Annotated in this window: 51 protein-coding genes and 1 pseudogene (1 of these 52 cut by a window edge); 39 read left to right on the top strand and 13 right to left on the bottom strand. The window is 42.1% G+C overall.

All coding sequences use genetic code 11. The features are described 5' to 3' along the window. Positions 1–141: 141 nt before the first annotated feature. Positions 142–600 carry a CBS domain-containing protein gene (locus OCV39_RS11650; RefSeq protein WP_017053750.1) on the bottom strand — a complete coding sequence of 153 codons (459 nt, stop codon included), beginning with the start codon at positions 598–600 and terminating at the stop codon, positions 142–144. A 249-nt stretch (positions 601–849) separates the two neighbouring features. Between OCV39_RS11650 and OCV39_RS11645 the strand changes: the two genes are divergently transcribed. The 6 genes from OCV39_RS11645 to secF all read left to right on the top strand — a co-directional run bounded on the left by OCV39_RS11645 (position 850) and on the right by secF (position 7,862). Continuing rightward, positions 850–2,037, top strand: coding sequence for a S1 family peptidase (locus OCV39_RS11645; protein WP_171756927.1), 1,188 nt, complete (start codon positions 850–852; stop codon positions 2,035–2,037). A 166-nt stretch (positions 2,038–2,203) separates the two neighbouring features. Next, entirely contained in the window at positions 2,204–3,256 is a 1,053-nt protein-coding gene (gene queA / locus OCV39_RS11640) for a tRNA preQ1(34) S-adenosylmethionine ribosyltransferase-isomerase QueA (protein ID WP_136995422.1), read from the top strand. 182 nt (positions 3,257–3,438) lie between these two features. Then, entirely contained in the window at positions 3,439–4,569 is a 1,131-nt protein-coding gene (gene tgt / locus OCV39_RS11635; RefSeq protein ID WP_113796585.1) for a tRNA guanosine(34) transglycosylase Tgt, read from the top strand. Between the two features lie 124 nt (positions 4,570–4,693). Next, positions 4,694–5,023: a preprotein translocase subunit YajC gene (gene yajC, locus OCV39_RS11630; protein WP_113796583.1), complete on the top strand. Its 330-nt coding sequence runs from the start codon at positions 4,694–4,696 to the stop codon at positions 5,021–5,023. Between the two features lie 19 nt (positions 5,024–5,042). Beyond that, entirely contained in the window at positions 5,043–6,899 is a 1,857-nt protein-coding gene (secD, locus tag OCV39_RS11625) for a protein translocase subunit SecD (RefSeq protein WP_261888510.1), read from the top strand. Positions 6,900–6,914: 15 nt separating this feature from the next. Continuing rightward, positions 6,915–7,862: a protein translocase subunit SecF gene (gene secF, locus OCV39_RS11620; protein WP_017053756.1), complete on the top strand. Its 948-nt coding sequence runs from the start codon at positions 6,915–6,917 to the stop codon at positions 7,860–7,862. 236 nt (positions 7,863–8,098) lie between these two features. On the opposite strand, the gene suhB is transcribed toward secF, so the two are convergent. Further along, positions 8,099–8,902, bottom strand: coding sequence for an inositol-1-monophosphatase (gene suhB / locus OCV39_RS11615; RefSeq protein WP_113796579.1), 804 nt, complete (start codon positions 8,900–8,902; stop codon positions 8,099–8,101). Between the two features lie 243 nt (positions 8,903–9,145). Between suhB and trmJ the strand changes: the two genes are divergently transcribed. From trmJ to OCV39_RS11510, 21 genes are all read left to right on the top strand, one after another. Then, positions 9,146–9,877: a tRNA (cytosine(32)/uridine(32)-2'-O)-methyltransferase TrmJ gene (gene trmJ, locus OCV39_RS11610; protein ID WP_113796577.1), complete on the top strand. Its 732-nt coding sequence runs from the start codon at positions 9,146–9,148 to the stop codon at positions 9,875–9,877. Between the two features lie 114 nt (positions 9,878–9,991). Continuing rightward, positions 9,992–10,498 carry a Fe-S cluster assembly transcriptional regulator IscR gene (gene iscR, locus OCV39_RS11605; RefSeq protein WP_017053759.1) on the top strand — a complete coding sequence of 169 codons (507 nt, stop codon included), beginning with the start codon at positions 9,992–9,994 and terminating at the stop codon, positions 10,496–10,498. 27 nt (positions 10,499–10,525) lie between these two features. Next, complete coding sequence (locus OCV39_RS11600) at positions 10,526–11,740, top strand: IscS subfamily cysteine desulfurase (RefSeq protein ID WP_017053760.1); 1,215 nt, start codon at positions 10,526–10,528, stop codon at positions 11,738–11,740. Positions 11,741–11,773: 33 nt separating this feature from the next. Then, complete coding sequence (gene iscU, locus OCV39_RS11595) at positions 11,774–12,154, top strand: Fe-S cluster assembly scaffold IscU (protein WP_017053761.1); 381 nt, start codon at positions 11,774–11,776, stop codon at positions 12,152–12,154. 74 nt (positions 12,155–12,228) lie between these two features. Further along, positions 12,229–12,552: an iron-sulfur cluster assembly protein IscA gene (iscA, locus tag OCV39_RS11590; protein ID WP_017053762.1), complete on the top strand. Its 324-nt coding sequence runs from the start codon at positions 12,229–12,231 to the stop codon at positions 12,550–12,552. A gap of 62 nt (positions 12,553–12,614) precedes the next feature. After that, a complete protein-coding gene (hscB, locus tag OCV39_RS11585) occupies positions 12,615–13,130 on the top strand; it encodes a co-chaperone HscB (protein WP_017053763.1) in 516 nt (171 codons plus the stop codon). A 22-nt stretch (positions 13,131–13,152) separates the two neighbouring features. Continuing rightward, positions 13,153–15,021 (top strand): Fe-S protein assembly chaperone HscA, encoded by a 1,869-nt coding sequence (gene hscA, locus OCV39_RS11580; RefSeq protein WP_261888509.1) that lies wholly within the window; start codon positions 13,153–13,155, stop codon positions 15,019–15,021. 49 nt (positions 15,022–15,070) lie between these two features. Further along, complete coding sequence (gene fdx, locus OCV39_RS11575; protein ID WP_017053765.1) at positions 15,071–15,409, top strand: ISC system 2Fe-2S type ferredoxin; 339 nt, start codon at positions 15,071–15,073, stop codon at positions 15,407–15,409. 39 nt (positions 15,410–15,448) lie between these two features. Continuing rightward, a complete protein-coding gene (gene iscX / locus OCV39_RS11570; protein ID WP_017053766.1) occupies positions 15,449–15,649 on the top strand; it encodes a Fe-S cluster assembly protein IscX in 201 nt (66 codons plus the stop codon). A 179-nt stretch (positions 15,650–15,828) separates the two neighbouring features. Continuing rightward, a complete protein-coding gene (gene pepB / locus OCV39_RS11565; RefSeq protein WP_261888508.1) occupies positions 15,829–17,124 on the top strand; it encodes an aminopeptidase PepB in 1,296 nt (431 codons plus the stop codon). Between the two features lie 60 nt (positions 17,125–17,184). Further along, positions 17,185–17,610 (top strand): nucleoside-diphosphate kinase, encoded by a 426-nt coding sequence (gene ndk, locus OCV39_RS11560; RefSeq protein WP_017053768.1) that lies wholly within the window; start codon positions 17,185–17,187, stop codon positions 17,608–17,610. A gap of 233 nt (positions 17,611–17,843) precedes the next feature. Beyond that, complete coding sequence (locus OCV39_RS11555) at positions 17,844–18,962, top strand: bifunctional tRNA (adenosine(37)-C2)-methyltransferase TrmG/ribosomal RNA large subunit methyltransferase RlmN (RefSeq protein ID WP_017053769.1); 1,119 nt, start codon at positions 17,844–17,846, stop codon at positions 18,960–18,962. A 474-nt stretch (positions 18,963–19,436) separates the two neighbouring features. Beyond that, positions 19,437–20,432 (top strand): cytoskeleton protein RodZ, encoded by a 996-nt coding sequence (gene rodZ, locus OCV39_RS11550; RefSeq protein ID WP_017053770.1) that lies wholly within the window; start codon positions 19,437–19,439, stop codon positions 20,430–20,432. Positions 20,433–20,440: 8 nt separating this feature from the next. Further along, positions 20,441–21,562 (top strand): flavodoxin-dependent (E)-4-hydroxy-3-methylbut-2-enyl-diphosphate synthase, encoded by a 1,122-nt coding sequence (ispG, locus tag OCV39_RS11545; RefSeq protein ID WP_261888507.1) that lies wholly within the window; start codon positions 20,441–20,443, stop codon positions 21,560–21,562. Between the two features lie 31 nt (positions 21,563–21,593). Beyond that, positions 21,594–22,862, top strand: a complete 1,269-nt coding sequence (gene hisS, locus OCV39_RS11540; protein ID WP_017053772.1) for a histidine--tRNA ligase — start codon at positions 21,594–21,596, stop codon at positions 22,860–22,862. Between the two features lie 107 nt (positions 22,863–22,969). Beyond that, positions 22,970–23,584: a YfgM family protein gene (locus tag OCV39_RS11535; RefSeq protein ID WP_171756925.1), complete on the top strand. Its 615-nt coding sequence runs from the start codon at positions 22,970–22,972 to the stop codon at positions 23,582–23,584. 12 nt (positions 23,585–23,596) lie between these two features. After that, a complete protein-coding gene (gene bamB, locus OCV39_RS11530) occupies positions 23,597–24,754 on the top strand; it encodes an outer membrane protein assembly factor BamB (RefSeq protein WP_171756924.1) in 1,158 nt (385 codons plus the stop codon). A gap of 175 nt (positions 24,755–24,929) precedes the next feature. Beyond that, the gene (der, locus tag OCV39_RS11525) at positions 24,930–26,414 is read left to right on the top strand and encodes a ribosome biogenesis GTPase Der (protein ID WP_017053775.1); all 1,485 of its coding nucleotides are present in this window, start codon (positions 24,930–24,932) and stop codon (positions 26,412–26,414) included. 126 nt (positions 26,415–26,540) lie between these two features. Further along, positions 26,541–27,416, top strand: coding sequence for an alanyl-tRNA editing protein (locus tag OCV39_RS11520; protein WP_261888506.1), 876 nt, complete (start codon positions 26,541–26,543; stop codon positions 27,414–27,416). Between the two features lie 284 nt (positions 27,417–27,700). Continuing rightward, entirely contained in the window at positions 27,701–28,708 is a 1,008-nt protein-coding gene (locus OCV39_RS11515) for a sensor domain-containing diguanylate cyclase (RefSeq protein WP_261888505.1), read from the top strand. 4 nt (positions 28,709–28,712) lie between these two features. Beyond that, positions 28,713–28,940: a zinc ribbon domain-containing protein gene (locus OCV39_RS11510; RefSeq protein WP_017053778.1), complete on the top strand. Its 228-nt coding sequence runs from the start codon at positions 28,713–28,715 to the stop codon at positions 28,938–28,940. 97 nt (positions 28,941–29,037) lie between these two features. On the opposite strand, the gene xseA is transcribed toward OCV39_RS11510, so the two are convergent. After that, positions 29,038–30,387 (bottom strand): exodeoxyribonuclease VII large subunit, encoded by a 1,350-nt coding sequence (gene xseA / locus OCV39_RS11505; protein WP_261889513.1) that lies wholly within the window; start codon positions 30,385–30,387, stop codon positions 29,038–29,040. 222 nt (positions 30,388–30,609) lie between these two features. Between xseA and guaB the strand changes: the two genes are divergently transcribed. The 4 genes from guaB (at position 30,610) to OCV39_RS11485 (ending at position 36,501) form a co-directional block, all read left to right on the top strand. After that, positions 30,610–32,073 (top strand): IMP dehydrogenase, encoded by a 1,464-nt coding sequence (gene guaB / locus OCV39_RS11500; RefSeq protein WP_017053780.1) that lies wholly within the window; start codon positions 30,610–30,612, stop codon positions 32,071–32,073. 83 nt (positions 32,074–32,156) lie between these two features. Continuing rightward, the gene (gene guaA, locus OCV39_RS11495) at positions 32,157–33,710 is read left to right on the top strand and encodes a glutamine-hydrolyzing GMP synthase (RefSeq protein ID WP_113796563.1); all 1,554 of its coding nucleotides are present in this window, start codon (positions 32,157–32,159) and stop codon (positions 33,708–33,710) included. Between the two features lie 228 nt (positions 33,711–33,938). Then, positions 33,939–35,669 carry a chitinase gene (locus OCV39_RS11490; RefSeq protein ID WP_261888504.1) on the top strand — a complete coding sequence of 577 codons (1,731 nt, stop codon included), beginning with the start codon at positions 33,939–33,941 and terminating at the stop codon, positions 35,667–35,669. 235 nt (positions 35,670–35,904) lie between these two features. Beyond that, positions 35,905–36,501 (top strand): acetate uptake transporter, encoded by a 597-nt coding sequence (locus OCV39_RS11485; RefSeq protein ID WP_261888503.1) that lies wholly within the window; start codon positions 35,905–35,907, stop codon positions 36,499–36,501. 139 nt (positions 36,502–36,640) lie between these two features. Here OCV39_RS11485 and OCV39_RS11480 read toward each other — a convergent pair whose 3' ends face one another. Together OCV39_RS11480 and OCV39_RS11475 are read right to left on the bottom strand one after the other, a co-directional pair. After that, the gene (locus OCV39_RS11480; protein WP_017053784.1) at positions 36,641–38,188 is read right to left on the bottom strand and encodes an alanine/glycine:cation symporter family protein; all 1,548 of its coding nucleotides are present in this window, start codon (positions 38,186–38,188) and stop codon (positions 36,641–36,643) included. A gap of 329 nt (positions 38,189–38,517) precedes the next feature. Continuing rightward, a complete protein-coding gene (locus OCV39_RS11475) occupies positions 38,518–39,774 on the bottom strand; it encodes a D-amino acid dehydrogenase (protein WP_261888502.1) in 1,257 nt (418 codons plus the stop codon). A gap of 170 nt (positions 39,775–39,944) precedes the next feature. Here OCV39_RS11475 and OCV39_RS11470 point away from each other — a divergent pair, with 170 nt between their 5' ends. Further along, positions 39,945–40,853: a LysR substrate-binding domain-containing protein gene (locus OCV39_RS11470; RefSeq protein WP_261889512.1), complete on the top strand. Its 909-nt coding sequence runs from the start codon at positions 39,945–39,947 to the stop codon at positions 40,851–40,853. 48 nt (positions 40,854–40,901) lie between these two features. Here OCV39_RS11470 and OCV39_RS11465 read toward each other — a convergent pair whose 3' ends face one another. Then, positions 40,902–42,410: a sensor domain-containing diguanylate cyclase gene (locus tag OCV39_RS11465; RefSeq protein WP_261888501.1), complete on the bottom strand. Its 1,509-nt coding sequence runs from the start codon at positions 42,408–42,410 to the stop codon at positions 40,902–40,904. 392 nt (positions 42,411–42,802) lie between these two features. On the opposite strand from OCV39_RS11465, the gene OCV39_RS11460 reads away from it, so the two are divergent. Next, a complete protein-coding gene (locus tag OCV39_RS11460; RefSeq protein WP_261888500.1) occupies positions 42,803–43,564 on the top strand; it encodes a substrate-binding periplasmic protein in 762 nt (253 codons plus the stop codon). Next, a complete protein-coding gene (locus OCV39_RS21185; RefSeq protein ID WP_390903221.1) occupies positions 43,561–45,726 on the top strand; it encodes an HD domain-containing phosphohydrolase in 2,166 nt (721 codons plus the stop codon). Before OCV39_RS11460 ends, OCV39_RS21185 begins: the two co-directional genes overlap by 4 nt. A gap of 154 nt (positions 45,727–45,880) precedes the next feature. Here the strand turns inward: OCV39_RS21185 and OCV39_RS11450 are convergent, their stop codons facing one another. The 3 genes from OCV39_RS11450 to OCV39_RS11440 form a co-directional block, all read right to left on the bottom strand. Next, positions 45,881–47,506, bottom strand: a complete 1,626-nt coding sequence (locus OCV39_RS11450; RefSeq protein ID WP_261888499.1) for an endonuclease — start codon at positions 47,504–47,506, stop codon at positions 45,881–45,883. A gap of 335 nt (positions 47,507–47,841) precedes the next feature. Further along, complete coding sequence (locus OCV39_RS11445; protein WP_390903219.1) at positions 47,842–49,863, bottom strand: alpha-amylase family glycosyl hydrolase; 2,022 nt, start codon at positions 49,861–49,863, stop codon at positions 47,842–47,844. A gap of 251 nt (positions 49,864–50,114) precedes the next feature. Continuing rightward, positions 50,115–50,546, bottom strand: coding sequence for a YccF domain-containing protein (locus tag OCV39_RS11440; RefSeq protein ID WP_113796548.1), 432 nt, complete (start codon positions 50,544–50,546; stop codon positions 50,115–50,117). Positions 50,547–50,842: 296 nt separating this feature from the next. On the opposite strand from OCV39_RS11440, the gene OCV39_RS11435 reads away from it, so the two are divergent. After that, on the top strand, positions 50,843–51,394 hold the full coding sequence (locus OCV39_RS11435; RefSeq protein WP_261888498.1) for a prepilin-type N-terminal cleavage/methylation domain-containing protein: 552 nt from the start codon (positions 50,843–50,845) through the stop codon (positions 51,392–51,394). Positions 51,395–51,595: 201 nt separating this feature from the next. On the opposite strand, the gene OCV39_RS11430 is transcribed toward OCV39_RS11435, so the two are convergent. Both OCV39_RS11430 and hipB read right to left on the bottom strand, forming a co-directional pair. Then, on the bottom strand, positions 51,596–52,912 hold the full coding sequence (locus OCV39_RS11430) for a type II toxin-antitoxin system HipA family toxin (protein ID WP_136996125.1): 1,317 nt from the start codon (positions 52,910–52,912) through the stop codon (positions 51,596–51,598). Next, positions 52,912–53,160: a type II toxin-antitoxin system antitoxin HipB gene (gene hipB / locus OCV39_RS11425; protein WP_261888497.1), complete on the bottom strand. Its 249-nt coding sequence runs from the start codon at positions 53,158–53,160 to the stop codon at positions 52,912–52,914. The genes OCV39_RS11430 and hipB overlap by 1 nt, the downstream gene beginning before the upstream one ends. A gap of 187 nt (positions 53,161–53,347) precedes the next feature. Between hipB and OCV39_RS11420 the strand changes: the two genes are divergently transcribed. Continuing rightward, positions 53,348–53,488, top strand: coding sequence for a hypothetical protein (locus OCV39_RS11420; protein WP_240697194.1), 141 nt, complete (start codon positions 53,348–53,350; stop codon positions 53,486–53,488). Positions 53,489–53,521: 33 nt separating this feature from the next. Beyond that, positions 53,522–53,979: pseudogene (locus OCV39_RS11415) on the top strand (transposase); the annotation flags it as partial. On the opposite strand, the gene OCV39_RS11410 reads toward OCV39_RS11415, so the two are convergent. Beyond that, positions 53,921–54,712 carry an integrase arm-type DNA-binding domain-containing protein gene (locus tag OCV39_RS11410; protein ID WP_315973048.1) on the bottom strand — a complete coding sequence of 264 codons (792 nt, stop codon included), beginning with the start codon at positions 54,710–54,712 and terminating at the stop codon, positions 53,921–53,923. The pseudogene OCV39_RS11415 and the gene OCV39_RS11410 sit on opposite strands and share 59 nt — an antisense overlap. Before the next feature lie 306 nt (positions 54,713–55,018). Beyond that, positions 55,019–55,687 carry a hypothetical protein gene (locus OCV39_RS11405; protein ID WP_261888496.1) on the bottom strand — a complete coding sequence of 223 codons (669 nt, stop codon included), beginning with the start codon at positions 55,685–55,687 and terminating at the stop codon, positions 55,019–55,021. A 774-nt stretch (positions 55,688–56,461) separates the two neighbouring features. On the opposite strand from OCV39_RS11405, the gene OCV39_RS11400 reads away from it, so the two are divergent. Together OCV39_RS11400 and OCV39_RS11395 are read left to right on the top strand one after the other, a co-directional pair. Then, on the top strand, positions 56,462–56,689 hold the full coding sequence (locus tag OCV39_RS11400; protein WP_261888495.1) for a hypothetical protein: 228 nt from the start codon (positions 56,462–56,464) through the stop codon (positions 56,687–56,689). 342 nt (positions 56,690–57,031) lie between these two features. Next, positions 57,032–57,671, top strand: the 5' portion of a protein-coding gene (locus OCV39_RS11395) for a peptidase M15 (protein WP_261888494.1). It continues 2 nt past the right edge of the window; only the first 640 of its 642 coding nucleotides appear in the window; its start codon is at positions 57,032–57,034; the stop codon is cut by the window's right edge — 1 of its three bases falls inside, at position 57,671.

Below are 57,671 nucleotides of genomic sequence, written 5' to 3'. Positions count from 1 at the left end.
GTCTTTAGAGGGGGCTTATGCAAGAATACTCCTTGGGTTGAAGCTATTCTATTATGCGAGTAAACCGAATTCATACATCATCATAGCCTTGTCTCTAAAGGTATTAAGGCTATGATGGATTAAGAATTGACCATTAAGGCCTTATTCTTCTATGACATCGACGTCGACTTCTTCTGGTTCGGCATCTTCTTGTAGCTCAAGCAAATTAATGGCAATGGTGACAAAGTCACTGTCAGTAATAATTCCGACTAGCTCTCCATCTTCCACCACAGGTAAGCAGCCAACTTTGTGCTTTTGCATGTAAGTGGCACTCTCTTTTAATCCTGCTCTTGGCTCTACAGTCATGATATTACGGTGCATTACCTCATTGAGAGGGGTCGCTAGAGTATAAGATTGTGTGCTTGGAATATTTTGCAGGCTAGACTCTTGAGCGGCAAGAATATCACGCTGAGTCACTACGCCGAGCAGTCTTCTTTCTGCATCCACAACAGGAATGTGGCGGATATCTAAGGCTTCCATTGTACTCTTAGCTTCGGCTAACGAATGTGATCGTAATAGAGTGTGAGGGTTACGAGTCATCATGTCTTCGACTTTGATCATCACGATCTCCTTTTATGGGTCGGTGTAGTTTAACTATAGGTTTTTATTGTCTTAATATCTGGGAGCTAACTCATTTTTATTGAGCTTTATGCAACGAATTAGATTGCGATCAAGTTTGAATACTGATGAGTGATATTGTTGCTCATGTCGGTTTTACAATGAAATGTATCGCAGACTTGGTAATGAGTAATGTTGATTGAATGGTAGGTCGTGGACTATTGGGTTTTTCTCGGTAGGAAGATCATCAAGATGTTTAGGAAAATAGGATTAGTGGCAACGCTATTGATTGTATCAAGTAGCGCTAGTGCAATTGTGTTGGGTAATGTAGAAAGCGAGCCTACCTATCAAGTGACACTACGGGCCAGTAATATGGCTGAGTTCCCAATATGCGGTGGTTCAGTCATTGCTGACCGATGGGTGTTAACTGCGGCTCACTGTGTTGTTATGGGGCAAGGAACCGATGACAGCACATATTATGTTACGTCTCCGGGGGACTTAGCGATCACCGCTAATACTCAACATTTACATAATGTCGATTTACACCATTTATATAACGTGACGCATGTTGTCGTTCACCCTAAATATGAACGTTTTAGCCGTTTTAAAGTATATGAGAATGGCGACGAAGAGCTAATCAATACGAGTTTAGAAAATGATATTGCACTATTAAGAGTTGATCGTGTATTTGACTTCCCTGCAAGAGTGAATCTAGCAAGCCCAACGGTAATGCAAACTATTGAACGTCGATTGATGGGCGATTGGATCGATAATGCTGATAGCAATGATCGCCAACCCAATCTACACGTTTCAGGGTGGGGGACGACAACGCCACTAGCTGAAGAGGCTTCACCACAATTACTCTCAACGCGCACTACTTTTTTGCCTATCGAAAATTGTTATGAACGTTTAGAAGGTGGCACTGAGCAGTTGCCAGGAATAATTGATTCCCCAGTTAACCTTACCAAGATCTGCTCCATGCCGAATCAAGTGGAAATTCTAGATCCAGACAGTAGTACTTATTATGGGAATAGTGCTTGTAAAGGCGATAGTGGCGGGGCATTGATGGCAAGTGAGGAATTAGATTTAGGTCAAGCGGTTCAAATTGGAATTGTAAGTGGTGGGCCGATGATCATGCCTGTTTGTGGCTCTGTGACCATCCCTAGTTTCTACACTAAAGTAAGCACTTATTATGATTGGATTCAAAGTTATATTAACCAATCAACGATTCCTGAAAATGCGATAGTAGAGCCCGAATTTATCGCTGATTATCAAGCACCAGGAACATTGCCTCCAGAAGAAACTTTACCGCCATCTGAAGAGTGTAATGATAGTATCTCAACAAGTAACTGTAATTTTGTTCAGCCAGATGGTGCGAATCTCTATTGGTTCTATTCGCTATTCCTTATTGGTGTTGGGTTCTTTCGATGTAAGAGCTAATGATTGATGATCCATTCAGGCTGTTAAACGAGCAGCCTGATTTTTACTACTATTTACACTTATCCCTTAGAACAATCCTTGCTATTGCGTTTTGTCTGCCTATACTACTCCACTGCGAAATTTTTACTCGCAACCCTTTATTTATCAACCAAACAAGATAAGTCGCATGCAAGTTTCTGATTTTCATTTTGAATTACCTGATGAGCTGATAGCTCGTTACCCTCAAGCGGAACGTACCGCGAGTCGCCTTCTACAATTAGATGGAAATACTGGAACCTTGAGTGATGGTTCATTTAAAGACGTATTAGATCTTGTTCAACCGGGTGATTTAGTTGTTTTTAATAATACACGAGTGATTCCAGCTCGGCTGTTTGGTCGTAAAGAGTCTGGCGGTAAGCTAGAAGTCTTAGTCGAACGTATGATTGATGAGAAAAGCATTCTTGCTCACGTACGTTGCTCTAAATCACCTAAGCCAGGTACTACTCTATTCCTTGGTGAACATGATGAGTACCAAGCTGAAATGGTCGCACGCCATGATGCTCTGTTTGAGATCCGCTTTACCTCTGATCAAAGTGTATTAGAGATTTTAAATGCGGTTGGTCATATGCCATTACCGCCTTATATTGATCGTCCTGATGAAGACGCAGATAAAGAGCGTTATCAGACGGTATATAACAAAAAGCCGGGTGCCGTTGCAGCACCAACAGCAGGTTTACACTTTGATGAGCAGCTACTAGAGCAGATCAAAGATAAAGGTGTCGAGTTTGCTTACGTTACTTTGCATGTTGGAGCGGGTACATTCCAACCAGTAAAAGTGGATAATATCCATGATCACCACATGCATGCAGAGTATGTAGAAGTGCCACAAGAGGTTGTGGATGCGATTGCTGCGACAAAAGCTCGTGGTGGACGTGTCATCGCGGTTGGGACGACATCTGTTCGTTCATTAGAAAGTGCCGCTCAAGATGCACTGAAAAAAGGTACTGAGCTCGTTCCATTTTTTGGCGACACAGAAATCTTTATTTTCCCAGGCTACGAGTATCAATTGGTTGATTGTTTGATCACCAACTTTCACTTGCCTGAGTCAACATTAATTATGCTTGTTAGCGCTTTTGCAGACTACGACAAAGTGATGGCCGCTTACGATCATGCCGTTAAAAATGAATACCGCTTCTTCAGTTATGGCGATGCGATGTTCATCAATAAGAAAACGAAATAATCATCACTCGTAAATTCCCGGATTTCGTGGCATTTTCGAGAAAAAAGTTTAATAGTCGAGTGCTAGCATTGAGCTAGGAAGGGAAGGTAACTTTACTTCTCGCAAGGATAAGCGACCGCTCTCGGTAGGGTGAATAACCCAGTAAAATCGTCAGATTGTTTCTCTGGCATATTGGAGGTCTCGTGAGATTAAAGTACGAACTTAAAAAAACAAATGGTAACGCACGTCGTGGTCAACTTCAGTTTGAACGCGGTACAGTAGAAACACCAGCATTCATGCCTGTAGGTACTTACGGTACTGTGAAAGGTATGACACCGGAAGAAGTGAAAGACACTGGTGCAGAAATTCTGCTTGGTAACACTTTCCACCTTTGGTTACGCCCTGGTCAAGAGATCATGAAATTACATGGTGATCTCCATGACTTCATGAACTGGAAAGGCCCAATCCTAACCGATTCAGGCGGTTTCCAAGTATTCAGCTTAGGTAAGACTCGTAAAATTACCGAAGAAGGTGTTCATTTCCGTAGCCCTGTGAACGGCGATAAGATCTTTATGGATGCTGAGAAATCAATGCAAATCCAATACGATCTTGGTTCTGATATCGTGATGATCTTCGACGAATGTACGCCATTCCCGGCAACCCACGATGAAGCTCGTATTTCAATGGAGCGTTCTATTCGTTGGGCGGACCGTAGCCGTAATGAATTTGATCGCCAAGACAACACCAATTCACTATTTGGTATTGTACAAGGTGGTGTTTACGAAGATCTACGTGATGTGTCTGTTGAAGCGCTAACTAAAATTGGCTTCGATGGTTACGCTGTCGGTGGTTTAGCGGTAGGCGAACCTAAAGAAGACATGCACCGTATTCTTGAGCATACTTGCCCACAACTACCTGAAGATAAGCCTCGTTACCTCATGGGCGTAGGCAAACCTGAAGATCTCGTTGAAGGCGTTCGTCGTGGTATCGATATGTTCGACTGCGTAATGCCGACTCGAAATGCTCGCAATGGACACCTATTTGTGACTGGCGGTGTGATCAAGATCCGTAATGCGAAACATAAAACGGATACAACACCACTAGATCCACAGTGTGACTGTTACACTTGCAGCAACTATTCAAAATCATATCTACACCACCTAGATCGTTGTAATGAGATCTTAGGTGCAAGACTGAATACTATTCATAACCTACGTTACTACCAACGTTTGATGCAAAGTATCCGTAACGCGATCGATGAAGACCGTTTTGATGCTTTTGTAGAAGAATTTTACGCTCGCCGTGATCGTGAAGTTCCACCAATGAATAAATAATTTGTCTCTATCGCCCTATTTTTGCGACCTCAATCTCTAAACTAGACTTTGAAGCCTTGAAAATAGGGCGATGCAGCCCAATTAGTTGGATTATCAATAAAAATTAAATAGAGGATGTTTTTAAATGTTTATTTCTCAAGCTCACGCAGCTGCTGAAGGCGCTGCACCAGGTGGCGGTTTCGAAATGCTAATCATGCTAGGCATGTTCGCAGTAATCTTCTACTTCATGATTTACCGTCCACAAGCGAAACGTGTAAAAGAGCACAAAAGCTTAATGAGCGCGATGGGTAAAGGCGACGAAGTACTGACTAGTGGCGGCCTTGTAGGCAAAATTACTAAAATCGCTGAAGACAATGACTATGTGTCAATTGCACTTAACGATAATAACGAAGTTGTAATCAAAAAAGATTTCGTTACTGCAGTGCTACCTAAAGGTACGCTTAAGTCTCTATAACAGCTAGAGGATCCTCGCTGTGCTAAACCGTTACCCGTTATGGAAGTATTTAATGGTGGTGTTTTCCATCGCCATTGCAGCGCTATACGCTCTTCCAAATATATACGGTGAAGATCCGGCGATTCAAGTCACAGGGGTGCGTGGCGCCTCTGTAGATATGTCGACGCTGGATGCTGTCACCGAAGCTCTTGATGAAAAGAGCTTATCTCATAAATCCGTTGCTCTAGAGAACGGTTCTATTCTTGTTCGTTTTACCGATACTGACACTCAAATCAGTGCTCGCGATATTGTTAGCGAAGCATTAGGCAAAGATGTCATTGTTGCTCTTAACTTAGCGGCTTCTACTCCTGATTGGCTTGAATCTATTGGTGCTGCACCAATGAAACTTGGCCTTGATTTACGTGGTGGTGTTCACTTCTTAATGGAAGTGGATATGGACGCTGCGATGGGTAAGCTTGTTGGACAGCAAGAAGAAGCCTTCAGAAGTGAACTGCGTGAAGAAAAAATTCGTTACCGCTCTATTCGCCCATCGGGTAAAGACGCGGTAGAAGTATTACTTCGCAATGAAGAGCAACTCTCCCAAGCTAAACAAAGCCTTACATCAAAGCACCAAGATATGACTTTTACTGAGTCTGCATCAAATGGTCGTTTTGCGCTGGTGGCTAAGTTTACGGAAGCTCGCCTTCAAGAGATTCGTAACTACGCAGTTGAGCAGAATATTACTATTTTGCGCAATCGTGTAAATGAACTTGGTGTTGCTGAACCTCTTGTTCAACGTCAAGGTGCAAGCCGAATCGTTGTGGAACTGCCAGGTGTTCAGGATACTGCTCGCGCTAAAGAAATTTTAGGTGCAACAGCGACACTTGAATTCCGAGAAGTGGATGATAAAGCTGACTTAGCAGCAGCGGCAAGTGGTCGAGCGCCTGCTGGCAGTGAAATCAAACAAGATCGTAATGGTCGCCCTGTCGTACTGAAGAAACGTGTCATTCTTGGTGGCTCAAGTATTACAGACGCAAGTTCAAGCGTTGATGAGTATGGTCGTCCACAAGTGAATATCTCACTTGATAGTGAAGGTGGCAGCAAAATGTCAGCGTTCTCACGTAAAAACATCGGTAAGCTTATGGCAACCGTATTTGCTGAGTACAAAGACAGTGGGCGTAAAAACCCAGAAGGCAGCGTAATCCTGACTAAGCATGAAGAAGTGATCAACCAAGCAACGATTCAATCAACGCTTGGCCGTAGTTTCCGAATTACAGGTATTGATTCAGCTTCAGAAGCTCATAACTTAGCTCTGCTACTTCGTGCTGGTGCTCTTATTGCTCCAATCTCAATCGTTGAAGAGCGCACAATTGGTCCATCTATGGGTCAACAGAACATCGATATGGGTGTGATGGCGTGTGTTTGGGGTATGGCGGCAGTTATGCTGTTTACTCTACTGTACTACCGTAAGTTTGGCTTAATTGCGAACATGGCACTAATGGCAAACCTAGTCTTGATTATCGGTGTCATGTCGATGATCCCTGGGGCAACCATGACGCTTCCTGGTATCGCTGGTATCGTTTTGACCGTTGGTATGGCGGTGGATGCGAACGTGCTGATATTTGAGCGTATTCGTGAAGAGCTACGTGATGGACGTAATCCACAACAAGCGATTCACCAAGGTTACGCCAATGCATTCAGTACTATTGCCGATGCGAACATTACGACCTTAATTACAGCAATTATTTTGTTTGCTGTAGGTACAGGTGCAATCAAAGGTTTCGCCGTGACTCTGTCTATCGGTATTCTGACTTCTATGTTTACCGCTATTGTTGGAACGCGTTGTGTCGTGAACCTGCTATATGGTGGCAAACGTATCGATAAACTGTCGATCTAAGCTAAGGGAAATGTGATGTTTCAGATTTTGAAAGCAGACAAAACGATCGACTTTATGCGTTGGTCTAAATTTGCCTTTGCTTTTTCTATAATCATGATTGGTGCTGCAATCTTTACTCTTTCAACAAAATGGTTGAATTGGGGTTTAGATTTTACGGGCGGTACTCTGATTGAAGTTGGTTTTGAGCAACCAGCAAACCTAGAAGATATTCGTGGTGCTTTACAGGCAAAAGGTTTTGGCGATGCAACGGTACAAAACTTTGGTTCTGCTCGTGAAGTAATGGTTCGCTTGCGTCCAAGAGATGACCTTCAAGGTGAAACTCTTGGTAACCAAATTCTATCAGCGATTGAAGATGGAACTGGCGAAAGCGTAGAGATGCGCCGTATCGAGTTTGTTGGTCCTAACGTTGGCGATGAACTAACTGAAGCGGGTGGTTTAGCCATTATCGTTTCATTAATCTGTATTTTGATATACGTATCAATGCGTTTTGAGTGGCGTCTGGCTGCTGGTGCGGTACTCGCATTAACGCACGATGTTATTATCACGCTGGGTGTATTCTCCATCATGCAGATTGAAGTGGACTTAACGATTGTGGCAGCACTATTGACGGTAGTGGGGTACTCCCTCAACGATACCATCGTAGTATTTGACCGTATCCGTGAAAACTTCCGCAAAATGCGTAAAGGTGAGTCTGCTGAAGTGATGAATAATTCAATCACACAAACATTAAGTCGTACTTTGATTACTTCCGGTACTACTTTGTTTGTTGTTATTGCATTGTTCGCACAAGGTGGGGCAATGATCCACGGCTTTGCAACAGCATTGCTGTTAGGTATCACTGTTGGTACTTACTCTTCTATCTATGTTGCATCTGCACTGGCTCTTAAACTAGGTATCACTCGTGAACACCTAATGCCACCACAGATTGACAAAGAAGGCGCTGAATTTGACGAGATGCCTTAACGAGAGTTAACTCATCTAGACAAGTTGTCACAAAAAGCCGCTGAGAAATCAGCGGCTTTTTATTTGCTTGTCACTTTTTGTTTGCTTGCCGCTATTTCATCAGAACCATGCATAAAAGATTCATTTCAAAGATGGCACTATAAGATTCAAGTTTAAATCAGAAAGGATTCAGTAATAGGCATAAAAAAACGCCCGCATATTGCTATGCGGGCGTTTACAATTTTGAGTAAGTTAAATTACTTACAGATAGCTTCGTTACCGTGTTCACGGATAGTCTTAAGCATACACTTAACACCACGTGCACTTGATGCAACGATATTGCCAGACTTCATGTACTCAGTACCGCCAGCAAAGTCAGTCAGGATAGCACCAGATTCACGAGCAATAAGCTCAGCAGCTGCAAGATCCCAAGGTTTCAAGCCAAGCTCAAAGTAACCATCAACACGGCCAGCTGCTAGGTAGCATAAGTCTAGCGCAACAGAACCTGTACGACGGAAATCAGAACAATCAGCAAATAGAGCTGAAAGTACTTTTAGGTAGCTTTCAGAGTGCTGCTTTTGATTGTAAGGGAAGCCTGTCGCTAAAACAGTACCTTGGAGGTCTTTAAGTTGAGATACACGTAGACGAGCATTGTTTAGTTGAGCGCCAGCACCACGTTGAGCTGTGAATAGCTCATTTAGCATTGGGTCATAAACACAAGCGACTTCAGTTTTACCGTTGATACGAACAGCGATAGATACTGAGAAGTGTGGGAAGCCTTTTACGAAGTTATTCGTGCCATCCAGTGGGTTGATAATCCATTGTACACTTGAATCAGAGCCTTCGATAAGGCCGCTTTCTTCCGCAATCGTGCTGTGATCTGGGTAAGAAGCTTTGATAGTTTCAAGAATAAGGTATTCAGCTTCTTCATTGATATTAGTAATAAATGAGTTATTACCTTTTTGAGTGATCTCAATTTTATCAACAGTTTCTAACGATTTAGCAATATGATTGCCTGCTTTACGCGCAGCGCGTATAGCAATATTTAGCATAGGATGCATAAGGATTTTCCCAACGGATGTTAAAGAACGATTTAAAGCGGCGGGGAGTATACCAAACTTTTATTAAAAGGGAAGTGGTTATTTAATGAGCTTTTGAATCGGATAACAGATGAAAACTGTGATCTAACGAGTTTAGTGTGTTTTTAAATGTCTTGAATGACAGGAGTATCGCGGTGGCTATATAAGCTTGTTTTGTTTTTTGTTATTATCTCGCGGTTTTAATTTTAGTGGTGTCGTCAAGTTATGTTAGACAATGTAAAAGTCGTTTTAGTAGGAACCTCTCATCCCGGTAACATTGGTTCAGCAGCTCGTGCAATGAAAGTTATGGGGCTTAACCAAATGGTATTGGTGGCTCCCCAGTGTGAAGTTGATTCACAAACGATGGCATTGGCTGCCGGGGCTGGGGATATTGCAATGAACGCTCAAATCGTTGAGACGTTAGATGAAGCAATCGCAGATTGTGGTTTAGTTGTAGGATCAAGTGCTCGTTCACGTACTTTAGAGTGGCCAATGCTAGAACCAAGAGAGTGCGGTGAAAAGTTTTCCGTAGAGGGTGAAAAGCACCCAGTGGCACTTATTTTTGGTCGTGAGCGTACAGGTCTTACTAATGAAGAGCTGCAAAAATGTCACTTCCACGTTTGTATACCTGCTAACCCAGAATACAGTTCATTGAATTTAGCAATGGCAGTACAAACCTTAAGCTATGAAATTAGGGTTGCACATCTTGAAAGAGAGAAAAGCCAATATGCACCTCAAGAACAAGAAGAGTACCCACGTCACAAAGAGCTAGAAATGTTCTATGAACACCTTGAAAAAGTGATGTTGGATACCCAATTCATCTCTAAGGAACAGCCTGGGCAAGTGATGAATAAATTACGTCGATTATTTAGCCGAGCTAGACCAGAGTTACAAGAGATCAATACCTTAAGAGGTGTTTTGACCTCTGTAGAAAGAAGCATAAATAGCTCAAAATAGCCGCTTTTATATTAGGGTTAAATACTTGACTAAAACAGTCAAATAAATACTTGACTAAAATAGTCGGGTATGGAAAAATCGTATCCACATAATCAATGTGGATACGGTGATGGTATGAAACTTACATCTAAAGGAAGATATGCGGTGACAGCCATGCTGGATGTTGCATTGCATTCGACAAATAACCCCGTGCCTCTGGCTGATATTTCAGAGCGACAAGGTATTTCACTCTCATATTTAGAGCAGTTATTTTCCAAGTTACGTAAAGCGGGTTTAGTGGCAAGTGTACGTGGCCCTGGTGGTGGATATCGTTTAGGCGCAGATGCCAATGATATCGCGATTGGAACCGTGATTGCCGCCGTCGATGAATCAGTAGATGCAACTAAGTGCCATGGGCGAGAGGGTTGCCAGGGTGGCACTCGCTGTCTTACTCATACACTTTGGCGCGATTTAAGTTCACGCATTAGCGACTTCTTAAATAACATCACTCTTGGAGAGTTGATGGAAGATAATGAAGTGTTAGAAATTTCAGGCCGACAAGACATTGATCTTGCGGTAAATCATGGGTTTGCACAAAAAAATACAAGCACCGCTCCCATCGGTGTCAATGTTCGCTCATAAGCGACCATGTTTACATTGGAGTAGAGAATGAAACTGCCTATTTATTTTGACTATTCAGCAACATGTCCAGTAGATCCTCGAGTGGCTGAAAAGATGGTTCAATGCATGACGATGGACGGAAACTTTGGTAATCCGGCATCTCGTTCGCATCGCTATGGCTGGCAGGCTGAAGAAGCAGTTGATAACGCTCGTGAGCAGATCGCAGGTTTATTGAATGCAGACCCACGTGAAATCGTATTTACATCTGGTGCAACAGAATCAGATAACCTTGCGATAAAAGGTGCCGCGCACTTTTATGGTAAGAAAGGTAAGCATGTCATTACCTGCAAAACAGAACACAAAGCCGTATTAGATCCATGTCGCCAACTTGAGCGTGAAGGTTATGAAGTTACTTACCTTGCACCAGAAGCGAATGGCATCATCGATCTGAATAAGCTTCAAGAAGCAATGCGTGAAGACACCGTTCTTGTCTCTATCATGCACGTGAATAACGAAATTGGTGTGATTCAAGATATCTCATCAATTGGTGAAATGTGTCGTGAACGCAAAATCATTTTCCACGTCGATGCCGCACAATCAGCGGGTAAAATTCCACTAGACGTACAAGAGATGAAAGTGGATCTGATTTCACTATCAGCTCATAAAGTGTATGGACCTAAAGGCATTGGTGCGCTTTATGTTAGCCGTAAACCACGTATTCGCCTAGAAGCGCAAATGCATGGTGGTGGTCATGAGCGTGGTTTCCGTTCAGGTACTTTAGCGACGCACCAAATTGTGGGCATGGGTGAGGCTTTTGCCATTGCTAAACAAGATATGCAGTTCGATTTTGATCATGCTAAAGCGTTACGTGAGCGTTTACTCAACGGCGTGAAAGATCTTGAAGCCGTAACCGTTAACGGTGATTTGGACCAACGTGTTCCGCACAACCTTAACGTTAGCTTTGCCTTCGTAGAAGGTGAGTCGCTGCTTATGTCTCTTAAAGATCTTGCAGTGTCTTCAGGTTCAGCTTGTACATCAGCAAGTTTGGAACCGTCATATGTTCTACGTGCACTTGGTCTAAATGATGAATTAGCACATAGCTCAGTAAGATTTTCATTCGGCCGTTTTACTACGGAAGAAGAAGTGGACTACGCAATTGAACAAATTCGTGTAGCCGTAAACAAATTACGCGACATGTCTCCTCTATGGGATATGTATAAAGAAGGGATTGATCTGGACACTGTTGAGTGGGCGCATCACTAATCCCTAGTCAGTAGAGGAAGAGAGGAAACTATCATGGCTTATAGCGAAAAAGTAATTGATCACTACGAAAATCCACGCAACGTTGGTGCTTTTGATAAAGAAGACCCAAGTGTAGGTAGCGGCATGGTCGGTGCTCCAGCATGTGGCGATGTAATGAAACTACAAATCAAGGTAACACCAGAAGGTATTATCGAAGATGCGAAGTTTAAAACGTACGGTTGCGGTTCTGCGATTGCTTCTAGCTCACTGGTTACTGAGTGGGTTAAAGGTAAAAGCATTGACGAAGCGGCAGCAATCAAAAATGCAGAAATTGCAGAAGAGCTAGAATTGCCTCCAGTGAAAGTACACTGTTCAATTCTTGCCGAAGATGCAATTAAAGCGGCTGTTGCTGATTACAAAAAGAAACACGATTAATAACCTCGATTAATAACAATGGGAGGTGAAAGCCTCCTAAATGAATTCCACAAAAAATAGAACAAGGTTGTAGTATGGCCATCACAATGACAGAAGCAGCAGCAAGCCGAGTTAGAGCATTTCTAGATAATCGAGGCAAAGGCATCGGTTTGAGACTAGGTGTAAAAACGACGGGCTGTTCCGGCATGGCTTATGTTTTAGAATTTGTGGATGACTTGAATGAAGAAGACAAAACGTTTGAACATTCAGGTGTCACCGTTATTATCGACCCGAAAAGCTTGGTTTACCTAGATGGCACTGAGCTTGATTATGTGAAAGAAGGGCTTAACGAAGGCTTTGAATTCAACAACCCGAACGCGAAAAGCGAGTGTGGTTGTGGTGAAAGCTTTAACGTATAAATAGCCATTCCATATTAGCTAGGCTCTTAGCTAGGGCCTAGAACTTAGGACCTGATTTTTACATGAATCATTTTGAATTATTTGGGCTACCAATTCAGTTTTCACTGGATGGTAGCCTTCTTTCTTCGCAGTTTAGAGAGCTGCAACGTCGTTTTCACCCAGATAACTTTGCAACGGCATCTGAGCGTGATCGCCTGCTTTCAGTTCAAAAAGCGGCGCAAATTAACGATGCATATCAAATATTAAAAAATCCCATTTCTCGTGCAGAGTACATGCTTTTATTGCAAAGTATTGATATTCGAGCAGAGCAGCAGACGATGCAAGATCCTGAGTTTCTAATGGAACAGATGGAACTACGTGAAGAGCTAGAAGATATCGCTGCAAGTGCTGATGTTGAAGATGCTGTTTATGACTTTGATAGCAAAGTAAGCAAAATGTATAAGCAGCATTTAAAAGCCATAGAAGAAGAATTAGATCAAAACCTATGGATTCAAGCTGCGGATAGAGTAAGAAAGCTAAAGTTTGTTGCGAAATTAAAGCATGAAATAGAACTCGTCGAAGATCGTTTACTCGGCTAGTTTAGATAATAAGGACCAACCCATGGCACTACTCCAAATTGCAGAACCCGGCCAAAGCTCTGCACCTCATGAACATAAACTTGCCGTCGGTATCGACCTCGGTACGACTAACTCATTAGTGGCAAGTGTTCGTAGTGGAAACGCGACGACCCTATTGGATGAGCAACAGCGCAGTATTTTGCCATCGGTTGTTCATTACCCGGCAGCACAAAGCGATGCCGTGACGCACTCAGTCGGTCATGACGCACGTGCATTGGCGCAGACAGATCCAAAAAATACGATCATTTCAGTAAAACGTCTGATTGGTCGTTCATTAGCCGATATTCAATCTCGCTATCCTTCACTGCCTTACCAATTTGTTGCAAGTGATAACGGACTTCCAGTTTTAGAAACCGCGCAAGGGGCTAAAAACCCGATTCAAGTATCGGCGGATATTTTAAAAGCACTAACTCATCGCGCAGAGCAAACGCTCGGTGGTGAACTGTCTGGTGTGGTTATTACTGTCCCTGCTTATTTTGATGATGCCCAACGTGCGGGAACAAAAGATGCGGCAAACCTTGCTGGCTTACATGTTCTACGCCTACTAAACGAACCAACAGCAGCAGCCATTGCATACGGTCTCGATTCAGGTCAAGAAGGCGTTATTGCTGTTTACGATCTCGGTGGTGGTACTTTTGATATCTCCATTCTTCGCCTGTCGAAAGGTATCTTTGAAGTGTTGGCAACAGGCGGTGACTCAGCACTAGGTGGAGATGATTTTGACCACTTGATCGCTGAACATTTCCAAAGCCAAATCAATCTTGATGCTCCAATCACTGCAGAGCAGCAACGCCAGTTATTGGATGCTGCGACGGACGCTAAAATTGCCCTTTCAGATAGTGATATTGCCCAAGTAAGTGTACTCGGCTGGAATGGCACATTAAGCCGTGACGAACTGAATGATATTTTACGACCACTTGTTAAAAAAACCTTATTGTCTTGCCGACGTGCGCTGAAAGATTCAGATGTAGATGCTGATGATGTACAGAACGTCGTGATGGTGGGCGGTTCAACAAGAACGCCACTAGTGCGTGACATGGTGGGTGACTTCTTTGGTAAAACACCTCTAACCAGCATTAACCCTGATGAAGTTGTCGCGATAGGCGCAGCGATTCAAGCGGATATTTTAGTAGGCAACAAACCTGATTCTGAAATGTTACTGCTAGACGTTATCCCACTGTCACTCGGTATTGAAACCATGGGTGGCTTGGTTGAAAAAATTATTCCACGTAATACCACTATCCCAGTCGCTAAAGCTCAAGAATTTACCACCTTTAAAGATGGGCAAACGGCAATGACCGTGCATACTGTCCAAGGTGAACGAGAAATGGTAGACGATTGTCGCTCACTGGCTCGTTTTGCGCTTAAAGGTATTCCACCAATGGCTGCAGGTGCAGCGCATATCCGCGTGACATATCAAGTAGACGCTGATGGCCTACTGTCTGTTACTGCTATGGAGAAAAGCACTGGCGTTCAAGCGGAGATACAAGTTAAGCCTTCCTATGGTTTAAGTGAGAATGAAGTCGCAAGCATGCTGAAAGATTCGATGACATACGCTCAAGAAGATATGGATGCACGTACTCTGGCAGAGCAAAAAGTGGAAGCGGATCGAGTCATAGAAGGCTTGATTGTTGCGATGAATGCGGATGGCGATGAACTGCTCTCAGAGACAGAAAAGCAAGCTTTGCTAGCCTCCATCGAATCATTGATTGAATTGCGAAATGGCCACAGTGCCGAAGCGATTGAATTAGGAATAAAAGAGACAGATAAAGCAAGCCAAGACTTTGCTTCTCGTCGTATGGACAAATCGATTCGAGCTGCTTTATCAGGGCAGTCAGTCAACGATATTTAATCGTTAATTTGACCAATATTAATTAGTTATATGAAGACCGAGATTAAGAATGCCTAAAATAATTGTTTTACCTCATGAAGATCTTTGCCCTGAAGGCGCAGTATTTGAAGCTCAAAAGGGCGAAACTGTTCTTGATGTAGCACTAAAAAATGGTATCGGAATTGAGCATGCATGTGAAAAATCATGCGCTTGTACCACTTGCCACGTGATCATCCGTGAAGGGTTTGACTCGCTAGAAGAGAGTGAAGAGCTGGAAGATGACATGCTAGATAAAGCATGGGGACTTGAGCCTGAATCTCGCTTAGGTTGCCAAGCCGTAGTAACCGATGAAGACCTTGTCGTTGAGATCCCTAAATACACATTGAACCACGCATCTGAAGATCATTAAGACGCGCTTCAACGTTAACGATAATTAAAGGAGTTGATTATGAGCTTAAGATGGACTGATTCGCGAGATATTGCGATTGAGCTTTGCGACTTATATCCAGACACCGATCCTAAAACCGTTCGCTTCACTGATTTACATCGATGGATCACGGAATTAGACGGATTTGAGGATGAACCCAATAACTCTAATGAGAAAATATTAGAAGCGGTAATTCTATGTTGGATGGATGAAGCGGATTAATTGAATGATTCGTGTTTTGAAAACGTAGCGCAGTTAACATTTCTTACTAAAAATAGCGGACCTTATGGTCCGTTTTTTTATCATAGCGACCTTTTATCTCTACAAAATGCTAACATCTAGCCAATATCACAAAGTAATCACACATGGCGTAGAAACGCTATCTCGGACAAGGAGAAACCATGTCTACACAGATGTCTGTATTTTTAAGTAAAGAAACTGCCCAGCCTCAGTGGGGAGAGAACGCAATTTTGTCATTTTCTGAAAATGGCGCAACGATTCACTTAAATGAGTCGCATGATTTTGGCGCCGTTCAACGCGCTGCACGTAAGTTAGACGGACAGGGCATTCAGTCTATTGCACTACAAGGCGAGGGCTGGAGCTTAGAAAGTGTCTGGGCCTTCCATCAAGGCTACCGTGGACCAAAGAAAAAAAACTATCTTGAGTGGGATTCACTTGCCGAGGGTGAACAAGCGGAGCTCGAAGCTCGAATCAAAGCGACCGATTGGACTCGTGATATCATCAATAAAAGCGCAGAAGAAGTGGCTCCCCGTCAACTTGCCACAATGGCCGCTGAGTTTATCAAGTCAGTCGCTCCAGAAGGCACAATTACCGCTAAAATCGTGAAAGACAAAGATCTTCTTACAGAAGGCTGGGAAGGCATTTATGCCGTTGGTCGCGGCTCTTCACGCACCTCAGCTATGCTGCAATTAGATTACAACCCAACAGGCGATGAAAATGCCCCTGTTTTCGCTTGTCTTGTGGGTAAAGGTATCACTTTTGATTCAGGCGGTTACAGCTTGAAACCATCTGGATTCATGACCGCAATGAAATCTGATATGGGCGGTGCTGGCACGATCACGGGTGGTTTTGCCCTTGCGATTAGCCGTGGCCTCAATAAGCGTGTGAAGCTTATCCTATGCTGCGCAGAGAATATGATTTCAGGCCGAGCATTGAAACTTGGTGATGTGATCACTTATAAAAATGGCAAAACCGTTGAAGTAATGAATACTGATGCGGAAGGTCGCTTAGTGCTAGCGGATGGTTTGTTGTACGCCAGTGCGCAAAACCCTGAGTTAATCATTGACTGCGCAACACTCACCGGTGCCGCGAAAAACGCGTTGGGTAATGACTACCATGCACTACTGAGCTTTGATGATGAACTATCACATCAAGCGCTAACCAGTGCAGCTCAAGAGAAAGAAGGGCTATGGCCTCTACCTCTTGCCGATTTTCACCGTAGCATGTTGCCATCCAACTTTGCTGATCTTTCCAATATCAGCAGTGGCGATTACAGCCCAGGAGCAAGTACAGCCGCAGCCTTCTTGTCTTACTTTGTGGATGATTACAAAAAAGGTTGGTTGCACTTTGATTGTGCTGGCACTTACCGTAAATCAGCGAATGATAAATGGGCGGCAGGCGCAACTGGTATGGGCGTTCGCACCTTAGCGAACATACTTATCGAACAAGCAAAATAATATTCAGGGACTCTCTGTTCGAGTCCCCATAACAACAAATGGAAGTAGAAGGGATACCTTATGGCTCTAGAAAAAACGTTTTCTATCGTTAAGCCCGATGCAGTAGAACGTAACTTAATTGGTGAAATTTATCACCGAATTGAAAAGTCAGGTCTAAGAATCATTGCCGCTAAAATGGTGCATTTGACAGAAGAGCAAGCGAGTGGCTTTTATGCTGAACATGAAGGCAAAGAGTTCTTCCCAGCATTAAAAGAGTTCATGACCTCTGGACCTATCATGGTTCAAGTACTTGAAGGTGAAAATGCGATTGCTCGTTACCGTGAGCTGATGGGTAAAACAAACCCCGAAGAAGCAGCGTGCGGAACGATTCGTGCCGATTACGCACTCAGCATGCGTTACAACTCAGTTCATGGTTCAGATAGCCCTGTATCGGCTGCTCGTGAAATCGAGTTCTTTTTCCCTGAATCTGAAATTTGCCCTCGCTAGAGTATTCAGTGGGTAATGAGTCATTAATATACCCAGTGACAGATTTATGACTAATAAAAAGGAAGCTCCGGTTTCCTTTTTTTGTCTCCGCTATTAAATATTGGGTGTGATTAAAAAATAACCAACATAAAATTAATGCCTTAACAAAGTCATGGATTTACAACTCTTGTTGTCCCCGAATAAAGGCTGTACAATTCGCGCCCTTAAATATCGTTCCATCATTGAGAGGCAACATGTCCACTGAAAAAGTAAATCTACTCGATTTTGATCGCAAAGGTCTGCGTAAATTTTTTGCTGAAGAGCTTGGCGAGAAAGCGTTCCGTGCCGATCAATTAATGAAGTGGATGTATCACTTTGGTGTCGATGATTTCGATGCAATGAACAATATTAATAAAAAGTTACGTGAAAAATTGAAGCATCGTACAGAAATCAAAGCACCTACTGTTGCAGATGCTCAATATTCTGAAGACGGCACCATCAAATGGGCAATGCGCGTTGGTGATCAAGATGTAGAAACGGTTTATATCCCAGACGGCGATCGAGCGACGTTATGTGTTTCTTCTCAAGTGGGTTGTGCACTTGAATGTAAATTCTGCTCAACCGGCCAGCAAGGTTTTAACCGTAACTTAAAAGTATCGGAAATTGTCGGTCAAATCTGGCGTGCCGCTCGTGAAATCGGTTTAGAAAAAGAGACAGGTCGTCGTCCAATTACCAATGTCGTTATGATGGGTATGGGTGAGCCTCTTCTTAACATGAAAAACCTGATTCCATCGTTAGAAATCATGCTCGACGATCTTGGTTTCGCGTTATCAAAGCGTCGTGTAACCGTATCAACTTCAGGTGTCGTTTCTGGTCTTGATCAAATGACTGATAACATCGATGTTGCTCTCGCTATTTCTTTGCATGCGCCAAACGATAAATTGCGTAGCGAAATCATGCCGATTAATGATCGTTGGGATATTGAAGCTTTCCTTGCGTCGGTACGCCGTTATATTGCCTCTTCAAATGCAAACCGCGGGCGTGTAACGGTTGAGTATGTACTGCTTGACCACGTCAACGACGACATGGATCACGCGCATGAATTGGCAGAACTATTGAAAGATACGCCTGCGAAAATCAACTTAATTCCGTTTAACCCTTACCCAGGCTCTCCATACAAGAAGCCAAGTAACTCTCGTATTGACCGTTTCATGAAAACATTGATGCAATATGACTATACCGTTACGGTAAGAAAAACACGTGGTGACGACATCGATGCTGCATGTGGTCAGCTAGTGGGTGATGTGATCGATAGAACTAAGCGCACAAAGCAGAGACAAGCGGGTGAAACGATTCCTGTGAAAGCTGTGTAGAGCAATAAGCCGCTACAATCTGAAAAGCCAAAAGATGCACTCTTTTGGCTTTTTTGTATTTTAGGTCGCGGTTTTGGGGGATCATCGAGCTTTTTGTTAATTAAACACGCTGTTTATTCGGACATTTCCGTTAATTTTTGGACAAAAGTTTGAGTTCGCTGTAAATTCTAATGCAGAGTTTTTACCTTGTTATGAGATTCGCTTATCATGACTTTTTTACTTGGAAGTAAAAAATAAGTTTGATAGGGATTATCGGCAGCATGTAGAGAGTTTTAGAATCGTTAGTTTTCCGCTTAATAGACCACTATTTATCGATTTCACTTACTAACAATAAAACTTTTTTCAGCTGTAATACACGAGATCATTCATTTACATATCGTGAGCGTCAATACGCATATACCAATAAATAGAATTAAAAAGGTAGGCGTAGTGTTTAGTTCAGCTGACGATATCAGATTAAGAAGTACATTACAGATGACGACGGAACAAGAAAGCTGTACAGATCAAGCACCAGTACAAATAGAAGCTGGAACGCTACTGAAACAAAAACGTGAGCTGCTTGGGTTAAGCCAAAAGCAGATAGCCGATCGTTTAAGATTACGTATTTCGACCATCCAAAAAATAGAAAATAATGAATTTGAATCCGTTCAAGTGGCGACGTTTACTCGTGGCTACCTAAGATCATACGCTAAAGCTGTTTCTCTTGATGAAAAAGAGGTACTTTCCGCTCTTGATCATACTGGCGATGCTCAACATAAAGAGCAAGAGATGCAAAGTTTCTCGCGCAAAACCAAAGTAGAGAAGCATAACAACAGAATTATGAAGCTGACTTGGGGCATTTTCGCCATTATTGCGGGTATTTCCTCGCTATGGTGGTGGCAAAACCAGCAACAAGATACGCTGACCATATCATTGAATGAAACGACTGAGGCCAAGGCTGAAGTTAAAGATTTAGCTGAACCAGCTGCCGTTGATACGATCAGCACTGAATCAGAAGAGTTAGTCGCGCCCGCTGTTGAGGATACGCTATCTCAAGATGCAAATGATTTGACGTCTGAAGTACCTGTGGCAAACAGTGTTGAAGTTGACTCAGGTTCAGCCGATTTATCTTCTAATATCGCCGCGTCTGAGCAGATTCAAGAACCGGTAGTTCAAGATAAGATGGTACAGCCAACTGCGACGGCTACGATCAGCACACCAACCACCGAATCGAACACTTCCGCTGACTCAAATGAGAAAGCGATCAGTATGACTTTTACATCGGACTGTTGGATCTTATTGAAAGATTCTAATGGAAAAACACTTTCTACGGGTGTTAAAAAAGCAGGGCAAACCATTCAATTGTCCGCGATTGGACCTGTAAAAGTGATTCTAGGCGCGCCAGAAGGCGTATCAATGACATTTGCGAGTGAACCTGTCGACCTTTCTGGGTATACTTCAGGGAAAGTAGCAAGATTCACCTTACCTTAGAAGCCAATATGCAATACGAATCCCCAATTATTCGCCGTCCATCATCACGTATTTACGTTGGTGATGTGCCGATCGGTGATGGTGCGCCAATTGCGGTGCAATCCATGACCAACACAAGAACAACTGATGTTGAAGCAACGGTTGCTCAGATTAAAGCACTGCAAAATGTTGGTGCCGATATTGTTCGGGTTTCTGTCCCAACAATGGATGCAGCAGAAGCATTTAAGTTAATCAAGAAACAAGTATCGATTCCTCTGGTTGCGGATATCCACTTTGATTACCGTATTGCCTTAAAAGTGGCGGAGTACGGTGTGGATTGTTTGCGCATCAACCCTGGTAATATTGGGAGCGAAGAGCGTATTCGTAGTGTTGTTGACTGCGCTCGTGATAAAAATATTCCGATTCGTATCGGGGTTAACGGTGGCTCACTAGAAAAAGAAATTCAAGTGAAATACGGGGAACCAACGCCAGCGGCTTTAGTCGAATCAGCTATGCGTCATGTTGATATCTTAGATCGTCTGAACTTCGATCAATTTAAGGTCAGTGTGAAAGCGTCAGATGTCTTTTTAGCGGTTGAGTCCTATCGCTTGCTAGCAAAAGAGATTATCCAACCGCTCCATCTTGGTATTACCGAAGCGGGTGGTGCTCGTGCTGGCGCGGTTAAATCTTCTGTTGGCCTTGGTATGCTGTTAGCTGAAGGGATTGGCGATACGCTACGTATCTCTTTAGCGGCGGATCCTGTCGAAGAGATTAAAGTAGGTTTTGATATATTAAAATCCCTACGAATTCGTTCTCGCGGTATTAATTTTATCGCTTGTCCTAGCTGTGCTCGTCAAGAGTTTGATGTGATCAACACAGTGAACGCATTAGAAGAGCGTTTAGAAGATATTATTACCCCTATGGATGTCTCTATCATTGGCTGCGTCGTCAATGGCCCAGGTGAAGCGGAAGTTTCTCACATGGGAATCGCTGGTGGTAATAAGAAGAGTGCGTTCTATGAAGATGGTCAACGCCAAAAAGTCCGTTTCGATAATGATGATCTTGTAAATCAGCTAGAAACCAGAATTCGTGCTAAAGCGTCAATGCTTGATGAAAATAATCGCATTGATGTGAAAAGCGTAGAAGAATAATTACTCTCAACGAGATATTACGGTAAGTATTGTGGCAAAAACTATTCAAGCAATTCGAGGCATGAACGATTGTCTCCCAACTCAGTCTCCACTTTGGCAAAAAGTTGAAGGCGCAGTTAAAAATGTTATCAGCGCATATGGATACAACGAAGTTCGTATGCCAATCGTTGAGATGACGCATCTATTTAGCCGTGCAATTGGTGAAGTCACCGATGTGGTTGAAAAAGAGATGTACACATTTGAAGACCGTAATGGCGATAGCTTAACTTTACGTCCAGAAGGTACTGCGGGCTGTGTTCGCTCTGGTATCGAAAATGGCCTGCTGTATAACCAAGAGCAACGCCTTTGGTATATGGGGCCAATGTTCCGTCATGAGCGTCCACAAAAAGGTCGCTACCGTCAGTTCCACCAGTGTGGTGTAGAAGTGTTTGGTCTAAACGGCCCTGATGTTGATGCTGAGCTTATCATGATGACGGCTCGCTTATGGCGCGAACTTGGTATCGAGAAACATGTACGTTTAGAGCTTAACTCGATTGGTTCACAAGAAGATCGCGCGAACTACCGTACTGCTTTGATTGCATTCTTAGAGCAGCATATGGATGTACTCGACGAAGATTGCAAACGTCGTATGCACACTAATCCATTGCGTGTTTTAGATACTAAAAACCCAGCTGTTCAAGCGATTTTAGGGGATGCTCCAAAACTAGCAGAATATTTAGGCGAAGAGTCAAAACAACATTTTGCAGGTTTGTGTGAACTTCTTGACGCTGCGGGTATCGAATACCAAGTTAATCAGCGTTTAGTTCGTGGTTTAGATTACTACAACCGCACGGTGTTTGAGTGGATCACTGAAAGCTTAGGTGCTCAAGGCACGGTTTGTGGTGGTGGACGTTATGATGGCCTAGTTGAACAGCTTGGTGGTAAAGCAACACCTGCAGTTGGTTTTGCTATGGGCTTAGAGCGTCTCGTTCTGATGATGGAAACCCTAGAGCTGACGGATGTTCGCCGTAGTGTCGATGCTTATATCGTGACGTCTGGTGAAGGCACCATGATGGCAGGAATGAAGCTCGCAGAGCAACTACGAGAATCCATACCAGGTGTTCGAGTAATGAATCACTTTGGCGGTGGCAACTTTAAGAAGCAGTTTAAACGTGCAGATAAAGTTGGTGCCGTTGTGGTTATGATGCTTGGTGAGAGTGAAGTCGCAGACAATACCGTCGTCGTTAAAGATTTGGTTCGTGGGGAACAAGAAATTGTTGCACAAACTGAAGCGGCAACGAAGCTAAGCAGCTTACTATAGAAAATATTTATTGAGGGGTGAGAATAAGCTCGTCCTTCAATGGTTAGAATTAGTCTGAAGTGATCAAATTGAATCCACTTTAGAAACAGAATAAAAGAGGACAGGAAGTGGAACTCTACGATAGCGAAGAACAACAAGTTGAAGCGATTAAAGATTGGTGGAAAGAGAACGGTAAAGCGGTAATTTTTGGTGCAGTTCTTGGCTTAGGCGGTCTTTTTGGCTGGCGCTACTACCAAGATGCAGCTCTTGAGGCTCGCGATCTTGCTTCTGAAAGCTACATCAAAACCATCACCACACTGACTGAGCAAGGTGCAGACGCGCAAGCTCAAGTGCAAGGTTTTATTGATGAAAACCAAGATATCGAATATTCGGTATTAGCGGCACTTCAACTCGCAAAAGTTCAAGTAGATGCAGGCGAGTATGACAACGCGCTTAAGCAACTAGAGTGGGCGAAAGCGTCAACCAAAGATGCCGCTTTAACACCACTAGTTAGCTACCGCGTTGCTCGTATTCAAGCTGAGCAAGGTAACCTAGATGCAGCGATGGCTGAACTCAATACTATCACTGATGATAGCTGGACAGGTCGTGTTGCGGAACTTCGTGGCGATCTAGCACTTCGTCAAGGTGATAAAGACGCAGCTTACCGTGCTTACTCTGAGGCTCAACAAGCCGCTGATGCAAGCCAAGGCCTCAAATTTAAGCTTGATGATCTTGCTAAATAAGGGCAATCATTGATGAAAAAGATGTTCAACAAAGCTCTCCTCTGCGCTGTCGTCATTGGTACAATGGCAGGTTGCGCAAGTGAAGAAGATACGGTCATCATGGCTCCTGTGCCAGTGGTATCGAGCGAGTTTACGCCTAGCATCGACTGGTCTGCATCGATTGGTGATGGTGTCGGGCACTATTTCTCGAAGTTAACGCCAGAATTAGCTTACAACAAAATCTTTGTCGCAAGTCGCGATGGTGTTGTCAAAGCATTAGATCCTGAAACAGGCAAAGCGATTTGGGAATCGGATCTTGAACAAGATGTGATTGCTCGTTTATCCGGTGGTTTAGTTGCCGCTTACGGTCAAGTTTACATCGGTAGTGAGAATGGTGAAGTCATTGCTTTGAACCAAGAAACGGGTGAAGAAGCGTGGCGTGCTGAAGTGAATGGGGAAGTATTAGCGGCACCTGTGGCCGAAAATAACTTAATCATTGTTCATACTAGTCGCGGAATGTTAATTGCGCTAGATAAAGAGAATGGTGAGCAGAAGTGGACGATCAGCACCGACGTTCCTAACTTAACATTGCGTGGTGATAGCTCTCCCGTTGCGGTTTCAGGCGGCGTGTTCTGGGGAACGGCAAACGGACGTTTAGCCGCAGCCATTGTTGAACGTGGTCAGTTAATTTGGCAACAACCCGTTGGAACACCAAAAGGCGCGACTGAAATTGATCGGTTGGTTGATGTCGATGCTTCTCCGATTGTGTTAGGTGGAAAGCTGTATACCGTTGGTATTAATGGTCAGTTAATGTCGATTGATCTTCGTTCTGGAAAGCCAGTTTGGAAGCGTAACTACTCTTCTGCTATCGATATGGGAAGTGACGGGCGAAGCTTGTTTGTTGTGACTGATAAAGATCATATCGCAGCGGTAGATGCTCGAAGTGGTACAGAGCTTTGGAGCAATGATCAGTTAGAAAACAGACTGCTAACGGCACCTAGCCTTATTAATGGCTATGTCGTTGTGGGTGACAGCGAAGGCTATCTACACTGGATCGATCGTAACTCTGGTGAGTTTGTCGCACAGCAATTTGTCGATAGCAGTGGTTTTGCCATTGGTCCTATAGAACTGGAAAATGGTTATTTAATCGTCACACGTGATGGTGATGTAAAGAAACTGCAGATCAAATAAGATAACGTGATATAATTCACATTCGGCTCCTAGTTGGTAACAGCTAGGAGCTGTTTTATTACTGAAATATGGATATCAGTAAAATAAAATATTGTGTGGTTATAGGTAAATACACCAAGAATGGTATTAGAATTTACCTATAACTACATCAGACTAGAAAATTTTAGAGGTTGTTATGGTTCCTGTTGTTGCTCTTGTTGGGCGTCCTAATGTAGGTAAATCTACGTTATTTAACCGTTTGACGCGTACTCGTGATGCGTTGGTTGCGGATTTCCCTGGTTTAACACGAGACCGTAAGTATGGCCATGCTCATTTGGGTGAACATGATTTCATCGTAATCGATACTGGCGGTATTGATGGAACGGAAGATGGTGTTGAAACTAAAATGGCTGAGCAGTCGCTAGCGGCGATTGATGAAGCTGATGTTGTGCTATTTATGGTAGATGGCCGTGCGGGTCTGACACCTTCTGATGAAGCCATTGCAACGCATTTACGTAAAATTGAAAAACCATTCATGCTTGTTGTGAATAAAGTGGATGGTATTGATGCGGATGCTGCTTGTGTTGAGTTCTGGAAACTTGGCGTATCAGATATGTATCAAATTGCCGCGGCTCATGGCCGTGGTGTGACGGCGATGATTGATCTTGCGCTGACACCATTTGCTGAAAAACTTCAGAATGAAAGTGGCGAAATTGTTGATCTTACAGATATTGAAGATGCTGAAGAAGAGCAACTTGAATACACTGAAGCTGAGGCTGAAGAAGAGTACAAACGTCTACAAGAGCAACCAATTAAACTCGCAATCATTGGTCGTCCAAACGTAGGTAAATCTACACTGACTAACCGTATTCTGGGTGAAGAACGCGTTGTGGTATACGATATGCCAGGTACGACTCGTGACTCTATCTATATCCCAATGCAACGTGATGAGCGTGAATACGTATTGATCGATACGGCGGGTGTTCGTCGTCGTAAGAATATCAATGAAACAGTAGAAAAATTCTCAGTAGTGAAAACACTGAAAGCCGTTGAAGATGCAAACGTTGTGTTGCTGATCATTGATGCTCGTGAAAATATTTCAGATCAAGATCTCAGCTTACTGGGCTTTGCTCTGAACTCTGGTCGTTCTATTGTTCTTGCCATTAATAAATGGGACGGTTTGGATACCGATACAAAAGAGAGCGTGAAGAAAGAGCTCGATCGCCGTTTAGGCTTTGTTGATTTTGCTCGTATTCACTTTATCTCAGCTCTACACGGTACAGGTGTTGGTCACTTGTTCGAATCTGTGCAAGAAGCTTACAAATCAGCGACGACACGTGTTGGTACTTCTGTTCTAACTCGTATCATGAAAATGGCAACGGATGATCACCAACCACCATTGGTTCGTGGACGTCGTGTCAAACTGAAATACGCGCATGCGGGTGGTTACAACCCTCCAATCGTTGTTGTTCACGGAAACCAAGTTAAGTCGCTTCCTGATTCGTACAAACGTTACTTAATGAACTACTACCGTCGTTCTTTGGAAATCATGGGTACACCAATTCGTATTCAGTTCCAAAACAGTGACAACCCGTTTGAAGGTAAAACAAATAAAATGACATTATCTCAAGAACGTCAACGTAAACGCGTGATGGGAATGATGAAAGGCCGTAAGAAGTAGTTACCGGTCAAATGTGAAATGAATAAAAAAAGCGCCTTCGTTATGTAGATAACGGGCGCTTTTTGTCTATCTGAAGGCGATAATTCTCCTCGGTAGCGACGAACACTAATTTAAGAAGGTTATGCCATGCAAATAAGACCAACAAAAACCATGTTTTGCCACGATATTTGGCAGCTAGAGTCTGAAATTCAACTAGTAAGCAGACAAGATGATCAGACTTACATTGTTGTAAGAGAGACGCCGTTTCACCCTGTCAGTCATATTTGGCCAGATCATCCGGCAGATAAAGGCACGATCAGTTTTGGCGAACATGAATATTGTGTGGCAGATTGTCAGGTTGGGGCGGTTGAACATGAAAGTGGGACATTGTATGTAGGGAAAGCGATCCCTGTAAAACGCGACACCGACGGTTGGAGCTTTGTTGTCGTTCACTGCTTGTCTGGCTCAGAAGCTGATTTAAATGTAGGAAATGTCGTTTGCCTTAATGTTGATAAAGAATACCAACAGAGCTTAAGCCGTGGGCATAGTGCAGGCCACATTGCTTTTTTAGCATTGAACAAGGTACTTGCGCAGAGCTACTGGCGAAAAGATGCAGATCGAAAAGATCCTTTAGGGAATTTTGACTTTAATAGCTACGCACAAGAAACCAGTTTTGTGACACCTGACCGATGCGATGATGTGTATCGACTTGGGAAAACATTAAAAAAGCGTGGGCTTAATACTGCAGAAGTTTTCACTGAATTGGCGGATATTGAAGTAAAAGTTAATCAACAAATTGGTGAATGGTTATCAACAGAGAGTATGGTCAGCATGAGACTAGAAGGTGAAAGCTTAACGGACTCTAGATATTGGCAATGGCAACTCCCAGGGCATGATTTAGCGGTTATACCTTGCGGTGGAAGTCATATTTCATCGACGTCCGAGTTGGGTTCAATCTGTGTTTCTCTTATCCAGAAAGATGCACAAAATATTGAAATGCACACCCATGTAAAAACGATATAAGCCATACTCCGACCTTTTTAATGTGCTGAAAAAACTTTAACTAACATTGTTATTTAGAGTTTTTGTCTGCTCAAAATTGAAATGCAGCATATGTAACTTATGCTTTCGGTGTGTGGTGATATAAATATTCTTTTAGGGGTAGATCGCTGATCAATCTAGATAAAGCAAAAGATCATATAACGATCTTTCACTCTGTATCGCTGTACGATACTTATGCTATCATCGCGTCGCAATAGATCATGATGAGTTCATCGAAATAATAAATAGTAGAAAGCAGTTTAAGTATGGAATACCTTTTTTTATTAGACGCGCACCGTTCGGTGAACGTATTACTGCATAAATTAGCCCTTGGTATGGAACGAACGGTACTGAATCGAGAAATCATACAGTTGACTGAACATCTGTTTGGAAAACGTAAAGCGTCGATATTAATGCTCAATTCAGAATCTGAAACCTTGCATCTTGAATACGCTCCCAATTTGCCTAGCTTTTATAGTCAAGCCATTGAAGGTGTCGCTATCGGTGAGAATGTTGGTTCGTGTGGTGCTGCTGCTTTCTTAAAAAAACCGATTATTGTCGATGATATTAATACACATCCCAACTGGTCCCCATTCACCGAGTTGACTCAACAGGCAAATCTGCATGCATGTTGGTCAGTTCCTATCATGACCTCTAAAGGCTCAGTATTAGGAACATTTGCTATTTATAGTGAGTATCCATCCATACCGAATGAATTTGAGTTAGAGATTTTAGATTTATTAGCCTCGTTGTACTCTGTTGCCTTAGAGAAGTATGAACTGGAAGTACAGCTAAAATTTCATGCAGACAGAGATTCGCTGACTCATTGTTATAATCGCCGAGCTTTATTGAAGAAAGCGTCACTGCTTCTTAAAGAGCGCTGCTTTGGTCAGAAGATAATGGCCTGTTTGTTCATTGATATAGATAAATTTAAGTATATTAATGACACTTTTGGTCACCAATTAGGCGATGAAATCTTAATAAAAGTGGCTGATACATTAACGGATTCAATGGTGCACTGTGCCAAAATTGGGCGCTATGGTGGTGATGAGTTTGTCGCATTTAGCTGTTTTACTTCGGAGCAAGAGGCTCAACAGTTTCTTCTTTATCTGAATGAACAGTTAGCAGCTGTATTAAACGTGAATAATCATCAATTTTCAGTGAGTGTTGGCATGGCATGTAGTAAGCAAAATGAAGAGGTTGATCTGCCTTTTCTCATTGCTCAAGCCGACAAAAATATGTACAAAATTAAACAGAATAAAGTGAAGTGGTGATCTTATGAGTGGAAATATTTGCCCGAAGTGCGAACAAGAATTAGATTGGGATGGCCGTTACGTATGTAAACCTTGCAATCAACACTGGACAAAATCTGCGTTTTGCCCTGAGTGTGATGCGGAGTTAGAAAAGCTTCAAGCTTGTGGTGCTGCAAGTTACTTCTGTAATGCAGCATGTAACGAATTAAAATCTAAATCACGCGTGAAGTTCGTATTTACAGCCGTTGAGTAGTGTAGTCTGCCACTGTATTGAGATAAAAGCCTAAATATCTTCTCTTGTTTTCAGAGATATTTAGGCTTTTTCATTTAAGTTGGAAATGATTCGCTTTCTAGCTTGAAGCCGGAGTGATGGAGACGACATTTGAGTGGATAATACCATCTTCTACTTGTGTGGTAAGTGCTTCTCCCACCGATACATCTTTCACCGATGCGATGACACGGTTCTCGTTATCTGTAGAGTGCGTAATTGAATACCCACGTTTGAGCGTCGCTAACGGACTTACGGTTTCAAGCTTCTCTGCTGCCATCGCAAGTTGGTGTCTTGTCGTCAATAGCTTTCGATCCATCGCGTCTAATAAGCTCTGCTCAGCCTTCTGCATTTTTAGTTTTTGCTCGGCCAATCGCCTAATTGGAGAGTTAAGCTGTAAACGATGCTGTTTTCGTTCAACACCTTGTTGATGCCCAGAAATAAATCTTTGAATAGAAAGGTTTAATCTGTTTTCCAGATCATCTAGTTGCTGGCTCTGACGTTCCAATTGATAGCTAGGGTGGTGTTTCTCTAGCGTATGCGATAAGTGCTGAATTTGATGGCGTTGATCTGATAAGTAGATCTGTATCGCGGAAGTAAGCTTTTGTCTTCTACTATCAATAGACTGAGTTTTGTTGCCTTGATCTCTACTGACTAATTCTGCAGCAGCGGAAGGAGTAGGAGCACGCATATCGGCAACAAAATCAGCAATAGTAACGTCGACTTCATGCCCTACGGCACTAATGATTGGGATTCTGCTCGCAGCAATTGTGCGGGCAACGATCTCGTTATTAAAGCACCATAGATCTTCTAGAGAGCCACCGCCACGACCAACGATCAATACATCACATTCATCACGTTCATTTGCTCGTCCAATCGCCTGGGCTATTTGAATGGAGGCACTATCGCCTTGCACCATGGTTGGGTAAACAATGACTGGCAAGCTAGGATCTCGTCGTTTGAGTACATCTAGGATGTCAAACAGAGCTGCCCCTGTTTTAGAGGTGATAACACCAACGCATTTAGGGTGATCTGGAAGAGGCTGTTTATTACTTTGAGCAAATAACCCTTCAGCCGCAAGGTTCATCTTTAGTTGTTCGAACTCTTGTTGTAACCGACCATCACCTTCTGGTTGCATACTTTCGATGATTAACTGGTAATCCCCCCTTGGTTCGTACAGGGATAAGCGAGCTTTAACCAGAACTTGATTGCCATTGGCTGGTTTGAAGGTGACACGGCGGTTATTGCCACGGAACATGGCGCATTTTACTTGAGCGCGAGAGTCTTTAAGAGTGAGGTACCAGTGGCCAGATACAGGCGCAGAAAAGTTGGAAATTTCGCCAACAAGCCAAACAATCCCCATCTCATTTTCGAGTAATAGGCGAACTTCTGCGTTGAGGCGTGAAACGGTAAAAATATTGTTATTGCTCAGGGAAGACACGGCTAATCTCAGGGGACGTAAATATGGAAATTAGCCGCAAGATAATACATAGCAAGGGGGGGAATGCAAATTTAAAATAAAAAAATGTGTGGTCAAGCGATTGCGCTGTGCGTATAATCCGTCTGCAATATCAAATCCAAATCACTTTATTATGCGAAACGATAGAGTGGGATTTACTCCCTTTAACATCAACTATGTTGTGAGATATTGCAAATGCTACGAATTGCCAAAGAAGCTTTAACGTTTGACGACGTTTTACTTGTCCCTGCACACTCCACTGTTCTTCCAAATACCGCTGATCTTCGCACTCAGCTAACGAAGAATATTTCACTAAATATTCCTATGATCTCAGCATCTATGGATACAGTGACAGAAGCGCGCCTTGCGATTGCACTCGCGCAAGAAGGTGGAATCGGTTTTATCCACAAAAACATGTCTATTGAACAGCAAGCTGAGCAAGTACGCTTGGTAAAAATCTTTGAAGCAGGTGTTGTCTCTGCTCCGGTTACTGTTCGTCCTGATGCGACTATCCTTGATGTAAAAGAGTTAACAGAAAAGCATGGATTCGCTGGTTTCCCTGTCGTTTCTGAAAATAACGAACTTGTTGGTATTATTACTGGCCGTGATGTTCGTTTTGTGACTGACCTTTCTAAGAAAGTTGACGTAGTAATGACGCCTAAAGCTCGCCTTGCTTCTGTTAAAGAAGGTGCAACTCGTGAAGAAGTTCAAGAGAAAATGCACGAAGCGCGCGTTGAAAAAGTTCTTGTTGTTAATGATGACTTCCAACTAACTGGAATGATCACTGCAAAAGATTTCCATAAAGCAGAACGTAAACCAAACGCTTGTAAAGATGAGCGCGGCAGCCTACGTGTAGGCGCAGCTGTTGGTGCTGGTGCGGGTAATGAAGAGCGTGTTGCTGCTCTTGTTGAAGCTGGCGTAGACGTTCTACTTATTGACTCTTCACATGGTCACTCTGAAGGTGTACTTAACCGTATCCGCGAAACTCGCGCCGCATACCCTGATCTACAAATCATCGGTGGTAACGTCGCAACTGGCGCTGGCGCTCGTGCTCTTATCGACGCAGGTGTAAGTGCAGTTAAAGTGGGTATCGGCCCTGGTTCAATCTGTACGACTCGTATCGTTACTGGTGTTGGTGTTCCTCAAGTAACAGCAATCGCAGACGCAGCTGAAGTGGCTAACGAATACGGTATTCCAGTCATCGCAGATGGCGGTATCCGCTTCTCTGGCGATATCTGTAAAGCTATCGTTGCTGGCGCATCTTGTGTGATGGTTGGTTCAATGTTCGCTGGTACTGAAGAAGCTCCGGGTGAAGTCATCCTTTATAACGGTCGTTCTTACAAGTCTTACCGTGGCATGGGGTCTCTTGGCGCTATGTCTCAAGGTTCTTCTGACCGTTACTTCCAATCTGATAACGCTGCAGACAAGCTTGTTCCAGAAGGTATTGAAGGTCGTATCGCATACAAAGGTCGTCTAAAAGAGATCGTTCACCAACAGATGGGCGGTCTACGCTCAAGCATGGGCCTAACCGGTTCTGCAACTGTTGAAGACATGCGTACTAAAGCTGAGTTTGTTCGTATCTCTGGTGCGGGCATGAAAGAGTCTCACGTACACGATGTTCAAATTACCAAGGAAGCGCCAAACTATCGTTTGGGTTAATAGCTAACCACATTATTTTGAAGCTTATGGGGATGATTAATCTTGTCCTCATCCAATAAATTAATTTTTGAGATTTCCCCCAAATGACAACTAACATCCATGATCAACGTATTCTTATTTTAGATTTCGGTTCTCAGTACACTCAACTTGTTGCTCGTCGCATCCGTGAAATTGGTGTTTACTGTGAGCTATGGAGCTGGGACGTAGAAGAAGCAGATATTCGCGAATTTAATCCAGATGGCATTATTCTTTCAGGCGGCCCTGAAAGTGTAACGGAAGAAAACTCGCCACGTGCTCCACAATATGTATTTGATTCAGGTGTTCCTGTCTTTGGCGTATGTTACGGCATGCAGACTATGGCTGAGCAACTTGGCGGTAAAGTATCAACGTCTACTGAGCGTGAGTTTGGTTACGCTGCAGTTCAAGTGACGGGTGAATCTGCGTTATTTAAAGATCTTGAAGCGACTCAAGATGTTTGGATGAGTCACGGTGATAAAGTGACAGAGATTCCTTCTGATTTCGTGAAAATTGCAGAAACAGAAACTTGTCCATACGCTGCAATGGCGAATGAAGAGAAAAAATACTACGGTGTTCAATTCCACCCAGAAGTAACGCACACCAAGAACGGCCTAAAAATGCTTGAGAACTTCGTTCTTAACGTTTGTGGTTGTGAAGGTCTGTGGACTTCAGCGTCAATCATTGAAGATGCCGTTGCACGTATTAAAGAGCAAGTCGGTGACGATGAAGTTATCCTTGGTCTTTCTGGTGGTGTTGACTCATCTGTTGTTGCAATGCTTGCCCACCGTGCTATCGGTGACAAACTAACATGTGTATTTGTAGATAACGGCCTTCTTCGTTTAAACGAAGGTGAGCAGGTTATGGAGATGTTTGGTGACCAATTCGGGCTAAATATCATCAAAGTGGATGCTGAAGACCGTTTCCTTGACGCTCTGGAAGGCGAAGCGGATCCTGAAGCTAAACGTAAGATCATCGGTCACGTATTCGTCGATATCTTCGATGAAGAGTCTAAGAAACTGAAGAATGCTAAATGGCTTGCTCAGGGTACCATCTACCCAGACGTAATCGAGTCTGCTGCATCTAAGACTGGCAAAGCACACGTAATCAAATCTCACCACAACGTTGGTGGCCTTCCTGATGATATGGAAATGGGCCTTGTTGAGCCTCTACGTGAGCTATTTAAAGATGAAGTACGTAAGATTGGTCTAGAGCTTGGTCTTCCATACAACATGCTTTACCGCCACCCATTCCCGGGTCCAGGTCTAGGTGTTCGTGTTCTTGGCGAAGTTAAGAAAGAGTACTGTGATTTACTGCGTCGTGCTGATGCTATCTTCATTGAAGAGCTTCACGCTGCTGACCTTTACCACAAAGTATCTCAAGCATTCACGGTATTCCTACCTGTACGCTCAGTTGGCGTAATGGGCGATGGCCGTAAGTACGATTGGGTTGTATCTCTACGTGCTGTAGAAACGATCGACTTCATGACTGCTCACTGGGCACACCTACCATACGACTTCCTAGGTAAGGTATCTAACCGTATTATCAACGAAGTTAACGGCATTTCCCGTGTTGTTTACGATATTTCTGGTAAGCCACCAGCAACAATTGAGTGGGAATAATCCTCAATTGTAAGCGATAAGATTCAATCATATTAACCAGCTTTCGGGCTGGTTTTTTTATACTTTTTTTTTGAACCTACCTATCAATCCAACCTGACTCAGATGTTAGGCTTACGTAATTAATACTAACCGACTCGCAGTTCCTTAATGACGGCTAAATCAGAGCTACAGGTATAAGCTATTTGCTGTTTAGCTTAGTGGGATTTTATTACCTTAAGGGATTGGTAAATGAACAAATTTAACTATCTTGCCGTCATGGTTGGGGTCGCGGTTAGCCAGCCTGCACTTGCTTCTATGAATATACAGCCAGATCCACAAAATCCAACGGGCTACGTTGTTTCACGTGCTGAGTTACAAGCCATAGAGCAGCAGAAAACAGCAGACCCAATGTATGCTATCTGGTCGAAAGCGTTACAAACTCGCACCAATACGGTGGTTGAAGCGATCGAGCCCGGTTTGAACTCAAATCCTGAAAACGTAAAGCGTGTTGAGCATGTTTTCCCTCAATCTGAATGGGATTTTCTCACCCAGATGGCGGCGCCAGAATACACATACCAACGCTTTTTACGCGCTATCGGTAAGTTTCCCGCATTTTGTGGTGAGTATACCGATGGGCGAGACTCTGACGCCATTTGTAAAAAATCGATAGTGACGGCTTTTGCACACTTTGCGCAGGAGACCGGAGGGCATATTGCTAAAGAGAACACTTGGGACAATCCGCAAGGTTTAGAAGAGTGGCAACAAGCATTAGTGCATGTTCGTGAAATGGGTTGGTCGGAAGGGCAAGCAGGGTATACCACGGGTTGTGGGCAGAACGATTGGCAAAATGCTCGTTGGCCTTGCGCGGCAGGTCAAGGGTATTTTGGTCGTGGTGCTAAGCAACTCTCTTATCATTTTAACTACGGTGCATTTTCTGAAGTGATGTTTGATGGCGATGCAACCGTGCTATTGAATAATCCCGGTCTCGTTGCGGATTCGTGGTTGAATCTTGCTTCTGCCATTTGGTTTTTTTTAACGCCACAAGCACCAAAACCCGCGATGTTACACGTTATCGATAGAACGTGGTCACCTTCAGTCCGAGAAACAGATGCGGGTATTGGTTACGGTTTTGGTACCACAATCAACGTGATCAATGGTGGTATTGAGTGTGGTGCTCAAAATCAAGATAAAGGGCAGCCTGTCAACCGCATTCGTTACTGGGAGGGCTTGTCGGATTATTATCAAATTCCAGTTGAAGCGGATGAAAAGAACACATGTTGGCAGCAAACCCCCTATGGAAGTTTGAACCTTGATGGTGCAAAAGATGTGCTTTATACCAACTGGGATGGTAACTGGAAGTATTATGTGGATCGCCCTGGAGGAGTCTCATTTGAATGTGAGTTAGTCGGCTTCCAAACGGCATATTCAGCATTAGTTGAAGGTGATTATGAAAAGTGTGTGGCTAATTTTTATGGCTCTCACGCGAATTGGCCTGAAATCCGAGTGGTGGATAAGCTTGACCCTGTAGAACCTACCGATCCAACGAACCCTGTTCCCGGAATTGATAGTTGGGATGCAAATAAAGTCTATACAGGTGGCGATCAGGTGAGCTACCAAGAGAGCGTCTATGAAGCGAAGTGGTGGTCACAAGGCAATGTTCCTGCGAAAGGTGATCCGTGGAAGTTAGTTTCGGGCTCCCCAATACCAACAGAACCTACACCGACAGAACCAACCCCGGTAGATCCTGAGCCGACAGACCCTAACCCTACAGAACCTCCCGTTATTGACCCACCGGTCGTTGAGCCCCCTGTAGCGCCAGTGCCGGATACTTATATCGAGTGGAAACCTGGCGTTTCTCAAGTCAGTAACGGTGAGAAAGTGACTTATCTCGGAAAATGTTTCATAGCAAGAAATGGCCCAGGAGTATGGGAGTCACCATCGAGGAGTAATTGGTTCTGGGATGAAATTGTGTGCCAGTAAAGGTAATGAAGTACTTTGATGTGAGCAAAAGGACTTAATCCTGATTATCCAGTAATTATAGTGGTATAAGCCAAAACAGCAGGCGTTATCTTTAGGTTAGCGCCTGTTTACTTTGTGAACAAGTTAGTGTGTTATTTTGCAATCTTAGTTTTCGTTATCGTCTTTTCCTTTTTCCTCTTAGCTCCATTAAACTCCGCGCGTAATTTTTACTAATATTTTTGAAAGGTACTCCTTCATGTCAACAAAATTAGCAAACCCGGCTCCACTTGGCCTTATGGGTTTTGGTATGACGACAATCCTGCTTAACATCCATAATGCAGGTTTTTTCCCAATTGATTCAATGATCCTAGCAATGGGTATTTTCTACGGTGGTTTGAGTCAAGTGCTAGTTGGCATGATGTGCTTTAAACGTGGTGATACATTTGGTACTACAGCATTTACCTCATATGGTCTATTCTGGCTAACACTTGTTGGACTTATTGTTATGCCACACATGGGTCTTCCTGCTAGCCCTGCTGGTTTCATGGGTTGGTACTTACTGCTTTGGGGCGTATTTACAGGCTTCATGTTCATCGGTTCACTATGCTACCCGAAAGCAAAACAAGTGGTATTTGCTTCACTAACCGTACTTTTCTTCCTATTAGCGGCTCGTGATTTTACGGGTAGTGAACTGATCGGCACTATTGCTGGCTTTGAAGGTATCTTCTGTGGCGCATCTGCAGTTTACTTTGCAATGGCACAAGTACTGAACAACGAATTTGGCCGTACTGTTTTGCCTGTTGGCGAACCGACAATCGGTCGTACTGTTGCTGCTCAAACTGCAACAGCATAAGTTATCGTCTAAATATCATTGTTAGAAGATAAAAGAAAAGGGTTAGCGATTAAGCTAACCCTTTTTCATATCCACTGCCTTTCTTAAATTTATCTAGCGCTATATTTTTTAGGTAACGTCTAGATTGTCATCTACCTTGTTAGGTCGATGGTTGTTCAACCGCTTGGGACTCTTTTTCTTTTGAGGTTGGAGCCTGACCAGTTTTACGTTTGTACTTCTCTTCCCAGTAAGTTGCCCCTTCAATACCAAGTTTAACAGGGTTAAATGTATATTCAGTGACACCTGCTCGCTGCTGCTCTTCATAATCATGCAGAGCTTTAACCGCAGGCTTAGACATGAAGAAGATAATGATAATACCGACGATGTTTAACCAAGCCATTAAGCCTACACCCACATCACCCATTGCCCATGCAAGGTTCGCTGTTTTTACTGTGCCATAGAAAACGGCTGTGATGAGAACCGCTTTTAGAACAAACATCATTCCAGGAATTTTGATGGTACGACGTAGGTAAGCGATGTTCGTCTCAGCAATGTAGTAGTAAGCAAGAATCGTAGTAAATGCGAAGAAGAATAGTGCAAATGCGATGAACGGTTTACCGATACCAGGCATTGTGCTTTCAATTGCCATTTGCGTAAATACAGGGCCATTAGCACCAATATTGGCAGCAAGGTTTTGTACTAAGAATACACCTTCTGCACCACCATGAACGTTATAAGCACCAGTGATGATGATCATAAATGCGGTCGCAGAACATACTAGAAGCGTATCAATGTAGATGGAGAATGCTTGAACGAGACCTTGTTGAGCTGGGTGATCAACACTTGCAGCCGCTGCTGCGTGAGGACCAGTACCTTGACCCGCTTCGTTTGAGTAAACACCACGTTTAACACCCCAACCAATTGCAGCACCAAAGCCAGCCATTGGTGTGAATGCATCACCAACAATCATTGCAAAAACAGCAGGTACTTGACCAATGTTTAGAAGAATAATGACGAAAGCGACAATGATGTAAGCCAATGCCATGAATGGCACTACGATTTGAGTGAAGTTTGCAATACGTTTAACACCACCGAAGATGATGAAAGCAAGAATGATTGCGATAACAGTACCAGTAAAAATTTTGGCAAAACTAAAGGTGCCGATAGCTGTTTCGATCATGTCGCCAGAACCGAACGCCGCTTCTACTGCGTTACCGATACTGTTCGATTGCACGCCTGGAAGTAAAATACCGCAAGCGAAAATAGTTGAAATAGCGAAGATCCAAGCGTACCACTTTTGACCCATCGCTTTTTCAATGTAGTAAGCAGGGCCGCCACGGAACTGACCTTCATCTTCTTCTTTATAGATTTGAGCCAGTGTTGATTCTGCGTATGCTGTTGCTGCACCGAAGAAGGCAACCACCCACATCCAGAATACCGCACCAGGGCCACCAAAACCGATAGCAGCAGCAACTCCAGCGATGTTACCAGTACCAACACGACCAGAAAGCGATACCGCAAGTGCTTGGAAAGATGAAATACCTTTGGTTGAACTTTTTCCTGATAGGAGTAAACGCCACATTTCAAAGAAGTGACGGACTTGTACAAAGCGGGTTAGAACCGAGTAGAACAATCCAGCACCTAAGCACAAATAAATCAGTACTGGGCTCCAGATTATTCCATTCAAAAAATCAACTATAGACTGCATGAGTATTTTCCCTGTTTAGTAATTGTATGGCTCTTGTGTTTCTTATGGTTGTTTTGTGTTCGATATATTAATCGACTTGTAACTCATTTGTTAACTGATTTATCTGTTTTAGTCTCGTAGCGTGACTACGGACACAAAATGCTAATAAAATGTTAAAACGCAGTTGTATCACTCCGTTAACGGTGGTGACGGTCATAGGTTTCGACAATGAATGACTATGCCTGTCGACGAATGTCTATTCACATTTTGATTTTCCCGCTAGCTTTTCATGCTAGATGAGGGGCGATTTTTGAATTTAATAACTGCTAATATTCATCTTGATGCATCTTTTAAGATTGATACCGAAACATATTGAGATCCGTGTCGTCGATCTCGCAAGGCGATCCAGAAACGATATCGGCAAGTAATTTTGCGGAGCCACAAGCCATTGTCCAACCTAAAGTTCCGTGTCCGGTATTGGTATAGAGGTTCAGGAAAGGGGTCTTTCCGATAATCGGTGTCCCGTCTGGCGTCATTGGGCGTAAACCTGTCCAAAATTCAGCATCATCAAATTCACCCGCTTGAGGAAAAAGATCACGTACGACCATTTCGATTGTGGCTTTGCGCTTTTCTGGTATTGAATAGTCATAGCCTGTTAGTTCAGCCGTACCTGCGACTCTAATTCGATCACTGAAACGTGTGATGGCGACTTTATAGGTTTCATCCATTACCGTTGATAACGGAGCTTGGTCCGGATCCTTGATTGGAGCGGTGAGTGAGTAACCTTTAACAGGGTAAATAGGAATGTTAATCCCTAACGGATGAAGCAGCTCAGTAGAGTAACTGCCCATAGCGACAACATATTGATCGGCGGTGAAAGTACCTTGATCGGTTTGGACACCAATGATGTGGTTATCTTCATATAATAGTTGTTCAATTTGGGTATTGAACTTAAAGGAGACCCCTGCTTTTTGGGCAAGCTCAGTCAACTGCTGGCAAAAGAGAAAGCAATCGCCGGTTTCATCCCCAGGAAGAAGTAAGCCTCCCACTAATTTTTCTTGTACAGCGGCTAACCCCGGTTCATGAGTAATGCAGCCTTCAATATCAAGCATTTGGTAATGGGTGCCACTCTCTTGTAAGAGTTTGAGGTCTTTTTGAATCGCTTGTAGTTGTTTCTGGTTTCGAAAAACTTGCAGTGTCCCTTTCTGTCTTCCTTGGTAATTAAGTTGATACGTTTCTCTTAAATCCGCTAAACATTGACGGCTATAGTTGGCAATGCTCAGCATGCGCTGTTTATTTTTGTTATATCGTGAGGCACTACAATTTATCAGCATTTGAGAGGCCCAGCTTGCGAGCTCGGGAGAAAGAGAGGGCTTTATCTTCAGTGGCGCATGCTCTTGGAATAGCCATTTTAACGCTTTTTGCGGGATCCCCGGAGCTGCCCAAGGGGAGGAGTAGCCATAGGATATTTGTCCTGCATTGGCAAAACTGGTCTCTTCAGCACTGCGGGGTTGACGATCAATGACCGTAACTTGATGGCCTTTGTTGGCAAGATACCAAGCAGACGTTACACCTACTACTCCTGAACCTAAAACGATGATTTCCATTATTATTCCTGCCCATTATGCATTGAATCGTCGACTGAAGGTGTCTAATTCTTAATCTTTGTTACTGGCGAAATAGTGAGTGCTTTACATTTTTATAACAATCGATATTATTTGAATCCTGTTTATAGAAATTCTAAAGGCTGGTGGTTGTGAAGCATGTAAAAAGTAGCATGGGAAGTGGGTTGATTACTTTTGTCGAAACTGCCAAACATCGTAGCTTAACCAGTGCCGCAAAAGCGTTATGTGTAACGACGGGTGCGGTAAGCCAGCAGTTGATTCAGCTTGAAAATCAATTAGGTTTCACTTTATTTCATCGGCACTCAAGAGGTATTCAATTGTCTGATGAGGGGAAAGAGTTACTTGATGTCGTTGAAAGCAGTTTAGAAGATATTGATAGCGTGATTGATAAGATATTGACGTCAGAAGTGGACAGTAATGAGATCCGTTTGAAGCTCACTCCATCTTTCGCTTTTAAATGGTTAGTGCCACGTTTAGAAAATTTTCATAAGCAATACCCAGATATTCAAATACAAATATTTGCGGAAGGAGCGTTGGTTGAAAGTGAGATAAAAGACTATGATCTTGCGATCGATTATGGCCCACTTACTCATAAACATGCTGACTCAATGTTATTGAAGCCTGAATTACTGATGAAAGAGAAGTTGCTGCCGGTCATGAGTCCATCATATTTAAAAGGACATCCACAGTTAGAATCGACGAGTTTACAGCATTCTGATTTCGACTCAGTTGTATTGCTACATGATGCGATGCCGTGGGACAACGCGAGCAGAGATCTAGAGTGGAAATCATGGGCTTCAATCTATGGCGTTGAAATTAAAGTTAATCAAGGCCACTTCTTTAATCGAACTGATATGGCGATGTCGGCTGCGGAAGCTGGCGTTGGAATTGCGATGGCTCGTACCGCATTAATTCAGGATGAGCTACGAACCAAAAGATTGGTCACACCTTTTGAGCCCATACCTGCAGGAGCCGGTTATTTTCTAATATCCAATACCACATCACCAGCTGTTGAAAAATTCACGGCATGGTTGAGAGTGCAAATTAAGAATGAGTCCTGAAGCTCTGCCTCTTTGCCATAATTTCAAGCTGGTTTTGAACCATCACGTCTACTTATTTACGGGTTCACGATATACAACTACTTGGTTTTTGCCTCTTTCTTTGGCTTGATATAAAGCGACATCGGCTCGGTGTCGAAACTCATCTTCACCTTCGCCTGTATGCGTGCAAATACCAATACTAAGGGTGGCGTGCATATCTTGGTGGTGCCATTGCAAAGGAGAATTCGCAAGAGTGGTGCATAATCGGTTAGCGACTTCTATCGCTTTACTTTCTTCCGCATTCACAATGGTGATAGCAAATTCATCACCACCAAGCCTTGCGCACACATCAGATGAGCGAGTACAGGTTTTCAAAATTCGAGCAAGGTGGATCAGAGCTTCATCTCCCCCATTATGACCGTAGTTATCATTAATTGATTTGAAATTATCGAGATCAATGAAGGCGAGAGATACTCTAGATTTCCTTTCTAATACCTCTTTGAGATGAACATCAAAAGCTCTACGGTTCATGAGGTTAGTTAATGAATCATGCATTGCTAAGTAATTTAAATCTTTAGTTTTTTTAACTAACTCTTCTTCAACATATTTCTTACGGGCATCCAATATGTTGACGATCATGAAGGCAAAGAGTGCTAGAAGTAAGCTTAAAAATAGCTCAATGAGCAATGTGATCCACTGACTTGGCGTTAGACTTAACTCTTTTGTTAACTCAAACCCCCAGACTCGATTATAGATGTTAATGCTTTCAAAGTAATATAGGTCATCTAGTATTCGTTCTATATTATTAGTAAAAAACTCTGAGCTTGAGCCATTTGGGTTAATCTCGCTGATTCGAATTGAAATATCATTTGTCGTTTGGATTTGAAGCAGCAGACTTTTAGTATATTTTGCAATATCAAGAACACCCACAACGATACCTATCATATGGTTATCGGATGGGTCGAAGACTGGGTAGTAGAGTAAAACGCCTTGTCGGCTTTTATCATTCTGAAAAAGCTCTAACTTTTCGGATATAGCAGGAAGTTTCGTGGTTTCAATATATCGAGCGACTTCTTGGAAATCTTCCGTGTCAGCGTAAAAGCCAAGAAGTTTGATATTCTCTTTTGTTCTCGGCGTTATATCCGTCATGATATAGATATTATCAAACTCGAGTGGTAATCCCTTTTGAGTAAAGGTAAATGGTTCTGATTCTGGTGATATGAGTTTGAGCTTGTTAATTTTTTCTATGGATTTACGTGAGGTGGATTTTTCAAACCACTCTAGAGCGATGATTGATTGAGTTTGTCCAAGAACTTGCTCTGAAAATGAATCGAATCGGTTCCACTCATCTTCAGGCATGGTATGAAAAAAATTAGCAACAGACCCAATTTTTTCAATATCTCGCTCGACTAAAGCCTTGAGCATCGAGAGTTCAGTGTCAATACTCGCTTGGAATAACGCTTTATTGGCACTAGATTGGGTAAATATAGTGATAGACAAAATAGCCATAGTAACTATAACGACAGCAAGCAGAACACTTTTAGCGTGAGATGGCAGAAATATTTTTAGTCGATTCATTTACAGCTCATCAGGGTGCATAAGATTAATTAAGTAATAGTAATAGCAAATATTTCATAAGTTTCATATTAGGTTACAATTTAGTAGTGATCATGCTCTTAAAAATTAGAAAACCTGACATGCGCATTTTACAAGAGTGCTTTGCTAGATTTGTATTTTTATAAAATATTAAGATGTGGGAGTGAAAATATTAATTACATCATCTGACATTATTTGTATGTACTAGTTTTAATTTATTCAAAACTAAACTGGGTCTATCATTCACATAGCGCACATTATTCACTATACGGTCTGTTTTTTATTTGATAGTTTAGTAAAATTATTAATGTCAGTAGATAAATAGAATGAATGTTATAGTTCATGAAGCATAATAAAAAACAACAAGGTGAAGAATGAAAGCCATCAAGTGTATGGTGTGGAGTGCTGTTTGTGGTTTTCTCTATTCTTCATTAGCCAATGCGGTGTCATTAGATGTTGGGCTTATTGAAGGGGGAAGGGCACCTTATTTTATGACCGCAACGGATGATCTACCAGATCACGGTATTTACGTCGATGCTTTACGTGAAGTTGGCGCTCAAACAGGGATAAATTTTCAATTCAAATATTATCCTCAAGCACGACTTCGAGCCTATATGAAGCATGGGATCCTAGATATAGAACCCGGAATTGATCCTAGCTGGAGAACTGAGCAAGGAGAAGAATCCATAAGTCTGTATTCTGATGTTATCCTTAGTTCAGATGAAGTTATCGTGTATAACCCTAAAGCGTTCATTTTACCTCCCTCTGTTGATGATTTTAAGTCGTTGCAGTTATGTACTTTGCTTGGATTTGATCTTTTTAATCAAGAACCTAATGCTGAAAAAAGTCACGGTACATCAAAGGTAAAGCCTAATGTAGTCCGTGAAAATCAATTACTAAAGCTAGTTGAATTTGGTCGCTGTGATTATGCGATATTCCCTATCGATGTTATCAGTAAAAAAATAAAGCAATACGGGCTTGAGATGACAAAACCTGTTGCAACTTACCAGTTAAGAATTAGATTACACCGAGACCGAAAGCTTTATTTAGAAGCAATTAACAATGCGATAGCTAGTATGAAAAAGAGCGGAAAGCTGCAAGCTATAATCGATAGCTATACAAAGGGTAGCCAATGAACGTTTTAATCCAGAGTGTTGCTATATTCATGGTTGCACTAATGTCTTCGCTTAGTCTTGCATCTCCAGTTTCAAATACCAAAGACAGCAATGCATTACGAGTGGCTAATGAGCTATCAGAGATTACCTCAGGGCTTGTTTATAATATGGATGAAACTCAACTAAAGCGTACTATCCTTGCTATTCTATCTCAAAATGACAGCGTTAAAGCCGTAAAGGTAGTTGATATAGCCACATCAAGAGAACTCTTTTTATATTTTATCAATGATGGTGAAACGGTCCTAGGCGAAGCGATTCCAGATGATTTTTCTAGATATGATGTTGGTGAATCTAATATTGTGTTTAATGGGCATTTGATCGGTTCTGTCACTGTCTATAGTGAAGCCCCAAAAACACTAGCAGAAATAGACGGTACCGTTTCAAATCTAGGCTTACTGTTAATTGTATTTTTACTACTTACCGTTATTCTTTTCTTTATATTTAAAATATTAATCAGTGATTATCGAAGTAATAAAGTATACCTGGCTTTTGGTACAAAAAAATTTGCTTATTTAGTAATGGGAGCATTGTCAACGTTTATTACTTTAAGCCTTGCAGGGAGTTGGTTACTATTAACTTATAATAAACAATCAATTGAAACTCGGTTAGAGGATTCATTTGTTCAGTATAATAAATCTTTGAATGAGTCTTTTGTATTAGATGGACATGTAAAGTCGAGTGTTACTAGACATATTCTAAATAAGAAGCCACTACAAGATAGTGTCAGATATATAATTGATAATATTCAATATGCTGATACTAGTGCTGTTCAGTCGTCTCGCGATACGTTAACGACTATCTTTGAACATTATGCTGGAATGGGATATGCGGGAGCGAAGTCCATTATATCATCTGATTTAGATGTCATTTACTCTTATGGTGATGCTTATCCTCTAGCTGAACTTGATATGTCGAAAACAAGTTCATTCATCCGAGCACTCAATGGCGAATCAAGCATATTACCAGCAAGAAAAGTGGCTGATCCGGAAAGTGGTATTGAGAAGTTTGTCCTGTTTTTTGCTATGCCATATCGTGATGTTGAGACCAAAAAGATAACAGCTGTCGTCATTATTGAGATGGATAATAGTAGTACTTACTTCGACAAGTTAGCCGTGTATCAGTTTGCTAAAACCGGAGAAATGATAGCCTATGATGAAAATGCAAATCAGCTATCTAGTCATCGTTTTCCACCACTAAATAAGTCAACTTCGGTTACTTTAAGCGATAGAGATAGCACTGGTACTATTGACGCGGTTAGAAAGAGTAAACGAGCTTACGATACTAACCGTGCATCAAGCCATCTCTATAAATTTGTCGATTACCGATCTAAAAATGTTTACTCCATGGTGTTTTGGAACCCATATGTTAATGCAGGTATGTTGATTAAGATTGATGAGGATGAGGTTCTTTTAGATTACGTTCGATTTAGAAATAGCATTATGCTTATTATCTTATCGATGGCCTTATTTACGGTTCCATCTATGATGTTTACATTATATGCGGGTAGTAAATCAAATCAGAAATTAAAAGACTCCCGGCAAGAAGTTATACGGCGATTAGGGCATGCCGCTGAATTTAAAGACAATGAAACAGCGCTACATATTGTTAGAATGAGCCACTATTCTCGAGTGCTTGCTGAAAAGTATGGACTGCCTGAGCATTTACAAATGAGTATTTTTAATGCGTCACCTATGCATGATATTGGGAAGATTGGTGTTCCCGACGCAATTCTTCATAAACCAGGAAAACTCTCAAGTGAAGAGTGGGATATTATGAAGAAACACCCTGAATTCGGTGCCGATATTATTGGGGAGCACTCTTTTGGTTTGTTAAAAATGGCTCGTGAAATTTCGTTGTACCATCATGAAAAATGGGATGGTACGGGATACCCATATGGAACTAAAGGTGAGGATATACCTATTTCAGCTAGGATCGTTGCCGTTGCAGATGTTTTTGATGCGTTAACCAGTGAACGTTCATACAAAAAAGCGTGGCCAATTGAGGATGCTATTCACCTTATTATTTCGGAATCAGGGAAGCATTTTGACCCTAAATTAGTAGAAGTGTTTAAGCACTCTTTAGTTGAATTTAAAGCGATTAAAAATAAGTATCACGATGCTTAATATAAATTGTGAACGCTACTTTTGGTTGTCATTATATTGTATGTAGCGGTATCTCCTTCGTACATTTAAAGTTGTTATCTAAATTTCAGATTATACTTAAATGACGAAGGAGGTACTCAAAATAGCGAATCTAATGAGTTTTAATGTTAGAAAGTTAGTCCCCCCAAATAGCTGAAACAAACTCTGGATGATCAATGAATGGGTTGCGGTTACCTTGGAAATCTTGGACTGCTTGGTTACGATCAATCTCTTTTTGACTCACGGGATCATTTTGGTGCCAGCGTTTCAACATTGCCAGTAGCCAAGGTTCAAATACCGTGGTGTTCGTTCCATTTAATACGGCATTTGAGCTGGTTGAATTTCCTTCCCAATTTGCAATTTCATTCTCATAACGTGTTGCCATATAGAAATAGGCACGAGCAAAGTCACCTTTAAACTCATCAATTGGTTCGAAAACGGTACCGGAATAACCTAAATTAGAAGCTGATGAACCGACTTTTGACCCATTACTTGATGTATAAGTTGCGCTGCCCACTTCGCCAAATGGCCAGTTGCTGCGTTTAGAATTCACGTAGCCATCAGTTGCAAATAAATGGTGACCATCAGAATTCATTGGCTCTACCTTGCCACCAAACCAGCTTTTAGGGAAAGAGTGCTCACGGTTATAACAATCGCCTTCTTTACTATATTGACCGCATTGATTGGTCACTTTAGTAAATCGCACGCTATCGCTGCCAGAAGGTTTCTCTGAATACATGTCTAGAATGGATCCATCTTTCTCAAAATAATTATCGATGTCTGCCACTTTCGTGAGTGCCCAAATCGCCGTGTAGCCTTGGCTATTGTGATTGTCGATAATTTGATACAACGAGGTTTTTAAACTAAAGCCTGTTTTACCTTCAGCGGCTTTGTAGTAATCGCCCAAGACTGGTGGCTCGGTAGGAGGTGTCGTCGTGGTATCACCCAGTGTGAAGCTGGTAACTTGGTTCGATTGGAAGTCACCACCAGAGGCGAGGATTTTTCCATTCGCAGTTAATGTGTACGAACCGTTGCCTGTGCTACAACAAATACCATCGCCATAAGAATCTTTAATTTCGAACTGGTAATCGCCATCGCTTAGACACATCTCTTTATTGTTTGTTGTGTTATTGCTGTAACCTGTGCCGGAAAAAAGGGTTTGATTGCTGGCATTTTTAAGTGTCCAGCTTGTTTCTACAGCGTAATCATCGGTCACTAGAGTTAAGGTGGTGCTGGTATCTGTACAGCTTGGTGGCGGTGGTGTGACAGAATCCATTGGTCTGAAATTGTCTACATACACCGTTTCAGAACCATCAAATCCAGTGACATCGTAGAACCTTAAACCAACATTAATGTCTTTATTCGCAGTTGCGGTATAGCTAAAGCTAAGATCTTGCCATTGATTGGTTTGACCGTTATTTGAATAGCCCTGATAGCCATCGACGTATAGGCGGGCTTTTACCTTGCCTTCGGTATGGTACAGCGCAACGGAGAAATCGTACGTTTTCCCTTGCTCGACAGTAACGGTTTGTAAAAAATCAGTACTGCCTTGTGTACCAGTATTCACATCAATTTTTGCGGCCAATCCTCCTGTTTTTACTTGAGCTGATGTCGGAGATACTGAGATGCCGCTATCAATCGTGGTCCAGTTGCTCGGGGTGTTACCATTCCACTGTTCAAAGTCTCCATTCGTTATCTGCGCATAGGCGTTGGGAGTGCAAAGAAGGGCGAGGGTACTTAGTGTAATTATTCTATTTAACATATAACCTTCTGTTTAATGACATAAAAATCAATTAAGCATAAGAATTAACCAACAGGTTAAAGTGGATGTACGTCTCAAAAGAAGCTATATGTAAGATTACTTTTATTGATAAGTGTGATGTTAATTCCAAATCGCATTTGCTGTTGTTATGAGTTGGTGTGCAAGTTGTTGATATGCAGAATAGATAAAAAAAGGGAATGCTTGCTGGTTAATGATCTTCATATAGTTTGAAAATCTCAGCACTGCATCCCCAATGTGGACTATGATCATTTGCTATTTGAAAGCGAGCTATCTAGTAGCTCGCAACATAAAAGCGAGTAACGGAAAACTGGTCACTATTCAGCACATTTTGATGCCATGATTTTGAGTGGTAAACCCGTTTTATCAAATTTAAGGCTCCAAACATACTGTCCTTCATCCATAATCGTAACCGCAGTATCTTTACCGTAACCACCAAATTTCAATGGATTTTCTTTACCTAGTTTTAAGCTCAGTCCTGTCGCAGTAAATTGTGGGTGCCATGTTTTCGCTGCGTATTGCATGCGGTAGCTACCTGGTTTCTCATTGGTTACGACTTGGTAAACCCCATCACCTTTGTATTCAAATTTGCGGTGATCTTTGTGTTGCCATGCCGAGTCAGAGAAGTCACCGACCACATAGATTTTTTTCGGGATTGGGCCTTTCTCATCGAGCGTCGGGTTATCACATTGAGCCATGAATCCTTGGCCAATACCGTCGCTCACTGCGGCAGCCGCAACGGCTGGGCCTGCTTTTGATGGCTGCTCAATCTTAATAAATCGAGCCTCAAATGGTGATAGTGAAATGGTGTAATCATTCCCTTGTGCGCTGAACGTTTCCTGTGTTTGTAAATCTGATAGATAACCTTCAGAACCTATCTTTTCTTTGCTGAGAGTGATGGCTTGATCATCTGGCGTTAGGTTGACAGCATAAAGCAGTGCTTCTTGCTCTGTCTGCTTGTGATCGACATAAGCGATTTTATCGGCCATGACATTGATACGCTCGCCTTTCGACAGTGCAGGGTGCTCACTACGAAGTTTCATTAAGTCAGCCACGTACTGTTTCAAATCGGTTTCATTTGTATTTAGAGTGGCAGTGATGCCTTCAATTTTTGCGCTTGAACGAGCGACGTGATCATCACAAATCCCTTTGATGGCACAATCTTTTTCGACTTTAGCGGCAAAGTTATCGACTTGATCGCCAATTTCATCACCGTAGTAAAGCGTAATTGGGCCTGTATAAGCGGCTTGGAAAGAGAAGGCGGCTTTATGTCTCAACCAATATTCAGCATCTTGTGGTTGTGCAATGCCACCACGCTGCAATAAGTCACCAAAACGAACGAGATCATGGTTACCAATCATTAGGTTAGGCTTAGCATGTGGTGGGTATAGAGAGTGTAAATTCATCCCTTCCGCTAGCCATTCCCCACCTTTATTACCAACACCTGCTTCATTGACCGCAAAAGTTTCCACTAAACGGTAGCGAACAGGGAAATCAAAAGCGGAGCATAGCGCAGGGTTTTGTTTCGTGCCATAACCTGTTTCTATGATGCGGTTCTCGCCAGCCCAAATCTCAGCAACCATATAGCCAAGTGGATTAACTGACTCACCTTTGTCGTTAAGATAGGTTACTTGCTTTGATGCTTGATCTACGGTTTTGCGGATCTCTACCCATGCATCTTTTGGTACTTGGTAAGCTTGATCTAATCGCCAGCCATCAATTTTTAGCTCTTTTACCCAGTACTCAGCAACTTCTTGATAAAAAGGGAGGCTCTCAGGGTAGTCAACTGGGTTATCTGCGCCCGCAGGCATCTTACCGGTTGGTGATGGAACAACATTGCCTTTGTGATGACCAAAGACACCATCGAAGAAGACATACATACCACGAGCATGTGCTTCATCAACTAACAGCTTCGCATCTTCAAGTGTCCCGAAACGCGGGTCTATTTCAAAGTAGTTGGTCGCAAAATACCCAGTGGCGTCTAAGCGGTCAGCCCAATGTTCCTGTCCGCCAACGGGAACAGAATTAAACATAGGTGTGAGCCATAAGCCATTCATGCCAAGTGACTGAATATAATCTAACGAGTCGATGACGCCTTGAATATCACCCATATGGTGGCTTGTTCCATACCCTGTACCATGGCCGATGCTTTCATCGCCATTAACAAAGCTTTCCACCATCACTTGATAGATACGCAGATCATCAGTTTGGCTAGTTTGAGACATTTCACAGCTGTATTTTGGCACTGTTGGTTGAGGTTCAGTTTTCGAAGAAGAGCTGCATCCTGCAAGTAACGCAGCAGCAACCGCTAAAGTGAGTGTGGTAGCAGAGTGTTTCACGTTATGTTCCTTATTATATATATTTATCTTGATTATCAATTAATCAATAGATTGTGAAATCACCCTTAAAATAAGCATGTTAGGAGTAGAAGAAAGGCTGAGAGATCAAGCTCACGCTTGGTAGGTGTTGATGGCTTTTTATACAAAATAGCGATCACATTTTAAGAGGGGATTATGGAATATGAGTGAAAAATAAATTTTATATATCCCCGTATCAAGAGAAGAAAAGGGGATATTTTTCGAAGATAAACTTAACGCTTGATTGAATAGCGAGCGACCGCCGCTTCTTCTTTCGTGACGACAGTCTTACCGATAGGAGCCAGTGAAATCACGGCTAATTTCAAGTGCTGTATAGCAAATGGAATACCTATAATCGTAATAAAACACGCCACGGCAGAACAAATATGGCCTATCGCTAGCCATATGCCCGCGAATAAAAACCAAATGACATTGCCGATCACGCCGAGTGGGCTTGTCCCAATATCCATTTCATTGAACAGTTCATCCCGGGAAATTGCCTCTTTGCCAAATGGGAAGAAAGAAAAATTCCCCATCACAAAGCAAGCTCGACCCCATGGAATACCGATGATACTAATGAAAGCGAGCAGACCGAAGAACCACCACATTAGGCCCATGATAATGCCACCAAAAAGAAACCAAATAATGTTACCAAGAGTTCTCATTTTATTACCTTGTTTAAATGCCAGTTTATGGAGACTAACGTTAGTAGAAGCTTAATTATGGGCTTATTTGCTTAACCTAGCATGAATAGGGGCAAAAGATTGCTTTAAAGTGGCACTCATTTATTGCTAGACGTACTTATGATTCCCTCTAAATCACAGAAAATTGTGGATTTGGACAGAAATTGATAAGCGAAGCCCAAATATGCGTGTGTCACTATAGAACTTTATAATAACTTCACATAGAGTTTGGTTTTTATACAATAATATCCCGCCTAGCTGCAAGTTGAGTAATAACAATGAGTAATCAAAAAGGATTTACACTAATAGAAATGGTTGTCGTGATTGTTATTGTCGCGGTTTTAGCTGTGGTTGCTGCCCCTCGTTTTCTGAATATAAAAAGTGATGCGACAGAAGCGGTCATGGATGGTATTGCGTCCAGCTTCAGAGTGGTGGTAGAACAAGTTAATTACAGTGCAATCGTGCAAGGGAAAGAGCATGAAGGTAATGTTGCTGTTGATGTTGGTGGCGTAAACATCAATACGTACTTCGGCACACCGCAAGAGCTTTGGGATAATAATATCGCGTCACTGATGAATAGTGATATTGCTTATTTAGGTAATGGTTATTACACCCCAGCATCGCTTACAACGCCTTGCACTGAAGCCTCTATCTGTGTTGTCGATCAAACGCCTGCGAGTCGTGTCTTACCTGGCTACCCTGGTTGGGGGATGTTTTTTATCCCAAGAGGAAAAACCGTTGCAGATAAATGCCTCGCGTTTTATGTTTTCCAGCAAGACGGAAGCAGTATTGTATTTAGAGAGGTCTCGACGCTTACTGATGGGTGTTAGGTTGCACCCATGAGGCTTTGAGGTATCTAAAGTGTGGCTTACACTTCGTTATATAGGATTGTAGTGACCTAGCACGAGTTCTTCTGCCTTCTATTATTGGTTAGCTCAGTTTTAGATTAATACCAATTCTTGTTTTTGTGTGCTCTATATGATCTTTGATCTGAGTGCTCAATAAAGCACATCAAGCTCTATCTTCTCGATCTAGTTCTTGCTCAAATTTAATTTGTTAAGCATAGCAATAGAGTTATCAAAGATAGCTTCGGTTATGTGTTTTGGGAAACCTTCAGGTAAGCGGGCAGCGAGGCGCTCAATTGCTTTAGGTAATTCAGTTTGCATGTCATCCAATATGCTTTGCATGCTATCAGAATTAAAGCCAACTGAATTGGCGGTATCAAGAAAGTGGCGAGAGTAGATCTTGCTTATCTGGTATTTCTTACCACGGCTTGCTTTTAACCCCATTGCTAACTTTAACTTTCTGATGTTCAGCCCTTTTTTTCCTGTGATAGGGTAAGCCGACAAAATGTCATAAAAAGGCGTTAAACGATAACTACCTTGCTTTTCAATAAATATTGAATAGTTCTTTGCATGCCCATCAATAGCGCCTATAGCCCATTGGAAAACTTGAAACTTCATGAAGTTATATCTGTCTTCCAGTGCATTTGATGAGCCTTCAAGTAGCTTCATAATATCGGCTATTCCTGGTCCCCCATCAATTTCGTACTTTATAGATGAAGGGATCCCTTTAGCTTGACAGATATCTTCCTGAGGAAGGCGCAATAGTTGCGTACGATCCTTAATCCAACGTCTATCAAAGCGCTCAACAGCAATGGCTTTATAATTATGGGTTGTGATGATCTCAACTTTCGGAACATCAAACCCCAGCTCTCTAGCTAACTCAATACAGATGAACTCATTCTCGACACTTTCAGTCAGATCTAAAATAGAGGTGGGCTGTTTAATTTCACCAATAGGCAGTTTAATGATATGGCTTGTAGGTGTGTTCCCTTTGGGCAAACACCAAGTTTCATTCAACCTTAGTAATGCGGTTTTTTCTTGAGCGCCAGCAACAGATATTCGGAAGTCATCTTCTTCCTTAATCATACCTAATGGAATATCGGAATGATGGGCAGCTAAGATTTTTTCAAGCCGAGATTCATCAAGAAGTTCGTATGATAGTTTGTTCTCGATATATGGTTGATTTGGTTGGAGCAGAGCAATGGCACCTACGCTGTCTTTACCAATTTCCTTTAGAAGATCAAAAGGCTGGTTTGAAGCTGTTTGATAGCGAGCAACAATCCTATTACGTATAGCAATATTGTCTGGTAGTAGGTTGTCGAAGTAGTTGATAACGGCATCAGAAGTTATCGTAGGTACTTGTAGTTTAAGAGATAAAGATAATGGGCGAGATTTGTCGTTACTTAGCCAAGACTCATTATATTGAAATTCATGAGAGCCATTGTTTTGTTTTATTAGGGTACCGACTAACTCACCATTCATATAGGCATTAAGTTGCTGCATTACCAATCTTCCTCATCAACAGTATTTTGACTGTTTTTTGCATCTTTTGTTTCGATTTTAAGAGTGAGTTCTAATGCTTGAATGAGCTTGAACATTGTTGAAATAGTTGCCTTTTCTGGTCTATTTTCAAAGTTCGAAATGGTTGCTTGTTTTATCCCTACTTTTTTTGCCAGTTCAGATTGAGTCCACTTATTTTTTTGGCGTATGAGCAGTAAGGTATTGGCTAATTGTTGTGGGCTATAAATCACAAGTTGTCACTCCTTACAATGAAGTTTTATCCGCACTAGAGGGTATGGGCTATACTATCCCGACAAAGGGATATACGCAGTATTATACCTTTAAGGGGATAATGCAAGGTATATACCTTTTAGGGGATAAAGTAGAGGGGTCAAAGCCTTAGCTTTGACTTATCTATATTACAGGGTGATATTTAGCATGGATGAGATTGAGTCAGTAAATCAAAGAATTGAACAGTTGAAATCCGAGCTATCTCAGCTTGAGAAAAGACGAAATGAGTTACTGTCTAGTCCTGTGAATCCAGAGCAAATGATCCGCACCAGAAGTTTTGGACACTGAGTTAAGTGAGTACAATCACTAACGAGGTGAACAATGACAACTAAGAAAACACGAATCAAACATGCTCCTGAATTTAAAGCCGAAGCACTTAAGTTAGCAGAAAAAGTCGGTGTCGCTGCTGCCGCACGACAGCTATCGTTGTATGAATCTCAAATTTATGGGTGGCGTAAAGCCGTCAAAATAGATGCGAAAATCAGCGATAGAGAAAGGGAGCTCGCCACTGAAAATGCCAAACTCAAACGGTTATTGGCTGAGCAAGCTGAAGAGCTAGATATCGTAAAAAAGGCCGCCACCTACTTCGCGAAAAATCTAAAGTAGATTGCTATGAGTTTATGCTCGAACACCTGATGCAGTATAGGATTGTCCGTATGGCTAAGGTGTTTGGGGTTTCTCGAAGTGGGTTTTATTATTGGGTTGATAATCGGCATAAAGTCACCCAACGCAACGAAAACCGAAAGCAGCTTGATAGCAAAGTTCGTGAAGTCTTTGATTGTGTAGCTGAAACTCAATTAAACATCTAGTTGTTCGTTTTATACTTGCGTTTGCAATAGCGTTCATCAAATCTGGAAGTTCTTCTGGTTTCAGAGACTTCATGTTTTCTTTCTTAGGCTTCTTAAATGCTGATTTTATTCCTTGGAGTGGGTTGGATTGAGCTTTACCACAATTGACTGAAAACGTCATGATCTCATTCAAACGCTGGGAAACTCTTTTTAAAGTCTCCAATGAACCTTTTGCTTCAAGTGGTTTGAGTACATCTATTACAGTTGGAGCCGTTAACGTTGAGACGGGATGGTTTTTTAAGTAAGGAAAAACATGGAGCTCCAATGAACGCCAGATATCGTTGGCATAGTCATGTGTAATTTCTGTTTTTTTAATATCAAACCATTCTCTGCTGACATTAAGTAAAGAATTCTGGTTTATCGCTATGTATTCGCTCTGTATCTTCAGTTTATGAGCTTTTGGATCAATGCCTTGTGCAATTAATTCTCGTTGCTCTCTAGTTAGCTTTCTAGCATTGGCTATTGATAATGAAGGGTATGTGCCAAGGCTTAAACTTGCTGATTTTCTTGTTTCTGGATTTTTGTATACGAGTCTCCATGACTTGGTTCCATTTTTAAGAACTCGAAGCTGCAAGCCATCTCCATCAGACAGTATATACTCACCATCTTTTAGCTTGGCATTCCGGACTTCTTTATCTGTTAGCTGCGTTGTAGACCTAGACATTCTCGACTCCATATTCTTACCCAATGAGTTTATGGAGTTCAGTATAGGGTAATAAATTGGGTACAAAAAATGTGAGAAGTTCTGAGACAATATGAGACGCCTTGAGAAAAGACTAGTAACTAAGTAGTTGTTTAATATGGAGTGTTTTGGCTTTTTGGATACAAAAAAGGCCACCCGAAGGTGACCTTTTCCAAACGTTTGGTGGGCTGGCGGCATCTGAATTTGTTATTTAACTATTTGTTTAATAGTCCTTTTGTTTGGTTTGAGTTTTATTCTTGGTACTTATCTTGGTACTAAAATCGCTTATTACTGCTTTTCAAAGCAGATTCCAAACATGGGATCTCGATCAACATAGTCTGGGTGCTCCATCAGTTTTTGGCTTAAGTTATTCATTGATTCATCGCTGAATGAGAAGTGAAAAAAGGTAAACCCAGCCTTCCAAATATGCTTTACGAGTTGATTAAGTTTGCTATCAAATTTGTCTGCTCTAATTAGTTGAGCGCAATTCAGTTGTCTACGCATGACTAGAGAATCTAACGCTTTAATATTATATACCTCTGATATGGATTTCAGCCCTTTCTCTGAAGTATCTGCAATATCATATATGAAGAGGTTGCCTTTAAAAATTTGAAAGAAAATTGATAGGTTTAGTCGAAAGGCGTGAATTTGAAAGTAATCTAGTCGGGCTCTCTTTGCTTGTTGAAGCTGACTGACAAGATCTGTTTGTAAAACCTCTGGTCGGAAATCAACTTGGTCATTTGAACGTAATAATGACTCTATTAGTACTTTTTGATACACAGTTAAAGATGAGTATTTTCTATTTTGTAGCTTATATAGCTCTGCATCTATGTAATTGTGGTTTGAATTTTGAAATAGCGTTTTAGAGCAACTGTCGAGAAGTCGGTTGAACTCTTGTTTAGTTGCTGGCTCTTGGATAAAGGGGGATATTGGTTGTAAGTATCCATTTACTTGCATTTGTTTTCTCTCATATTAGAAAACCACACCATCGCAAGAGGTAATGAAAAAGCACAAAGGCTAGATACAAAAATTAGATGTTATTTGAAGGGATGCATATAGCTTGTCTTTAGCGATGGTCGACAGACTCTCCCAGAGCCTTGTATGAACTTAATGTTCATACCACGGTTTGTCAAATTAAACAGAAAGGCTATTTCATCTGCATCTGTAGCTTTTTGTCATTACCCCACCAGCCACGTCCCCCGGAAAAGTCATTTTAATATTTGCTCGTACCGATACGATAGCGTACATCTTCCTACAAAATTTCCTCATATATCATCCAGTAGGTAACGTTAATGACATACCCATAGTTCTCTCGTTGGCGTTATCAAAGGAAGAGAAACTACTAGAGTGGTTACATAAAGAAATGAGGAAGCTTGAAAGGTTTTTTCAAAAATTTGTAATTGGAAGCCTTCACCTAAATAAAAGTAATTATCAAAGCTGCTGGTGGTCAGCCACCAGCAGTGCAGAGAATAACTAATGTCGATATTTTATGTGTGAAATTGAACTGTCAAATCATAGCCCATTATATTGATGTGATAGTTTTGAGTTATTTCGATAGAGTTATTTTTATGTTGGGTAAGTTGCTTTTGGGACAAAAAGCGACTTAGAAGAAACGTTAGTGCCACATTTCAATTTCACACTTCATTGAATGCTTCTTCATTAAGTCATCATTTGCTCAAGCTATCCTCCAGCATGTAAGCTACTAACAAGATTACAGACGTGAGAATTACCATGAATACAGAACCAGTAGTGAATTTTGATGAATTTCTAAGAATTCTATCGTCGGAGGTGGAATCACTACCGATACGGGATTTGGAGTTATGTGATCTATCTAATGAAATCGGGATTGTAGTTGCAAAGCTAGTTGGTACAGCTGAATCTTTTGAAAGGGAATTTAAGAGTGGGATTGAGCATGGCTTTGATTTAGTACGTCAAGAGACAAAGCAGCAGAAAAAGTAAATTATATAACTGATTTCCTCCAGCAGGACTGGACAATGAGTTAAATGATATTTTGTTGTTCAAAGTTATAGGGGCTTAAATACCCGATCTGTGTTGTTGATTTTGGACACCTTACGAAGTGACTTTTCAATCCTAAAAGTAATCCGTCGGTGGCTAATCTTGATAAATTGCTAACAAGGTTTGCCCTGAGGCGTGTTCTGACGCCAAATTTAGGAATGTGATTACCTAGCTTTGGGACAGAAGCGACTTAGAAAGCCTACCCCCACGGCTTGGATAAAGCCTAATCTTATATTGGTCTTTGCCTTTGTATGAGTCTAAACTCAGATTTTTAGGGGGGCAGTAATGAAATCACCAACGTCAGTCAAAAAGCTAGAAGATCTGGGGCGGGTTCAACTTTCAAAAAACTACTTTATGCGAGACTTTTTATATTCTGAAATTTCTCAGATAGAGAGCATCCCAAACATACCCGACCATCCAGGTGTTGCAATTAAAGCAGGAACGCACTTATGTTCTCAATTACTTGAGCCTATTGAAAGAGTATTTGGGCGTGTTTCGATACGCTCTGGTTATCGCTCCCCTTTAGTTAATGCTAAGGGGGCGGAAAATGGCAACCAATACAATTGTGCCAGTAATGATAGGAACTATGGAAAGCATATCTGGGATTACCGGGATAAAGATGGTTGTTTAGGGGCTACCGCTTGTATCGTAGTGAACTCGTTTATCCCATACTACGAACGGACCAACCACTGGCAAGCATTAGCTTGGTGGATTCATGACAATATACCAGAATACTCAGAAATGTATTTCTTTCCTAAGTTAGCTGCCTTCAATCTAACTTGGAGTGAAAGGCCAAAGAAAGTAATAAAAAGTCACATTACAGGGTCTCGGGGAGTTCTTACTAAACCGACAATGGCAAACTTCAAAGGCGGTCACGCTGATGAGTACACCAAACTCCTAGAAGAGCTGGCTTTGACAACAAAAT

This window comes from Vibrio cortegadensis (genome assembly GCF_024347395.1).
Classification (GTDB): Bacteria; Pseudomonadota; Gammaproteobacteria; order Enterobacterales; family Vibrionaceae; genus Vibrio; species Vibrio cortegadensis.
Note: the sequence above shows the minus strand (reverse complement) of the source record. Positions and strands in the feature narration are given on the sequence as shown.

Bases quoted from the DNA above. Each gene is read 5' to 3' on its own strand.
- OCV39_RS11650 (WP_017053750.1), bottom strand. From the start codon at position 600: ATGATCAAAGTCGAAGACATGATGACTCGTAACCCTCACACTCTATTA.
- OCV39_RS11515 (WP_261888505.1), top strand. From the start codon at position 27,701: ATGGAATACCTTTTTTTATTAGACGCGCACCGTTCGGTGAACGTATTA.
- OCV39_RS11430 (WP_136996125.1), bottom strand. From the start codon at position 52,912: ATGCAGCAACTTAATGCCTATATGAATGGTGAGTTAGTCGGTACCCTA.
- OCV39_RS11400 (WP_261888495.1), top strand. From the start codon at position 56,462: ATGAATACAGAACCAGTAGTGAATTTTGATGAATTTCTAAGAATTCTA.
- OCV39_RS11520 (WP_261888506.1), top strand. From the start codon at position 26,541: ATGCAAATAAGACCAACAAAAACCATGTTTTGCCACGATATTTGGCAG.
- OCV39_RS11475 (WP_261888502.1), bottom strand. From the start codon at position 39,774: ATGGAAATCATCGTTTTAGGTTCAGGAGTAGTAGGTGTAACGTCTGCT.
- hscB (WP_017053763.1), top strand. From the start codon at position 12,615: ATGAATCATTTTGAATTATTTGGGCTACCAATTCAGTTTTCACTGGAT.
- ispG (WP_261888507.1), top strand. From the start codon at position 20,441: ATGCAATACGAATCCCCAATTATTCGCCGTCCATCATCACGTATTTAC.
- der (WP_017053775.1), top strand. From the start codon at position 24,930: ATGGTTCCTGTTGTTGCTCTTGTTGGGCGTCCTAATGTAGGTAAATCT.
- iscU (WP_017053761.1), top strand. From the start codon at position 11,774: ATGGCTTATAGCGAAAAAGTAATTGATCACTACGAAAATCCACGCAAC.
- OCV39_RS21185 (WP_390903221.1), top strand. From the start codon at position 43,561: ATGAACGTTTTAATCCAGAGTGTTGCTATATTCATGGTTGCACTAATG.
- yajC (WP_113796583.1), top strand. From the start codon at position 4,694: ATGTTTATTTCTCAAGCTCACGCAGCTGCTGAAGGCGCTGCACCAGGT.
- OCV39_RS11440 (WP_113796548.1), bottom strand. From the start codon at position 50,546: ATGAGAACTCTTGGTAACATTATTTGGTTTCTTTTTGGTGGCATTATC.
- pepB (WP_261888508.1), top strand. From the start codon at position 15,829: ATGTCTACACAGATGTCTGTATTTTTAAGTAAAGAAACTGCCCAGCCT.
- OCV39_RS11420 (WP_240697194.1), top strand. From the start codon at position 53,348: ATGGATGAGATTGAGTCAGTAAATCAAAGAATTGAACAGTTGAAATCC.
- OCV39_RS11460 (WP_261888500.1), top strand. From the start codon at position 42,803: ATGAAAGCCATCAAGTGTATGGTGTGGAGTGCTGTTTGTGGTTTTCTC.
- hscA (WP_261888509.1), top strand. From the start codon at position 13,153: ATGGCACTACTCCAAATTGCAGAACCCGGCCAAAGCTCTGCACCTCAT.
- iscR (WP_017053759.1), top strand. From the start codon at position 9,992: ATGAAACTTACATCTAAAGGAAGATATGCGGTGACAGCCATGCTGGAT.
- OCV39_RS11435 (WP_261888498.1), top strand. From the start codon at position 50,843: ATGAGTAATCAAAAAGGATTTACACTAATAGAAATGGTTGTCGTGATT.
- OCV39_RS11405 (WP_261888496.1), bottom strand. From the start codon at position 55,687: ATGCAAGTAAATGGATACTTACAACCAATATCCCCCTTTATCCAAGAG.
- rodZ (WP_017053770.1), top strand. From the start codon at position 19,437: ATGACGACGGAACAAGAAAGCTGTACAGATCAAGCACCAGTACAAATA.
- fdx (WP_017053765.1), top strand. From the start codon at position 15,071: ATGCCTAAAATAATTGTTTTACCTCATGAAGATCTTTGCCCTGAAGGC.
- iscX (WP_017053766.1), top strand. From the start codon at position 15,449: ATGAGCTTAAGATGGACTGATTCGCGAGATATTGCGATTGAGCTTTGC.
- iscA (WP_017053762.1), top strand. From the start codon at position 12,229: ATGGCCATCACAATGACAGAAGCAGCAGCAAGCCGAGTTAGAGCATTT.
- trmJ (WP_113796577.1), top strand. From the start codon at position 9,146: ATGTTAGACAATGTAAAAGTCGTTTTAGTAGGAACCTCTCATCCCGGT.
- OCV39_RS11490 (WP_261888504.1), top strand. From the start codon at position 33,939: ATGAACAAATTTAACTATCTTGCCGTCATGGTTGGGGTCGCGGTTAGC.
- suhB (WP_113796579.1), bottom strand. From the start codon at position 8,902: ATGCATCCTATGCTAAATATTGCTATACGCGCTGCGCGTAAAGCAGGC.
- OCV39_RS11470 (WP_261889512.1), top strand. From the start codon at position 39,945: ATGGGAAGTGGGTTGATTACTTTTGTCGAAACTGCCAAACATCGTAGC.
- OCV39_RS11510 (WP_017053778.1), top strand. From the start codon at position 28,713: ATGAGTGGAAATATTTGCCCGAAGTGCGAACAAGAATTAGATTGGGAT.
- OCV39_RS11465 (WP_261888501.1), bottom strand. From the start codon at position 42,410: ATGAATCGACTAAAAATATTTCTGCCATCTCACGCTAAAAGTGTTCTG.
- secF (WP_017053756.1), top strand. From the start codon at position 6,915: ATGTTTCAGATTTTGAAAGCAGACAAAACGATCGACTTTATGCGTTGG.
- OCV39_RS11600 (WP_017053760.1), top strand. From the start codon at position 10,526: ATGAAACTGCCTATTTATTTTGACTATTCAGCAACATGTCCAGTAGAT.
- guaB (WP_017053780.1), top strand. From the start codon at position 30,610: ATGCTACGAATTGCCAAAGAAGCTTTAACGTTTGACGACGTTTTACTT.
- OCV39_RS11410 (WP_315973048.1), bottom strand. From the start codon at position 54,712: ATGTCTAGGTCTACAACGCAGCTAACAGATAAAGAAGTCCGGAATGCC.
- OCV39_RS11450 (WP_261888499.1), bottom strand. From the start codon at position 47,506: ATGTTAAATAGAATAATTACACTAAGTACCCTCGCCCTTCTTTGCACT.
- queA (WP_136995422.1), top strand. From the start codon at position 2,204: ATGCAAGTTTCTGATTTTCATTTTGAATTACCTGATGAGCTGATAGCT.
- OCV39_RS11485 (WP_261888503.1), top strand. From the start codon at position 35,905: ATGTCAACAAAATTAGCAAACCCGGCTCCACTTGGCCTTATGGGTTTT.
- bamB (WP_171756924.1), top strand. From the start codon at position 23,597: ATGAAAAAGATGTTCAACAAAGCTCTCCTCTGCGCTGTCGTCATTGGT.
- ndk (WP_017053768.1), top strand. From the start codon at position 17,185: ATGGCTCTAGAAAAAACGTTTTCTATCGTTAAGCCCGATGCAGTAGAA.
- OCV39_RS11480 (WP_017053784.1), bottom strand. From the start codon at position 38,188: ATGCAGTCTATAGTTGATTTTTTGAATGGAATAATCTGGAGCCCAGTA.
- OCV39_RS11555 (WP_017053769.1), top strand. From the start codon at position 17,844: ATGTCCACTGAAAAAGTAAATCTACTCGATTTTGATCGCAAAGGTCTG.
- guaA (WP_113796563.1), top strand. From the start codon at position 32,157: ATGACAACTAACATCCATGATCAACGTATTCTTATTTTAGATTTCGGT.
- OCV39_RS11645 (WP_171756927.1), top strand. From the start codon at position 850: ATGTTTAGGAAAATAGGATTAGTGGCAACGCTATTGATTGTATCAAGT.